The sequence below is a fragment of the Blastococcus saxobsidens genome, from assembly GCF_002938435.1.
GTDB classification, from domain to species: Bacteria; Actinomycetota; Actinomycetes; order Mycobacteriales; family Geodermatophilaceae; genus Blastococcus; species Blastococcus saxobsidens.
The window spans coordinates 1-56585 of sequence record NZ_POQT01000028.1 but is presented as its reverse complement, the minus strand read 5'-3'; the positions used below and the strand labels follow the sequence as shown (position 1 = coordinate 56585).

The following is a 56585-nucleotide window of genomic DNA, read 5'->3' as shown; positions in this document are numbered from 1 at the left end:
GTGCCCACGGGAGGGTCGCACGCCGTCGGCCCGGGGCCGGGGAGGACGCCGTGGGACCGCTGGAAGGTGTGCGGGTCGTCGAGTTCGCCGGACTGGGGCCCGGCCCGTTCTGCGGCATGCTGCTGGCCGACCTGGGCGCCGACGTCGTCCGCATCGACCGCCGCAGCACCCGCGGCGGGCTGCTCGGCTCGCTCGGCGCGACGTCCACGCTGGACCGGGGCAAGCGCTCGATCGCCCTGGACCTCAAGGACCCGGCCGACCTGGACGTCGTCCGCGCGTTGGCGGCACGGGCCGACGTCCTCCTGGAGGGGTTCCGCCCCGGCGTCATGGAGCGTCTGGGGCTGGGCCCGGCGGACCTGATGGCCGACCACCCCGCGCTGGTCTACGGCCGGATGACCGGCTGGGGCCAGACCGGCCCGCTGGCGCACACCGCCGGGCACGACATCGGCTACATCGCGCTGACCGGGGCGCTCGGCGCTTCCGGCCGGGCCGACGAGCGACCGGCCCCGCCGCTGAACCTGCTCGGCGACTTCGGCGGCGGGGGAGTGTTCCTGGCCCTCGGCGCCCTGGCGGCCCTCATCCGGGCGCGGTCGACGGGGGAGGGGCAGGTGGTGGACGCGGCGATCGTCGACGGCACCGCCGTCCTCACCACGATGATCCACGGGATGCTGGACGCCGGCGTCTGGACCGACCGGCGCGGGCGGAACCTGCTGGACACCGGGGCGCCGTTCTACGACGTCTACCGCTGCGCCGACGGGCAGTTCCTCGCCGTCGGGGCGCTGGAGGAGCAGTTCTACGCGGCGCTGCTCGACGGCCTCGGCCTGGCCGGCGACGAGTCGCTGCCCGACCGCTCCGATCCCCGGCAGTGGCAGGCGCTGCGCGAGCGGTTCACGCAAGCCTTCGCGTCGCGGACCCGTGCGGAGTGGTGGCAGGTGTTCGAGGGCACCGACGCCTGCGTGGCGCCGGTGTGGTCGCTGCTGGAGGCGACGGAGGACCGGCACAACGCCGAGCGCGGCGTCTTCGTCGAGGTGGACGGCGTCCGGCAGCCCGCCGTCGCGCCCCGGTTCTCGGTCACGCCGGGCGCGGTCGGGTCCGTGCCGCGGCCGGGCCAGCACGACGCCGAGATCCGCGCCGAGCTCGGCCTCTGAGCCCGGGCATGGGAAGCGATACACCCGTTTTCGAGCGCAGAACGGGTGTATCGCTTCCCATGCCTAGGGTGGCCGGAGGCGTCAGCGGCGGCGGGTCTCGGGGAAGAGCAGGTCGACGAAGCGCCCGGCTGTCGGCCGGGGCTCGTGGTTGGCCAGGCCCGGTCGCTCGTTGGCCTCGATGAACACGTACTCGGGGCCGTCGACGGCGGGGACCAGGAAGTCGATGCCGGTCACCGGGATGCCCAGCGCCTCCGCGGCACGGACGGCCGCCTCGGCGATGTTCGGGTGCAACTGGTCGGTGACGTCCTCGATCGTGCCGCCGGTGTGCAGGTTGGCCGTGCGCCGGACGGGCACGCGCTCGCCGCGCGGCGGCACGTCGTCCATGGCGTAGCCGGACTCGGCCACCACCTCGGCGGTGGCGTCGTCCAGCGGGATGCGCGACTCCCCACCGGTGGCCCGCTCCCGCCGCCGGCTGGTGGAGCGCACCAGGTCGGCGACGACGTGCCGGCCGTCACCGACGATCTCCGCCGGGCGGCGGACGGCGGCGGCGACCACCTCGCGGTCGATCACGACCACCCGCAGGTCCTGGCCGTCCACCCGCTCCTCGACCAGCACGTCGGGGCAGAACTGCAGCGCCAGCGCGACCGCCCGCTCCAGCGCCGCCTCGTCCTTCACCCCGACGGTGATGCCGCGGCCCTGCTCGCCGCGGGCAGGCTTGACCACGACGTCGCCGACGGCGTCCAGCAGCGTCCTGGCCTCGTCGAGGTCGCCCTCGCAGGCCAGCGCCCCCTGGGCCACGCGCACCCCGGCCCGCCGCATGATCCGGCGGGTCACCCGCTTGTCGTCGCAGCGGCTCAGCGCGACCGCCGTGGTGAACTCCGACAGCGACTCGCGGGTGAGCACCGACCGTCCGCCCAGCGTCAGCCGCATCTCACCCCAGTCCGCGTCGGTGACCTCCACGCGGATGCCCCGGCGGAGCGCCTCCTCGGCGATGATCAGGGCGTACGGGTTCAGCTTCTCCAGGCCCGGTGGCCGCGCCGCGAACAGCGGCGTGTTGATCGGGTTCTTGCGCTTCACGCACACGGCGGCGACCCGGGTGAAGCCCAGCTTGCGGTACAGCTTGATCGCCGGGGTGTTGTCGTGCATGACCGACAGGTCGAGGTAGGCCCGGGAGCGCGCCGCGTACCGCTCCGCAAGCACGCGGACCAGCGCCTCCCCGGTGCCGGGCGGGGCGTCCTGCTTGTCGGCCACGAGGCACCACAGGCTGGTCCCGGCCTCCGGGTCGCCGAAGGCGAGCGCGTGGTCGACACCGGTCACGGTGCCGACGATCTTGTGCGTCCGGGTGTCCTCGGCCACCAGGTAGGTGAAGGTGCGGGTGCGGTGGTTGGCCCACATCGTCCCCGGGTCGGCCGGCACCATGCCGTTGCGCGCGTAGAGGTCGTTGATGACCTCCATCTCCGCCTGCGAGGTCACCGTGCGCACGAAGATGTCGCGGATGACGTCGGGCCGCGGGCGGTAGCGGTGCAGGTCCAGCCGGTAGGTCAGCGACGGGTCGATGAAGAGCTCGTCGGGCGCCATCCCGACCAGGACCTGGGGGTCGCGGGGGTAGACGCAGATGTCGCGTCGTCCGGACTCCTCGGCGCGCAGCACGTCGACGATGCCGCGCAGGTCGCGGAAGGTCTGGCCGAACGCGAGCTTGCCCCAGCCGAGGTCGAGGACGACGTCCTGCGCCATCCCCTCGATCTCGTGCGCCGTGGGCTCGTGCCAGGAACGGCTGGTCAGCTCGGGGGTGGAGGCCACCGCCGTACGACGGCGGTGACCGGCCAGCCGGGGCCCCATGGTCATCTCCTCAGACACCGTGGTTCTGCAGCCACAGCTCCAGCAGGCCGAGCTGCCAGAGCTTGTTGCCACGCAACGGCGTGAGCTCACCGTTCGGATCCGCGAGCAGTTCCCGCACGTACTCGGGGCGGAACATGCCCCGTTCCCGCGCCGCGTCGCTGGAGAGCGCGTCGCGGACCAGGCCGAGCACCTTGCCCTCGAGATGGGTGATCGCCGGGACCGGGAAGTAGCCCTTGGGCCGGTCGATGACCTCCGGCGGGATGATCCGCCGCCCGATGGCCTTGAGGATGCCCTTGCCGCCGTCGGCGAGCTTGAGCTCGGGCGGGCACAGCGCCGCCAGCTCCACGAGGTCGTGGTCCAGGAAGGGGACGCGGGCCTCCAGGCCCCACGCCATGGACATGTTGTCCACCCGCTTGACCGGGTCGTCGACCAGCATGACCTCGGAGTCCAGGCGCAGCGCCGCGTCGACGGCGGTCTCCGCTCCGGGGGCCTCCATGTGCGCCCGGACGAAGGCGAGGCTCGGGTCCTCGGGCAGCGCGTACCGGTCGGACACCACCCGGGCCATCCGCGCGTGGTCGCGGTCGAAGAACGACCGTGCGTAGGTGCGCACCGCCTCGTCGCGGCCGACTCCGGCCAGCGGCGGGTACCAGTGGTAGCCGGCGAAGACCTCGTCGGCGCCCTGCCCGGACTGGACCACCTTGATGGTCTGCGAGACCCGTTCGCTGAGCAGGTCGAAGGCCACGACGTCGTGGCTGACCATCGGCTCCGCCATCGCGTCGACGGCGTGCCCCAGCGAGCCGACCAGCTCGTCGGAGCCGACCCGGATGCGGTGGTGGTCGGTGCCGAAGTGCTCGGCGATGACGTCGGAGTAGGCGAACTCGTCGCCCTCGCGGCCGCCGACGGACTCGAAACCGATCGAGTAGGTGGCCAGGCCGGTCTGCCCCTCCTGGGCCAGCAGGCCGACGATGAGGCTGGAGTCCAGCCCACCGGAGAGCAGCACGCCCACGGGGGTGTCCGCGACCAGGCGGCGGCGGACCGCCACCCGCAGCGCTTCCTCGACGGCGTCCTCCCAGTCGCGGGCGGTCCAGCCCGCGTGCTCCGCGCGCCGTTCGTAGGTGGCGTTCCAGTAGCGGTGCTCGCGGCTCGTGCCGTCGGCCTCGATGATCCGCAGCGTGGCCGGCGGCAGCTTGCGGACCCCGTTGAGGATGGTCCGGGGTGCCGGGACGACGGCGTGCCAGGTCAGGTAGTGGTGCAGCGCGACCGGGTCGATGGCGGTGTCGACGTCCCCCGCGCGCAGCAGGGCCGGCAGCGTCGAGGCGAACCGCAGCCGCTTGCCGGGGATCTCGGAGAGGTAGAGCGGCTTGATGCCCAGCCGGTCGCGGGCCATGACCACCCGGCCGGTGTCCCGCTCGGCGATGACGAAGGCGAACATGCCGTGCAGGTGGTCGACGACGGCGGTGCCCCAGTGGTGGTAGCCCTTGAGGATCACCTCGGTGTCGCTGTGCGAGAAGAACCGGTAGCCGTGGCCCTCTAGCTCGGCCCGCAGCTCCTGGTAGTCGTAGATGCAGCCGTTGAAGACCGCCGTCAGCCCGAGCTCGTTGTCGACCATCGGCTGGGAGCCGCAGGTGGAGAGGTCGATCACCGAGAGCCGGCGGTGCCCGAAGGCCACCCGGCCGTTGCTCCAGGTGCCCTGACCGTCCGGGCCACGGGGGACCAGAGCCTGCACCATGCGGTCCACCGCCGTGGTGTCGGCCAGACTGCCGTCGAACGTGATCTCGCCGCACAGGCCGCACATACGTCTTGATCTAACCTGGGCGAGGCGGTCCACGCGCGCCGAGACCATGATCACCCGGGCGGGCGTGGCCCACCTCACTCGACGTTCCACGTGGAACGCGACGAGGGCGGACCCCCACCGGGATCCGCCCTCGTCGTCGACCGCTCAGCCCCGCGGCTTGGGCTTCGCGGGCTTCCTGCTCTTCGTCACCTGGGTGTCGGCCGTGCCGGTCAGTGCCTGCGCCGCCGCGACGACGTCCACGAGACCGGTGCCCTTGTCGAACGACGTCGGGTAGCCGTCCACGGTCCGGTAGGCCGCGCCGTCGGTGAACCGTTGGGTGGTGCTCTTCAGCGCCGCCTCGATCTCGGCCGGGGTCGCGGTCGGGTCGGCCTGGAACAGCTGCGCCACGATGCCGGCGATGTGCGGAGCGGCCATCGACGTCCCGCTGATCGTGTTGAAGGTGCCGACGTCGAGCAGGCCGGGACCGGAGCGGAAGTCCAGCCCGGTGGCGCAGATCGGCAGGTAGGGCCGGCAGGAGGAGGTGATGTTCTCCCCGGGCGCCGACAGGTCGGGCCAGGTCGACGGGTCCGCCGCGTCGCCCCGCGAGGAGTAGTCGCTGACCACGCCGTCCCGAGTGCCGGTGTCCTGGTCGTAGTAGGAGGCCACGGACAGGATGCCGCCGGTCGGGTCCTGGCCCGGCGGGTTGGTCACCGACGCGGAGCCGTCGCCCCCGTCGTTGCCGGCGGCCCAGACGGTCACGACGCCCTCGGCCGCGAGGGCGCGCTGCAGCTTCACGGTGGCCGAGTCCGGGTCGAACTCGCCACCACCGACCGGTCCGTACGAGTTGTTCGTGACCTTGATCGGCGGGCAGGTCGACGCCGGGGCACCCTCGCCGCACGGCGCCTCGTGGTTCTCCAGCACCCAGTTCAGCGCGGAGTCCGCGCCCACGATGAGCAGGACCGCGCCGGTCGAGATCGAGACCAGGCTGGCGCCGGGGGCAGCACCCTGCAGCCGGCCGCCGTCGGTCAGCGTCGTCGGCCGGCCGGCGACGATGCCGCTGACGTGCGTGCCGTGGCCGCCGACGGAGAGCGTGTCGGTGTCGACGACGCCGGGCACGGGGACGACGCAGTCGGGACCGGCGCTCGCCTCCACCAGGCACAGGCTCTTGAGGTTGGCGACGACGGCGCTGCTGCCGTCGGCGTTCGTGAAGTACGGGTGGTTCGGGTCGATGCCGGAGTCGATGACCGCCACCGAGACCCCGCTGCCGTCCAGCGCATCGCCGTTGGCGCCGGTCAGCGTGGCGGCCGCCTCGGCGCCGCGGGTGGCAGTGTTGGAGGTCTCCTGGGTGAACTCGATGGGGGTGTTGCCCTCGAGGTAGGTGACGCCCGGAGCGCTGCGGGCGGCCTGGATCTGGGCGGCGGTGCCGGAGGCCACCGAGACCCCGATCCGCTCGTATTCGGTGATCGCTCGCATGCCGGTCGAGGCGACCGCGGCGCGAGCCGCCGCGATGTCGGTGCCGTGGACCATGACCGTGGTGGGCGTGGCCGCCGCCAGACCGGCGAGCTGGTCGGCGAGGAAGTCCTGCACGGGGGCCAGGGGCGTGCTGCCCGGCGCGGCCTGGGCGGGAGCGGCGAGGAGGGCGCCGACGACGACCGCGCCGGACACCACCCCCAGCAGACGACGGGACGACCGGCTCATGGAGCGCTCCTTGCGGGGGGTCACGGCGATGTGTGCCATGCCTCAACGACGGAATGCCGGGAGGGTTACCGGCCGGTTGGGGCGACGTCCTCCCCCGCCGCAGCGCGTCCTCCCTCACCGCGCACCGTGGGGGAGGACGCGCTGGGATCAGGTCACCTGATCCCAGCCGGGCAGCCGGGCAGCCGGGCGGCCGGGCGGCCGGGATCGGCCCGAGCACCTCCGGACGCATGATCGCCCGGCCCGGGCGTCGGCCACCTCGCTGCGTCGCACATCGCGACTATGCGGCCGGCGTGGGTCGACGACCCCGCGCGGGGTCGTCCCGCGGGCGCGCGAAGATGGGGTCGTGCAGGTCCCCGCCCCCCACCGGCCGCGCCCGTGACGCTGCCCCTCGTCGTCGCCACGACCGTCGTCGCCGGCGTGCTCACCCTGCTCGGGCTCGCCTCGACGCTGGCCGGCCGTCGCATCGGGCTGCTGCACCTCTCCGGGGCCGGCCTGCTGGAGGCGCTGCTGGTGCTGCAGGCGGGGATCGCGGCGGTGGCCATGGCCGGCGGGACCACACCGGCGGACAGCCCCACGTTCCTCGGTTACCTGGTCGGCGTGCTGCTGGTCCCGGTCGCCGGTGTGCTGTGGGCGCGGGCCGAGCCCAGCCGCTGGGCGGGCACGGTGATCGCCGTGGCCGCGGCGACCGCCGGCGTCATGGTGTGGCGGCTGCTGCAGCTCTGGGAGGCGACCGGTGCCTGACCGTTCCGCCCTCGGCCCGGCCGCGGAGCCCGCCGGCGCCACCCCCGGTGGCCCGGTCCGCGTGCTGGTGCTGCTGTACGGGATCTTCGCCCTGGCCGCCGGGGCCCGGGCCACCGTCCAGCTGAGCACCCGGTTCGCCGAGGCGCCGACGGCCTACCTGCTGTCCGCCCTGGCCGCGGCGGTCTACGTGGTGGCCACGGTGGGGCTGGTGCGCGGCGGACGCGGCGGCCGGTGGACGGCGCTGGTCGCCATCACCGTGGAGCTCGTCGGGGTCCTCGTGGTGGGCACCCTGTCGCTGGTCGATCCGGACGCCTTCCCCGACGAGACCGTGTGGTCGGGCTACGGCCGCGGCTACTTCTACGTGCCGCTCGTCCTGCCGGTCCTCGGGCTGCTGACGCTGCGCCGGCGCGGTACGGCGCGCTAGAAGTCGCCGCCCCCGAAGTCCCCGCCGCCGAAGTCCCCGCCGCCGAAGTCCCCGCCCCCGAAGTCCCCGCCCCCGAAGTCGCCGCCGCCGTAGTCCCCGGCGCCGTAGCCGCCGTCGTCCCCGCCGGCCCCGCCGGCGACGTCGCCCCCGTCGGCCCCGGTGCCGTCCTCGACGCCGGCCGCGTAGGCCTCCTCGTCCCCGCCGCCGAACAGCCCGCCGTCACCCAGCCCGGTGTCGAAGAGCGCGTCGGCCACCGCGGTGCCGACGACCAGGCCGCCGATGGTGCCCAGCATGCTGCCGCCGATCACGCCGCCGATGCCGGGACCGCCGAACCCGCCGCCGTACGCGGGGCCGGGCCGGCCGGGGCCACCGAACGTCCGCTCCATGAACCCGGGCTGGCGCAGCTCCGCGCGGGTGGCGGCCCGGGCGAGCGCGCGCGGGTCGTCGCTGGTCGGGCGCTCCCCGGCCGGGACGGCCTCGCCCAGCCGGCCGAGGACCTGCCGGCGTTGCTCCGGGGTGAGCTGGGCGAACGCCTCGGCGTGCGCCTGCTCGATCTGGTCCGGCGGTGCGGTGCGCAGCAGGTAGCGGTAGCGCTCGATCGCCTGGTCGTCGGCCGAGCGGCCCTGCCTGGGGCGGGTGGGCCCCTCGTCGTGGCCGTACGCCGGGGCGGGGCCCGGGTCGTACCCGTAGCCGTCGTAGCGGCGGTCGTCGTACCCGCGCGGCCTGCGGCCGAAGAGCCGGTCGAGCAGTCCCATCGTTCCCTCCTCGCGTCCGGGCGCGCGGAGGCGCCCGGTCGGTGCGTGCCCCGTCCGGGGCGCCGGGAACCGCCCGGATCACCGCTCGCCGGTGCGCAGCAGGCCGTAGGTCCCGCGGTGGAAGAGCAGCGGACGGCGATCGGCGACCGCGCCGAGGTCGAGGACGCGGGCCACGACGATCGTGTGGTCGCCGCCGTCGTACTCCGCCCACAGCTCGCCGTCGATCCAGGCGATCACGCCGTCGAGCACCGGGGAGCCGTGCGGGCTGGAGGTCCACGGGACGCCGGCGAACCTGTCCGCCGTCGAGCGTGCGAAGTTCTGCGAGACCGCGTCCTGGCCCTCGGCGAGCACGTTGACGCAGAAGCGACCCATGTCGCGCAGCCGCGGCCAGGTCCGCGAGGTGCGGGCCGGGGCGAACGCCACGAGCGGCGGGTCCAGCGACAGCGAGCTGAACGACTGGCAGGTGAAGCCGATCGGCCCGTCCGGGGTGTCGGCGGTGATGACCGTGACCCCGGAGGCGAAGTGGCCCAGCACGTCGCGCATGACCCGGGGGTCCACGATGCGCGGCGGCCCGGGGGTCTGGTCCCCGGTCATGCCGGCGTCCCCGCGCCGCGTGGGACCGAACGGCCCCCGGCGCGGTACAGGGAGCTCGGCAGCTCGTGCCCGACCGCCTGCTCCGTCACCCGTGCGGCCGCGAGCAGCGCGTCGAGGTCCAGGCCGGTGCGCACGCCCGACTCCTCCAGCATGTAGACCAGCTCCTCGGTGGCGATGTTGCCGCTGGCCCCCGGCGCGAACGGGCAGCCACCGAGACCGCCGATCGAGGCGTCCAGCTGGGTGACGCCGGCCTGCACCGCCGCCAGGGCGTTGGCCTGGCCGGTGCCGCGGGTGTCGTGGAAGTGGACGCCGACCGGGATCCCGGGACAGGCGCGGCGCACGGCGTCGACCAGGGTGACCACGCGCAACGGCGTCGTGGTGCCGATGGTGTCGCCCAGGCACAGCTGGTCGGCCCCCGCGGTGACGGCGGCGCGGGCCACGTCCACCGTGCGGGCGACCGGGGTGCGGCCGTCGAAGGGGCAGTCCCAGGCCGTGGCGATGATGACCTCCAGCGAGCCCCCGGCACCGTGCGCGAGCGCGGCCACCTCGCCGACGGCGCCCACCGCCTCGGCGGTGCTGCGGCCGGCGTTGGCCCGGCTGTGCCCGTCGGAGGCGGACACGACGTACTCGAGGTCGGCGACACCGGCGTCCACGGCCCGGACCGCACCGCGGGGGTTGGCCACGAGCGCCGACCAGTGCACGCCGGGCCAGCGGGTGAGCTCCGCGGCCACCTGGTCGGCGTCGGCCAGGGTCGGGACGGCCGTGGGGGAGACGAACGACGTCGCCTCGATCCGCCGCACCCCGGTGGCCACCAGGGCTTCGAGCATCTCCAGCTTGGCCTCCAGCGGTACCGCTGCCTCCATCTGCAGACCGTCGCGCATCCCCACCTCGCGGACGTCGACCGTGGACGGCAGCACCAGGTCGAACTCGTTCATCGGCGTCTCCTCGGTCCGTCTGCGGGTACCCACGCATCCTGCACCCCGGGCGAACGTTCCCCCTATCAGGCGTCACGGAACGGGAGCGGCCGGTCCGGGGAGCAGTTCGTCGGGGTAGGCGCGCAAGATGGGGTCGGCATGGGAGGTGCTCTGGTGATCGAGGTGGTCGACGCGCTGCCCCCGGCGGACCGGAGGAGCGCCTTCGCCAACGCGCCCATGGGGATCGCGCTGACGACGCCCGCGGGTGTCCTGGTCGACGTCAACCCCGCCCTCACCACCATGCTCGGCTACTCGGCCGCGGAGCTGCGCGGCCGGTCGATGCTCGGCCTCGTGCACCCCGAGGGGGTGGGTGCCGCCCGGGAGGCGCAACTGACCCTGACGACGCAGCCCGACCGCCCGATGCGACACGAGACCCGGGTGATCCGCAGCGACGGGTCGGACGTGCCGGTGCAGATCACCGCCTCCTGGGTGCCCGAGAACGCCGACGGGCCCGCCCACCTGGTGCTCATCGTCGAGGACATCACCGAGCGAAAGGCGCTGGAGGCGCAGCTGGTGCACCGCTCGCTGCACGATCCGCTCACCGGGCTGCCGAATCGGCTGCTGTTCCACGACCGGCTGCGCCACGCCCTCGACCGCGGGCACCGCGAGAACACCCCCACCTGCGTGCTGGTCATCGACCTCGACGGCTTCAAGGCCATCAACGACGAGCTCGGGCACCCGATGGGCGACCGGGTGCTGATGGCCTTCGCCGACCGGCTGAGCTCGGTGCTGCGGGCCAGCGACACCGCCGCCCGGCTGGGCGGTGACGAGTTCAGCATCGTCTGCGAGAACACCGAGCGGGCCGACGCGGAGGCGCTCGCCGACCGGCTGCGCACCGCGATCACCGAGCCCCTGGAACTCGACTCCGCGCGCGTGCCCGTCGGCATCAGCATCGGCATCGGCACAGCCCCGGGTGGCGGGGACCCGGTGGAGGTCTACGAGCGCGTCGTGCGGGCCGCCGACGACGACATGTACGCCGACAAGTCCCGCCGGCGGCCGCGGCCGCGCCGCTGAGCACGCCGCTCAGTAGTTGTGGGCCACCAGCCACTCGGTGACGGTCCTCAGGCGGGCGAGCACCGCGGTCACCACCGGCAGGATGCAGGCGAAGAGGACGAAGGCCGCGACGCCGATGCGGTCGTCCTCGTCCAGCGCCGTCATCCCGGCGATCAGGGCCACGGCGAGGACACCGAGTGCCGCGACGGCCGACCAGAACAGCACCGCCGAGGAGCGGCGCTGCAGGACCTGGACCCCGCCGGTGATCAGGCCGACCGTGCACGGCAGCCCCAGGATCAGGACCGTCGTCGCCACGTCGCCCTGCCCACCGACCAGCGCGAGCAGGAAGACGAGCCCGCCGAAAGCCGTGAGCGCTCCGGTGACGATGCCGACGACGGCGGCCGTCGTGGCCACCGGCGGGCGGCCGGGCCCGTAGGGCCAGACCGCCTGCTGGCCGAACCCCTGGGGTGCGTAGCCATAGGGCGCGGAACCGGGCTGCGGATAGCCGGGTTGGCCGTACGGCTGCTGCTGGTACGGGGCCGACCCGTACTGCGGCTGTCCGTACGGGGGCTGCTGGGGGTGACCGGGCTGGGCGCCGTACGCCTGGTAGGCAGGCTGCTCCGGGCCGCTCTGCCCGGCGGGCGGAGGAGGTCCCCACTGCTGACCGTCCGTCATGGGCACAGTCTGCCTCCGGGCCACCGGCGGCGCGGTGGTCGACACGGCCGGCCTCACCCCGGCGGGGCGGTAGCCGTCCCCGGCACCCCGTCGGGCGCCGGACGCGGGTTCAGCCGCCGAGCGCCGCCGTCACCACGGCCCGGGCCTCCTCCTGGACGCGGGCCAGGTGCTCGGGCCCGAGGAACGACTCGGCGTAGACCTTGTAGACGTCCTCCGTCCCCGACGGGCGGGCGGCGAACCAGGCGTTCTCCGTGGTGACCTTGAGACCACCGATCGCGGCGTCGTTGCCCGGTGCGCGGGTGAGCTTGGCGGTGATCGGCTCGCCGGCCAGCTCGGTCGCCGTGACGTCCTCGGGGGAGAGCTTGCCCAGCTTGGCCTTCTGCTCGCGGGTGGCGGGGGCGTCGACGCGTGCGTAGGCCGACTCGCCGTGCGCGGCGGTCAGCCCGGCGTGCAGCTGGGACGGGGACCGTCCCGTGACTGCCTGGATCTCAGCGGCCAGCAGCGCCAGCAGGATGCCGTCCTTGTCCGTCGTCCAGACCGAGCCGTCGCGGCGGAGGAACGAGGCACCCGCGGACTCCTCCCCGCCGAAGCCGACGGAGCCGTCGAGCAGCCCGGGCACGAACCATTTGAAGCCGACCGGCACCTCCACCAGGCGCCTGCCCAGGCCGCCCACGACCCGGTCGATCAGCGACGAGGACACCAGGGTCTTGCCGACGGCGGTGCCCGCGTCCCACTGCGGCCGGTGCTCGAACAGGTAGGCGATGGCCACGGCCAGGAAGTGGTTGGGGTTCATCAGCCCGCCGTCGGGGGTGACGATGCCGTGCCGGTCGGCGTCGGCGTCGTTGCCCGTGGCGATGGCGTAGTCCGCGCGCTTGCCGATCAGCGAGGCCATCGCCGACGGGGAGGAGCAGTCCATCCGGATCTTGCCGTCCCAGTCCAGCGTCATGAAGCGCCAGGTCGGGTCGACCAGCGGGTTCACCACGGTGAGGTCGAGCCGGTGCCGCTCGGCGATCGCGGCCCAGTAGTCGACGCTCGCACCGCCCAGCGGGTCGGCGCCGATCCGGACGCCGGCGTCGCGGACGGCGTCCAGGTCGAGCACGCTCGGCAGGTCGTCGACGTAGTCCCCGAGAAAGTCGTGCGCCGTCGCGGCCGCCCGGGCACGGGGGAACGGGATCCGCCGGACGCCTTCGAGGCCGGCCCGCAGCAGCTCGTTGGCACGGTCGGCGATCACCTTCGTGGCGTCGGTGTCGGCCGGGCCGCCGGACGGCGGGTTGTACTTGAAGCCGCCGTCGCGGGGCGGGTTGTGCGACGGGGTGACGACGATGCCGTCGGCGAGGCCGCTGCTGCGGCCGGCGTTCGCGCGCAGGATCGCGTGACTGATGGCCGGCGTGGGGGTGTAGCGGTCGGCGGCGTCGACCAGGACCGTCACGTCGTTGGCCGCCAGCACCTCGAGGGCACTGGCCCACGCGGGCTCGCTCAGCGCGTGGGTGTCGCGGCCGAGGAAGAGCGGGCCGTCGTACCCCTGCGCGGCCCGGTACTCGCAGATCGCCTGGGTGGTGGCGAGGATGTGCGCCTCGTTGAACGCCGCGTCGAAGGCCGAGCCGCGGTGGCCGCTGGTGCCGAACGCCACCTGCTGCGCGGGCTCGGCCGGGTCGGGCTCGCGCGTGAAGTAGGCCGTGACCAGGGAGGCGACGTCGATCAGGTCGGCGGGCTGGGCGGGCTGTCCGGCACGTGCGGCGCTCATACCGTTGATCTTGGCGTCCCGCCGCAGCGTTGGCGACCCAGGACCCACCCGATCAGGCGGCGCGCGGCGCGTACATGATCACCGCGACGCCGACGAGGCACAGCAGCGCGCCCGCGACGTCGTAGCGGTCCGGCCGGAACCCGTCCAGGGCCATCCCCCAGAGCAGGGAGCCGGCGACGAAGACCCCGCCGTACGCGGCGAGGATCCGGCCGAAGTTCGCCTCGGGCTGCAGCGTCGCGACGAACCCGTACGCGCCGAGCGCCAGCACGCCGGCGCCGATCCAGAGCCAGCCGCGGGACTCGCGGACGCCCTGCCAGACCAGCCAGGCGCCGCCGATCTCGGCCAGCGCGGCGAGCACGAACAGCAGCACGGAGCGGGTGACGGTCACCGGCCGACCGTAGAGGGGCGCTCCGGCTCGGGCCGCTCGGCTCATCCCGTGCGGCGCGGTTCCCCCGGATAGGTGCCGAACGACCACAGGTTGCCCTCCGGATCGCGGACGGAGAACTCCTGCGAGCCGTAGTCGGTGGTGATGAGCTCCCGCACGGTCGCGGCGCCCGCGGCGACGGCCCGGTCCCGCACGGCCGCCGGGTCGGCGGTGACGACGTAGCAGGCGGCGGTCCCGGGGACGGCCGGCCAGGCGTCGTCCGGGTCCTCGCGCACCGACCCGAGCATGACGCCGCCGCCCTCGGGCCAGTCCAGCTGCGCGTGGTCGACCCGGTCACCCTCGCCGTGCACGGCGGTCTCCTCGAACCCGAGGACGTCGACGAGGAAGCGGATCTCGGTGCGGGCGTCGCGGCAGCGGAACGCGGGCCACACCCGGGGCGCCGGGGCGGTCCGCGGGGTGGTGGTCTCCCGGGATGTCGTGGTCATGGCCCCGACAGTGCCGCGCTCAGGGCCCGGGTGTCTTGCACGAATCCGAACTCGGCGGCCAGCCACCGCTTCGGCGGCAGGCCGGAGAAGGCGCGCCACTCGCGGGTGAGGTGCGGTTGGTCGGCGAACCCGGCCGCCGTGGCCAGCGCGGCGAGGTCCGGTGGGCCGCCGGAGGCGACCCGCGCGGCCAGCGCCCGCCGCGCCCGGTCGAACCGGGCCACGCGGGCGGCCTCCTTCGGGCCGAGCCCGGTCTCCGCCCGGAACCGCTGCTCCAGGTGCCGCGGTGACCAGCCGATGCGGGCGGCGACGTCGGCCACCCGCAGCCGCCCGTGCGCCGCCGTCGTCAGCCGCCAGGCCTCGATCACCTCGGCGGGGGGCAGCGCGACCGGTCCGAGCCGGCGCAGGAGGACCGTGTCCAGCGCGGCGAAGCGGGCGGGCCAGGTCCCGGCGGCCCGCACCCGCTCGACCAGCTCGGTGCCGGCCGGGCCGAGGACGTCGGCCAGCGGCGCGTCGAGGGACGCCAGCGCTCCGGCCGGGCAGCCGAGCAGGGCGCGGGCGCCGAACGGGGTGAGGGACAGCTGGATGCCGGCCTGCCGGCCGGGGTGGACGATCCGCGCGGGCCGGGTGTGCAGCCCGCCGACCAGGGCGTCGAAGCTGCCCGGGGCCTGGGCGGGGTCGGGGTGGGCGGCCACCACCAGCGGTTCGTCCAGGGGGACGACGACGGTCAGCCAGGGCGAGGGCAGGCCCAGGTGCTCGCCGGGCGGCAGCCCCTCGTGCAGGTAGCCGACGGCCGCGGCGACGTAGGGGCGCAGCGCGGGGTGCGGGCGGTGCGCCACCGACTCCTGCCGCATGCGGCCAGGATGGCAGCGCGTCGGTCAGGGCTCCAGGGACGCCTGCGCGGCCGGAGTCTCGGCCCAGAACTCGTCGACCAGCCGCCGTGCCCCGGTCACCGGACTGCTCGTGTCGGCAGGGCCGGTTCCCCGCGTGCCGCCGTCGATGCTCGCACGCTGCGGAGCCGTTGCACCGCGCTGGTCCGACCGGCGCGTCGGACCGGCTCCCCACCTGTCGAAGAGCGGCGCCACATCGCCTCTGACCAGCGCATTTCTGTCGTACCCCCGCTCTAGGGTCGGGGTGTCGGCGAGGCCGTCGGGAAGGGAGCGAGCACGTGTCCGAGCTCCGTTCCGCCCTGGACGACCTCGCGGGCATCGACCTCGCCGAGCCGTCGGACGACACGCTGCTCGACCTCGTCGGCGAGCTGAGCACCACGGCCAACCGCGTCGCCGCGGCGCTCACGTCCGCCGTGCGGGCCGCCGACAAGCGCGAGACCTACCGGCGGGACGGCGCGGTCTCCATGAAGGCCTGGCTGCGCGGCAGCTGCCGCATGGCTCCCGAGCAGGCCACGGCGACGGTCTCCACCGGTCGGCGGCTCGAGCACCTCCCGGAGACCGCCGCGGCCTTCGCCGCCGGGGAGATCGGCGCCACCCACGCCCGGGTCATCACCAAGGCCATGACGCCCGGCCGGATCGCCAAGGCGGCGGAGGCGGGCATCGATCTCGGTGAGACCGACCGCATCCTGGCCGACCTGGCCCGGGCGACGGCCCCGCAGGACACCGCACGCGGGGTCAAGCAGTGGGTCGCCGGGGTGGACCCCGACGGAACGCTGGACGACGCTGCCGATGTCCGCCGGCGGTTCACCATGGCGTCCGGGCTGGACGGGCGCGTGCACGTCCGCGGCGAATTCGACGCGGTCGGCGGCGAGTACCTGCACACGGCGCTCGCCGCACTGATGAACGGCGACCGCCCGGCCGGGGACACCCGATCGCACGCGGAACGACAGGCCGTTGCCCTGGTCGCGCTCGCTCGGACGGCCCTGGACGGTGGCGGGCTGCCGACCGTCCGCGGCGAACGGCCGCACGTCCGGGTCACCATCGACCTGATGGTCCTGTGCGCGGAGCGAGGTGCCGCAGGGTTCGCGGGCGGTTCCCTGGGGTGGGCCGGTCCGATCAACCCGGAGACGGCGCGGCGCCTGGCGTGCGATGCCGGCGTCTCCCGCATCCTCACCGGCCCGAACGGGCTCCCCCTGGACGTCGGGCGCGAGCAGCGGACCTCCACCGCGGGCATCCGCCGGGCGATCGAGGTCCGCGACGAGCACTGCGTGTTCGCCGGCTGCGATGCGCCCCCGGAGTGGTGCGACGTCCACCATGTCGTGCACTGGGCGCACGGCGGGCCGACGAGCTGCGAGAACGGGGCGCTGCTCTGCGAGCGGCACCACACGAGCTGTCACGAAGGCGGGTTCACGATCCGCCGAGATCCCGCAACCGCTCGTTGGCGCACCTACCGGCCGGACGGAACCGAGGTCCTCAGCCGAGCGGGCCTCTGATTCCGCAGGCCGCGTCGAGCGGGTCAGTCCTCCACCTGGTCCAGGAACCGGCGCAGGGTCTCCAGGAAGATCTCCGGCTGCTCGGAGTGCACCCAGTGGCCCGCGTTCTTGACCCGCACCAGCCGGGTCAGCGGGAACAGCTGGTCCATGCGCGGCCGGTCGTCGGCCAGCACGTAGTGGGAGTTGGCGCCGGCCACCCACAGGACCGGCCCGTCGTAGGTGGCTCCGGGTGGCGGCTCCGGGAACCCGCGGAGCTCGCCGAGGTCGCGGGCCAGCAGGTCGAGGTTGAGCCGCCAACGCCACGTGCCGTCCTCGCCCACGCCCTCGCGCACCAGGCTCTGCAGCAGGAACCCGCGGACCATCCGGCTCGGCACAGCGACCTTCAGCGCGGCGTCGGCGTCCTCACGGGTCTTCAGCGACTCCAGGTCCATCGCGCGCATGGCGGCGACGAACTCCTCGAAGGGCGAGGCCTCCTCGTCCTCGTCGTCGGTCCGGCCGCCCTGCAGCGGGTACTCGACCGGGGCGATGTCGACGACGACCAGCGCCCGCAGCAGCTCCGGCCGCCGGAGGGCCAGCTGCATCGCCACCTTGCCGCCCATCGAGTGCCCGACCAGGGTGACCGGCTCGCCGAACGACTCCAGCTCCGCGGCCACCAGGTGGGCCATGTCCAGGTAGTCGACGCGGTCCGTCCAGGGCGAGTGGCCGTGGTTGGGCAGGTCGAGCAGCGTCACCCGGTGGCCGTCGGCCAGGCCCTTGGCGACGGTCGTCCAGTTCTTGCCCTGGCCGAACAGGCCGTGCACGAAGACGACGCGCGGCCCGGCCTCGCCCAGGGTGCGCGCGGACAGGCGCTCGTCGGCGGTCGCCTCGTCCGTCGCGTCGTCGGTCACCCGGCGATTCCATCAGACGTCCTGTCCCCACCGCCGCTTACCGTGCCGGGGAACGAGGGGGAGAACCGACGCATGCCACCACGCCGGCGGAGCACGAAGACCACCAGCCGCAGCACGACCGCCACCCGCACCCGCAGGGCCACGCCGCGGAAGCCCACCGCGAAGAAGGCCCCACCCGAGCTGCCCACCGCGGGGCCGGGGGAGCGGGTGTGGGTGCTCGCCGTGCCGTTCCGCGCCCCGGCACCGGGCGCGGTCTGGCACCCGGGCCTGCAGGCGCACGTGTTCGTCGGCCGGGCCCTGCCGCCGGAGCTGGCACCGTACGACCCGCCCCCGTACAGCCTGGAGCGGTTCCTCGAGGACGAGCTGAACGAGACGCCGCGACCGCTGCCGGTCACCCCGGCCATGGTGCCCCGGGCACCGCAGAAGGCCGGCGCCGAGGTGGTTGCCGCGCACGCCGCGGCGGGTGGCCGGGTGTTCCTGCTCGGCGACGACCCGGGCGTCGGCAAGACCGGCACGGCGATCCTGGCGGTGCACGAGATCGCCGCCCAGCGTCCGGTGCGCACGGTGCTGGTCATCGCCGACCGGCCGGCCGCGATCACCATCCCGCACTGGGCCCGCTCGATCGCCGGGTTCGGCGACGGCGGCCTCCGCTGGTGCGTGACCACCTGGGACCGGCTCGGCAAGGTGAGCAAGCTGCGGTTCGACGTCGTCGTCGCCGACGAGGCGCACATGGTGCGGCACACGACCACCCAGCGCTGGAAGCACTGGAAGGCCGTCTCCGGTGCGGCCCGCGTGAAGGACACCCCGTACGTGCTGGCCGCGACGGCGACCCCGGCGCACACCCCGCTCGAGCTGCCCTACCTGGCGCCCGAGTTCGCCGCCCGGCACGGCGAGTCGATCAAGGAGTGGGCCGACCTGCCCACGGCGCTGGAGCGGCACAGGTTCCACGTGGAACGTGGTCGCTACGGGTGGCAGTGGACCGAGGACGCCGACGCCCGCCGGGCCGACCTGGCCCGGCTGCAGTCCTGGCTGGCCGACGCCGATCCACCGGCGACCCTGCACCGGCCCGCCCCGTGGGGGCCGGTGTCGGTGACCGGAACACCGGTGCTGCTGACCCCGGCCGAGCGGGCGTCGTACGAGGCCGAGTGGTCGGAGTTCCGGGCCGAGATGCAGCTGGCCCGGCGCGGCCGGCAGACCGCCCGCGGGCGCGCGGCGCTGCTCCGGTTCCGGCAGAAGGCCGGGCTGATCCGGGTCCAGGCCACCGTCGACTGGATCAAGGCGCAGGTCGAGGCCGAGCGGCAGGTGGCCGTGTCGGTCGAGTTCGTGGAGACGGCGGCCGACCCGATCCGCCAGGCGCTGCTCGACGCCGGCATCCCGGTCGCCGGCATCTACGGCCGCGACCGGTTCGACGTCGAGGCCGAGCGGCTGCGGTTCCAGCGCGGGGACGCGATGGTCTGCGTGTTCACCGTCACGGCCTCGATCAGCCTGCACGCCGGGGAGCTGCTGCCCGGCGGGTCGACGGCCTCGGAGACGCCGCGGGTGGGGCTGTTCCACCAGCCGCGCTTCTCCGGCATCCAGGCCCGCCAGGTCACCGGCCGCACCCACCGTGACGGGAAGACCTCACCCTGGCGGATCGCCTTCGCCGCGGACACCGTGGAGGAGCAGGTGGCCAAGGTGATGGTGGAGCGGCTGGCGGTCAGCGGCTCCACCGCCGGGGCGGACACCGCCTCGCTGCAGGAGATCGCCGAGCTGCTCGACGCCGACTGGTTGCCCGCCGCGGCGCTCACCGAGGAGTGAGGCTCACGCCCCGGACAGCCGGGTCACCGCCCCTCGCCGCTCAGGGGACGAGCACCGCCCGCCCGACCACCCGGCCGGCCCGGAGGTCCTCGAGCGCCGTCCCCGCCTGCTCCAGCGGGTATTCGCGGACCGTCGTGCGGAGCCTGCCCCGCGCGGCAAGGTCGAGCGCCGCAACCAGCTCCGAGCGCCGGTTGCCGACCGATGTCACGATCCGCTGCTCCGGGACCACCAGGGCCAGCGGGGTGATCTCCACGGTGTCGAAGCTGTAGCCGACGTAGACCAGCGTGCCGCGCTTGCCGAGCGACGCGAGTGCCGCCGCGCCCGTCTCCCGGGTGCCCACCAGCTCGAAGACGACGTCGGCACCGGCTCCGTCGGTGGCCTCGCGGATCGCGGCAGCGACGTCCCCTCCCGTGGCGTCCACCGTCGCCGCCGCTCCGAGCTCGCGCGCCAGCGCCAGCCGCTCCGGATTCCGGGCGACGGCGATCGGGCGGGCTCCGGCCTCGCGCAGCACCTGCACCATCGCCAGGCCGACGCCGCCGGTGCCGTAGACGACGGCCGAGGATCCCGGCTGCACCTCCGCCACGTCGACGGCATGCAGCGCCGTGGTCGCGCTGCAGCACAGCGTGGCCGCCACCGACAGGTCCAGTCCCTCGGGGACCGGCACGACAGCGGATGCGGGCACGACGATCCGGTCGGCGAAGCCGCCGTCGGTGACGAAGGCCAGGAACCCCAGCGGCGCGTCGCAGAGGTGGTCGTCGCCGGCCCGGCACGAGCGGCAGCGGTGGCAGGCGTGCAGGTAGTGCACTGCGACGCGGTCGCCCGGCGCGACGCCCGCCACCTCCGCGCCCACCTCCGCGACCACCCCGGCCACCTCGTGGCCCAGGGTGATGGGAGTGGTCGCCGGGGTCAGCAGCCCCTCGAGGAAGTGCAGCTCGGTGCCGCAGACACCCGCCGCGACGACGTCGATGAGCACGTCACCGGGCCCGGGCCGTGGCGCGTCGATCTCCTCGACCACCAGCGGACGGCCCTGCTCGTGGAAACGGATGGCGCGCATCGGTTGCCTCCCTACGCCGGCATGACCCGGACAGGTTCGAACGGTCGGCGGCCGCAGCCGTCCTCTCAGCCCGATGCGTCGGGCTCCCGCGGTACGGGCGAACGGTAGCCACCCACAGCTGCTCCGGCACCCCGGCCCCCCGACCGGAGGGGTGTTACGTTCGGCCGGTACGTGGCACGGGGTGTCCCGCCCGGGACTGAGAGCACACCCGTCGAACCTGCTCCAGCTCACACTGGCGAAGGGATGTCACCGGCATGTCCAGTGCTGTGGAATCGATCGACCTGCGCGCTGCCCGCGAGGCGCTGAGCGCGAGCACCCCGCTGGTGCACTGCCTGACCAACACGGTGGTGCAGACCCTCACCGCCAACGCCCTCCTGGCCGTCGGGGCCGCCCCGGCGATGGTGGACGCCCCTCAGGAGGCGGGCGAGTTCGCCGCCGTCGCCTCGGCGGTGCTGATCAACGTCGGGACGGTGCACGAGCGCACCGCCGAGGCGATGCGGCTGGCCGCCCGTTCGGCCGGGGCGGCGGGCACGCCATGGGTGCTGGACCCCGTCGCCGTCGGCGGCCTGACCTACCGGACACAGCTGGCCGCGGAGCTGGTGGAGCTGGCGCCCAGCGTCGTGCGGGGCAACGCCTCCGAGGTCATGGCGCTGGCCGGGGCCGGGGCCGGTGGGCGTGGCGTGGACAGCACGGCCGGGGCGGACGACGCCGCGGCGGCGGCCGCCGCGCTCGCGAGCCGGACCGGCGGGGTGGTCGCCGTCAGCGGCGAGCTGGACCTGCTCACCGACGGCCGACGGACCGTCCGGGTGGGCGGCGGCTCGCTGCTGCTGACCCGCACCACGGGGGCCGGTTGCGCCCTGGGGGCGCTGGTGGCGGCCTACGTCGCGGCGACCGGCGACACCCTGACCGGCGCGGTGGCCGCGCACGCGCACGTCGCCATGGCCGCGGAACGGGCGGCCCGCACGGCCACCGGGCCGGGCACGTTCGCCGCCGCCTGGCTCGACGCCCTGGACGCGGTCGGACCGGAGGACCTGGCCGGCGCGGACGTGCGGACCGCCTGATGCGGCCGCCGTTCGACCCGACCCTCTACCTCGTCACCGACACGGAGCTGTGCCGCCCGCACCCGGTGGCCGACGTGGTGCGCGCCGCGGTCGCCGGCGGCGTCACCGCCGTCCAGGTCCGCGACAAGCACGCCAGTCGCCGGGAGCTGCTGGCCCTGACCCGCGCGGTGCAGGCCGCCGTGGCCGACCGCCCGGACGTTCCGGTGGTCGTCAACGACGCCGTGGACGTCGCTCTGCTGGCCGGGGCCGACGGCGTGCACGTGGGACAGGAGGACCTGCCTGCTGAGGAGGTGCGGCGGCTGCTGGGACCCGACCGGCTGATCGGTCTCTCCGTGGAGAGCGCGGACGACCTCGCCGTGGCCCTCGGGCTGCCGCCCGGCACCGTCGACGTGCTGGGGCTCAGCCCGGTCTGGGCGACGCCGACCAAGCCGGAGGCCGGCCCCGGGCTGGGGCTGGAGGCGGTGCGGGAGCTGGCGCGGGTCGCGCACGCCGGCGGACTGCTGACGGTGGCCATCGGGGGGATCGACGCCGCCCGGGCGGCCGACGTCGCTGCCACGGGGGTGGACGGCATCTGCGTGGTCTCGGCCGTCTGCGCCGACCCCGACCCCCAGGAGGCAGCCACCCGCCTGCGGGCGGCGATGACGCCGGTCGGCGCGAGATGACCCCCACCGCCCTGACGGTGGCCGGCAGCGATCCCAGCGGGGGAGCCGGGATCCAGGCCGACCTGAAGACCTTCAGCGCGCTGGGCGCGTACGGCACCGCCGTCCTCACGGCACTGACCGCCCAGAACACGCGCGGGGTCACCGGCGTCCACCCGGTGCCGGCGGCGTTCGTGGGGGAGCAGCTGCGCACGCTCCTGGACGACGTCCAGGTGCACGCGACCAAGCTGGGGATGCTCGGCAGCGCCGAGGTGGTCCGCGAAGTGGCGGCGGTGCTGGCCGAGCGCCGCCCCGGGCCGGTCGTCTGCGACCCGGTGATGGTCGCGACCAGCGGCCACCGGCTCATCGACGACGACGCCGTGGCCGCCGTACGCACCGAACTGCTGCCGATCACCGACCTGATCACGCCGAACGTGCCCGAGGCGGCCGCGCTGCTGGACGCGGACCCGGCCGACGGCGTCGACGAGATGCACGCGCAGGCCCGGGCCCTGCTGGAGCTCGGCCCGCACGCAGTGCTGCTCAAGGGCGGACACCTGGCGGGTGAGGAGAGCATCGACCTGCTCGTCACGGCCGCCGGGACGACGGTGGTCCGCCGGCCCCGGGTGCGCACGACGGCCACGCACGGCACCGGCTGCACGCTGTCCTCGGCCATCGCGGCGCTGGCCGCACGGGCCGGCGGGCCGCCCGACTGGCCGGTGCTCGTCGAGGCCGCCCGCGACTACCTGCACCGTGCGCTCGTCGGGGGCAGCACGCTCGAGGTCGGCTCCGGCCACGGGCCGGTGCACCACTTCGCCGGGATCTGGGCGACCTGAGCGGTTCGGCGATCGCGTCCACCGGCGGATGCGGCCGGCCCTCCTCGTCCCGCTCGGTCAGGCGGGGCAGAGCCAGTCGTCGGCGGCGTGGACGGCGGTGCCGTCGACCGGCGGGAAGTGCGTGCGGAAGGTGAAGGCCTCCGGCGCGGGGCCCTGCGCCCGGAGCAGGCGGATCCGCGCCTCGGCGTCGTCGGTGGTGGGCAGGGAGCCGGCCGGGACCCACCAGAGAGCGGTCGTCGCCTCAGCCGCCCGCGCGAACCACTCCCGCCGCCGCCGCATGATCTGCACGTGCTGCCCGCCGAACACGTAGCCGGCGAGCGACTCGACGTCCTGCCAGACGGTGAGGTTGACGATCATGCCGTGGCTGCCGGCGACGTCCCAGCCGAAGGCCTGCACCGAGGTGGCGTTGCCGTCCTCCGTCTGCAGCCGCCACACGAAACCGGGGGCACGGTCGGCCTCGGCGTTCACCTCGTCCAGGGCGGCCATGAAGTCGGCGAGCAGCGGGCTGTCCAGGGGCGCGAGCAGCCGGGAGACGTTGACCTGGGCGAGGTGGTGGTCCACGGGCCGAACCTAGGGCACCCGACGGTGTCGGACCACGGTCCGCTCAGGCGCTCCCCACCCGGGCCAGGAGCTCTTCCGCTCGCGCCAGGCGGCGGGAGAACCAGCGCACCGGGACGACGACGAAGCCGGCGAGCCCGGCCGCGAGCAGCCCGACGACCGGGTCGCCGAGCACGACCGCCGCAGCGGCGGTGGCCGCGGCGATTCCCAGCCCCGTGACCGCGACGCCCCAGCGACCCACCCGTGCCGCGTGGAGCTCCGCCTCCAGGCGGGCCCGCCAGGCCGCCGGACTGCCGTCAGGAGGCAGCTCGCCGGTGGCCAGCGCGCGGCGCACGATCGCCCGCGCGGCGGCCTCGTCCTCGTCCTCGAACCACCCGGCCCGCTCGGCGATGAAGAAGAGCACCATGGCGACCGCATATCCGCCGCCGTACAGGAGCACCAGCGGCCAGTTCCACCCCTGCTCCGGCTCGAGGAGACTCCGCACGGCCTGCTGCCAGGCCCCGACGTAGGAGGCACCCGTCAGGGCGATGGCGCCCACCCGGCGCCAGGGTGGCCACCGGGGGGGGCGCCGTCCACAGGGGTCAGGCGCCGGCGCCGTTGCGGGACACGCCGTCGCCGTCCGCGGTGATCGGGATGCTGGTCCCGACGTCGGCGGCAGCCGAGCCGCTGAGCCGGCGGAGCAGCGCACCGACGTCGATCCCGGTCAGGTCGCCGGACAGCTGCAGGCCCTGGGCGACGTTGGCGGCCACCGACTTGCCCAGCGCACCGGCGCCGTCGGAGGAGATGACCGTCATCCTCTCCACGGCCGACAGCGGGGCCGCGGCGGCACCGACGACCTCCGGCAGCACCTTGACCAGCATCTCCAGGATCGCCGCCTCGCCGTACTTGGCGAAGGCGTCCGAGCGGGCATCCAGGGCCTCGGCCTCGGCCTGACCGCGGGCGAGGATCGCCGCGGCCTCGGCGGCACCCTCGCGCTCGACGGCGTCGGCGATGGCCTGGCGGCGCATCTTCTCGGCCTCACCGCGCTTGGCGCCCTCGATCGCCTCGGCCTCGGCCAGGGCCGAGCGGCGGGCCCGCTCGCCCTCACCGGAGAGCCGGGCCTGCTCGGCAGCGGCCTGCGCGGCGGCGATGGTGGCCTGCCGCTGCGCCTCGGCGGTGAGGATCGCCGAGTTCTTGCGGCCCTCGGCCTCCTGCTCCACCTTGTAGCGCTCGGCGTCGGCCGGGCGGCGCACCTCGGTGTCCAGCTGCCGCTCGGTCAGCGCCGCGGTCCGCTCGGCGACCTTCTCCTGCTCCATGAGGATCGCCTGGTCCTGCGCGGCCTGGGCCAGCGGTCCGGCGGCGGCCGCGCGGGCCTTGGCGGCGTCGGTCTCCGCGGTGATCTCGGCCTGCTTGAGCGCCAGCTGCCGCTGCGAGATCGCGATGGCCTCGTCGGCGAGCAGCTGCTCCTGCTGGGCGGCCTGCCGGGCGCGCGCCTCGGCGATGCTGGCCTCCTTGAGCACCCGCGCGGCCTCGGGACGGCCCAGGTCGGCCAGGTAGGAGCCCTCCGCCTGGATGTCCTGCAGCTGGAAGGTGTCCAGGACCAGCCCCTGGCCGGTCAGCGAGGACTCCGCCTCCTCGGCGACGGCGGAGGCGAAGGCCGCGCGGTCGCGGATGATCTCCTCGATCGTCAGCCGGCCGACGATCGAGCGCAGGGCGCCGGCGAGCACCTCCGAGGTGAAGGTGTCGATGCCCTCCTGCTGGTTGAGGAACCGCTGCGCGGCGGCGCGGATGGAGTCCTCGGTGCCGCCGACCTTCACGATGGCCACGCCCTCGAGGTCGCACTTGACGCCCTGCTTGGACACCGCGCCGCGGATGCCGACCGGGATCCGGCGGCTGGAAAGATCCATCGTGTGCAGCTTCTGCACGACCGGCAGCACGAACACGCTCGCGCCCATGACGACCTTCTGGCCCGAGGAGTCGCGGGAGACGATGCCGGCCTCGCTGGTCACCTGCCGGCCCTGCCGGCCGGTCACGAGGAACGCCTGGTTGGGACCGGCGACCTTGATGCGGCTCAGGACGAGCAGGACCAGCAGGAGGACCAGGACGGCGATGCCGCCGATGGCGTAGAGCAGCGTCACGGGGTTTCGCCTCCGGGCAGGGGATGGATGCTGTCGGGTGCGGTCGAGACGACCTCGACCGCGGTCTCGCTGAGGGCTTGCACGACGTAGACCGGCGTCCCGGTGGGCAGGGGCACGTCGCTGCGGGCGGAGAACTTGAGCTGCTGGCCGGCGACGATCAGTCGCACCTCGCCGTAGCCGGCGCTCGGCACCGCCGAGACGACGACGCCCTGCGCCCCCACGAGGTGGTGACGGGTCAGGGTCGGTGAGGTCGGCATGTCCTTGAGCGCGCGGGACAGCCGGACCGCGCCCCAGGCCAGCGGCACGGCGACCGCCACGCCCACGGCCAGCGCCAGCAGGGCCCGGACGACGTCGGGAAGGGTCTCGGGCAGCAGACTGGTGGCCGCAGCCCCGCCGAAGCCGATCCCGCCGAGCAGCGCCGCGATGGCCGGCACCGAGAACGGCCCGTCGGTGTCGACGTCGCCGATCCCGACATCGCCGAGCTCACCGACGAACAGGGAGAGCAGGAGCACCACCACGCCGAGGCCACCGAGCACGAGGAACACCGAGCTCATGCGTGTGCGTCCTCCTCGTCGACCGGAAAGGCGCAGCGTGTCAGTTGCGGGACGACGCGGGCAAGGAAGTCCCCCCGCCCGGGTGGCCCCACCCCGCCCCCTCTGGCCGGACGCCACCGATGATGGGCGTGGGAACGCTGGCGTTCCTGTGGGCGAAGGAGGTCGGTGTGCGGCGGGAGCCGAGCATCCTGCACCTGGACCTCGACGCCTTCTTCGCCGCGGTCGAGCAGCGGGACAAGCCGTCGCTGCGCGGCCGTCCGGTCGTCGTCGGCGGGGTGGGCGGCCGCGGCGTCGTCGCCACCGCCTCCTACGAGGCCCGGGCCTACGGGGCCCGGTCGGCCATGTCGACGGCGGAGGCACGACGCCGGTGCCCCGCCGGGACGGCGTTCCTGGGCGGCCGGTTCGCCGCCTACCGGCGCACCTCCGACGTCGTCATGGGGCTGCTGCGGGAGCTGTCGCCGCTGGTGGAGCCGGTCTCCATCGACGAGGCCTACGTCGACCTGGCCGCCTCCGGGGAGCACGACCTCTCCGTCGACGGCGTGACGGCGCTGGCGCGCGGGCTCAAGGAGCGCATCGCCGCGGCGACCGGGGGAGTGACCGGCTCGGTGGGCATCGGCACGTCGAAGCTGATGGCCAAGATCGGCTCCGACCTGCAGAAGCCCGACGGGCTGGTGGTCGTCGCGCCCGGCCAGGAGCTCGAGGTGCTGCACCCGCTGCCGGTGACCCGACTGGGCGGCGTCGGCCCGGCCACCGCCGAACGGCTGCACCAGGTGGGCGTGAAGACGGTGGGGGACCTGGCCGCGCGCTCGCTGCCGGACCTGGTCGCGCTGGCCGGGCGCGCGCACGGCGCCGGGCTGCACGCCCTGGCCCGGGCCGACGACGACCGCGCCGTGGTGCCCGACCGGGGGGTGAAGTCGGTGTCGCACGAGGAGACCTTCGAGCGGGACCTCACCGACGTCGACGTGCTGGCCCGCGAGATCGACTCCATGGCGGGACGGGTGGGGGAGCGGCTGCGGAAGTCGGCCATCTCCGGCCGCACGGTGACGCTGAAGCTGCGCCGCTACGACTTCACCACGCTCACCCGCTCGCAGACGCTCCCGCAGCCCACCGACGACGCCCGCCTGATCGCCGCCACCGCCCGGCGGCTGCTGACCGAGGCGGGCACCGCCGGGGGGCTGCGGCTGCTCGGCGTCGGCGTCTCGGGTCTGTCGGTCTACGCGCAGGGCGACCTGTTCGCCGACTCCGACGAGCCGGAGGAGGCGACCGACACCTCGCCGGACGCCCCGGCGAGGACGGTGGAGCCCGAGCTGCCGGCGGACAAGCGCTGGTGGCCGGGGCAGGACGTGCGGCACGACCAGCTCGGCGCCGGCTGGGTCTGGGGCCGGGGCCTCGGCCGGGTGACCGTGCGCTTCGAGGGGCCGCTCACACCGCCGGGGCCGGTGCGCACGCTGACCGCCGACGACCCCGCCCTGCACCCGGCTGATCCACCGGACTGGAGACTGCCCGGATGAGGCGCTCGTGGTGGGGATGCCGGTCGACCCCGTGTAGAACGGCGTCATGACCGAACCCAGCACGTGGACGCGCCTGACGGAGGAGAACCCGGAGCACTCGGCCGTCTACATCCAGCGGTTCCGCGACCTGGCCGCCGCCGGGCACGACCTCGTGGGCGAGGCGCGGCTGGTCGACGCGATGCTCCCGCGGGGCTCCCGGGTGCTCGACGCAGGATCGGGCACCGGGCGGATCGGCGGCCACCTCGCCGCTGCCGGTCATCAGGTGGTCGGCGTCGACGGCGACCCGGTGCTGGTGGCCGAGGCACGAGACCAGCACCCGGGGGGGGCGGTGGCTGGTCGGCGACCTCGCCGAGCTGGACCTCCCCGCGGCCGGCGAGGCCGAGCCGTTCGACGTCGTCGTGTGCGCCGGCAACGTGGTGACCTTCCTGGCCGAGTCGACCCGCGTGGAGGTGCTGCGCCGGTTGCGGGCGCACGTGGTCCCCGAGGGGCGGGCGGCGATCGGCTTCGGTGCGGGCCGCGGCTACGAGTTCGACGACTTCCTCGCCGACGCGCGGACGGCCGGCTGGGAGCCGGATCTGCTGCTGTCCACGTGGGACCTGCGGCCCTTCACCCCCGACGCCGAGTTCCTCGTCGCGATCCTGCGCGCGACCTGACCGGCGCTCAGAGCCGGCCGTTCGCTCGCAGCAGCGAGAGGGCGTGCACGGTCTGGTGGCCCCGCCACTCCAGGGCGGCGGCCGGCGAGTAGCTGACGAAATCGACCGACCACCCGCCGTCGTCGTGCTGCCCGGCGGCCAGCCGGTCGAGTTCGGCGTCGACCACACCGGTTCCGAAGAGGGAGCGACCCGGCCCGCCCGGGAGCGGGGAGAAGTCGAGCGGGCGCATGTACTCGTCCGGGGCCCCGCCGGCCACGTGCAGCAGGCCGTCGGCCGGGACCGCTCCCCGCAGCCGCTCGATGCGCGCCGCCGCGTCCGGGCACGTGGGAGCGGCCGCATCGAGGAACCGCACCGCGAACGCCAGCTCCATGGCGTGCGCTCCCGCGGGCAGCCCGTCGATCGCCGCCAGGCAGTGGTCCGTGGCGCGGGCCAGCCACGGGTGGTCGGCCACACCGGGGACGACGGCCGCCACCCGGTACGCCGTCGCCGCCACCACCGCGGTGATCTGCAGGGAGGAGCGGGTCGCGTCGGCCGCGGCCCAGAACGGCGCGCAGGCCGCCGGGTCGGCCACGGGCAGCGCGAACGGCAGTCCGCCGTCGGGCAGCGTCACCGACGCCAGCCAGTCGCACAGCTGCCGCGCCCGGTCCGCACCGGCACCCCCGGTCTCGGCGAACACCTCGAGGGCGTGCAGCGCTCCGCCGGGCTGGCTGCTGGCGGACCGCAGATCGGGCTCCAGCCCCCACCCGTAGCCACCGTCGGGGTTGCGGTAGCCGTCGACCGCGGCGAGCACCGGTTCGGGACGGCCACCGCCGAAGAGCAGCTCGAAGCGACGGCGGTCCAGGACCCGCGCCGAACCGGCGAGGAAGTCGGCCGCGGCGGCCAGGTCGACGTTCATGCCGGAACTGTGCCGCAGGGTGCCGACACCGGTCAGCCCTCGTCGTCGTCGGACGACCGTGCGGGCAGCGCCACCCCCAGGGCCACGGTGAGCTCCAGGACGGTGGCCGGGTCCTCCAGGCCGGGGCCGTAGAGCTGCCGCAGCTGGGTCATCCGGTAGCGGACCGTCTGCGGGTGCACGAACAGGTCCGCGGCGACCTGGTCCCGCCGGCCGTGGTGCAGCAGCCAGGAGCGCAGGGTCTCGGTGAGCTTCTCCCGCGCGGTGTCGCCGAGCCCCTCCAGCGGCGCCAGGACCCGCGCCCGCAGGTCGGTCAGGGCCTCCTCGTCGGCCCGCAGCACCAGCTCGGCGAGCCGGGCATCGGTGTCCAGCGGGGCCCTCTCCTCGGGCACCATGCCCAACCGCAGCGCCCGCAGCACCCGCGCGTAGGAGCCGGACGCCTCCCACCAGGGCCGGGCCGGCCCGACGACCGCCTCCCGGCCCTCCAGCGACCGCAGCAGGGCCGGCCGCGCCGGCCCCTCGGCGTCGGGGACCAGCAGGACGGTGCGGTCCGGCATGCCCTCGATCTCGGGCACCTCCTCGGTGGACCGCAGCGTGCGCGCGTCCAGCGACACCAGGGCCCCCTGGGCCCGCGCCGCGGGGAGGACGACGACGGTCAGGGTCCGCGGCGGGGCCCACTCCGCGCGCTGCGCGGCCTCCACGAGCTCGGCGTGCGGGCTGCCGACCAGCAGTCCCTGCGCCAGCCGCTCCAGGAGCCGCTCCCGCGCGCGCCCGCTGGAGGCCAGCTCGTCGGCGTGGCCCGCGACGCTGGCCGCCGACAACCGGTCGATGTAGGCGAACACCAGCTCGGCGAACCGGGCCGTCGACTCCGGTCCGAGACCGGCGGCCACGGCGGTGGCGCTCATGTCCCGCCAGGACACCCGGGCGCCCACCCGGTAGGCGGCCAGCAGTGCGTCCATCGACCGTCCGCTGCGAGCCTCGCCGCGGCCCAGGGCGTACGCGGCCTCGACCACCGGCCCGCCCGGGGTGCCGGCGTCGGCGGTCCCCCCGGCGGCCGCGAGCTGGAGGAAGCCGCGCAGGGTCAGCTCGACGGCGCCGGAGATCTTGCGGCCCATCGGGCCCTGGAACGCGTCGGCGTAGCCGGGGACGGCCACGATGATGGCCTCCACGGCCCGCTCCGCCACCATCGGCAGCTCCGCGCGCATGGCGTCGGCCACCGCCTCGGGGAAGCTCTGCGCCTCCGACGTCATCGGTGCCTCCTTGTTCGCAGGGAACAGAAGCTACCTCCCGATTCACGTCCCCGGCACAGGTATTTGGCGCCCGCGATGGGAAAGCTGTATGCATGACAGCAACGACTCCGCGTCCCGCCGAGGCCCGCCGTCCGGCGCGGCCCGCGCTGCGCGACCGGGTGCTCAAGCTCGCCGAGCTGGTGACGACCCCGCTGCTGCCCGTCGACTACCTGGACCTGTTCGACCCGCTCCGCTCCGGAGCCGCCCTGCGCGGCCGCATCGAGGCCGTGCAGAAGGAGACGCGGGACGCGGCGAGCATCGTCATCCGCCCCGGCCGCGACTGGCTGCCGCACGTCCCCGGCCAGTACGTCCGCATCGGCATCGACATCGACGGCGTCCGCCAGTGGCGTGCCTACTCGATCACCTCGGTGCTCGACCGCGCCGACGGCTGCTTCACCATCACCGTCAAGGCCATCCCCGACGGCAAGGTGTCCAACCACCTGGTGCACCGCGTGCAGCCGGGCACGATCGTCCAGCTCGACCAGGCCACCGGTGAGTTCTGCCTCCCGGAGGAGGTGCCGGCCAAGTCGCTGTTCGTGACCGCAGGCTCCGGCATCACGCCGGTCATGGGCATCCTGCGCAACCACGCCCACCAGCTGACCGACACGGTGCTCGTGCACTCGGCCCCCACCGCCGAGGACGTCGTCTTCGGCGCCGAGCTGCGGCAGCTGGCCGCCGAGGGCCGGATCCACCTCGTCGAGCAGCACACCGACACCGCCGGGCTGCTCGACGCCCGCTCCATCGCCGAGCTGGTGCCCGACCTGCACGAGCGCGCCACCTGGGCCTGCGGCCCCGTCGGCATGCTCGAGGCGCTGGAGGAGCACTGGGCCTCCGTCGGCATCGCCGACCGCCTCTACACCGAGCGCTTCCGCCCCCGTGTCCTCGCCGGCGCCGGCGAGGGCGGCGCGGTCACCTTCGAGAGGAACGGCACCACCATCGAGGTCGAGGGCACGACGCCGATCCTCGACGCCGCCGAGGAGGCCGGCGTGCTCATGCCGAGCGGCTGCCGCATGGGCATCTGCTACGGCTGCGTCCTCCCCCTGCGCGAGGGCGCGGTCCGCGACCTGCGCAACGGCGAGATCACCTCCGCCGACGACGTCGGTGACGGCGTCCTCGTCCAGACCTGCATCAGCGCGCCCGCCGGCGCCTGCTCCATCGACCACTGACCGTCCCGAGCCCGAGGAGTCGCACCGTGACCGTCATCCAGAAGAAGCCCGACAACCCGATCGAGCACCTGTCCGCCGAGGACATCGAGCTCATCGGCAAGGAGCTGGACACCATCCGCCAGGAGGTGCGCGACAGCCTGGGCGAGGACGACGCCAAGTACATCCGGACCGTCATCGACGTCCAGCGCAAGCTCGAGCTCGGCAGCCGCGCCGTCCTGCTGTTCTCCAAGTTCCCGCCGGCGTGGGTGCTGGGCACCGCCGGCCTCTCGGTCGCCAAGATCCTGGAGAACATGGAGATCGGGCACAACATCCTCCACGGCCAGTGGGACTGGATGCGCGACCCGAAGATCCACTCCACGACCTGGGAGTGGGACATGGCCAGCCCAGCCGCGCAGTGGAAGCACTCGCACAACGAGCTGCACCACACGTACACGAACGTGATCGGCAAGGACAACGACCTCGGCTACGGCATCATGCGCGTCGACGAGGACCAGAAGTGGCACCCGATGTACCTGGCGCAGCCGCTCTGGAACTTTCTCAACGCCTGCTTCTTCGAGTACGGCATCGCCGCCTACGACCTCGAACTGGGCAAGAACCTGGCCACGAAGAAGCGCCGCAGCGACCCGAAGTTCCGCGCCGCCGCCAAGCAGGTGCTGAAGAAGATCCGCAACCAGGCCGCCAAGGACTACGTCGTCCACCCGCTGCTGTCGGGCCCGTCGTTCCTGCCGACCCTGGCCGCGAACTTCACCGCCAACGTGGTGCGCAACCTGTGGTCGCACTCGGTCATCATGTGCGGCCACTTCCCCGAGGGCGTCGAGACGTTCGAGAAGACCTCGATCGACGGCGAGACCCGCGGCGAGTGGTACGTCCGGCAGATGCTCGGCTCGGCCAACATCTCCGGCAGCAAGGCCATGCACGTCATGACCGGGAACCTGTCGCACCAGGTCGAGCACCACCTGTTCCCGGACCTGCCGAGCAACCGGTACGCCGAGATCGCCCCGCGGGTGAAGGACATCTTCGACCGCTACGGCCTCACCTACCACTCCGCTCCGCTGTACAAGCAGGTCGCGAGCGCCTGGCACAAGGTCATCCGGCTGTCGCTGCCCAACGGCTGGCTGGCCGAGACGACGCCGAAGAACGCCCCGGCGCAGGTCGTGAAGCTGGTCCGCATGACGACCGGCGGCAAGAAGGTCCGCCGCGAGCTCATGCGCGCCGCCTGATCCGGTAGCACCGGTTGACCGCCGGAGGCCCAGAACCGTCATGGTTCTGGGCCTCTGGCGTTCTGTGGGGGCTGCTCCCGGGCTCGGTGCGCCCGGCGTCGCCCGTCAGCGATAGTTCACGGTGACGCGCCCGCCGATCAGCTGCACGATGCCACCCTGGAAGAGCTGCCAGCTGCCGCCGTGCGCGTATGCCGCCGCCTCACGGGTCGGGTAGCCGAGCCTGCCGGTCTCCCACCCGAGCGCGGCCCAGCGGTCCCGGAGCGGGCCGATCACCGCTGACGGCACCGTGCCGTTGGACCAGTAGACCGACGCCCTCTCGAAGTGCTGGCCGCAGCCCCCGTCCCGCAGCCCGCAGAAGACCTCCGACGTCGGATATCCCATCGAACCGGTCTCCCAGCCGTGCCTGGACCACTGACCCTGCACTGAACGAGGGACGACCCGCGCTCCGGTGGCGGGCGACCAGTAGATCGATCCGTTCAGGAAGTGCTGCCCGCAACCGCCGTCGCGCAGGCCGCAGAAGGTGTCCGACACCGGGCGCCCGAGGCTGCCGCGCTCCCAGCCCTGCGCCCCCCACCGGTCGCGGATGGGGCCGAGGACGGTGAACGTGCCGGTCCACGTCCAGTAGACCGACCCACCCTGGAAGTGCTGCCCGCGGGCCCGGTCGGCCCCGAAGAAGGGGTCGGAGGTCGGGTAGCCGAGCGACCCGTTCTCCCAACCCTGACCCGCCCAGCGGCCGACGACCTCCGGCGCGACGAGGCGCGCCCCCGACGAGGGGGACCAGTAGACCGACCCGCCCTGGAAGTGCTGGCCGCAGCCGCCGTCGCGCAGGCCGCAGAAGGTGGACGACGTGGGGTAGCCGAGCGCCCCGTTCTCCCAGCCCTGCCCCGCCCACCGGTCCTTGACGGGACCGCGGATGACGCGGGAACCGGCGGCGGGGCTCCAGTAGACCGAGCCCCGCTCGAAGTGCTGCCCGCAGCCGCCGTCGCGCAGGCCGCAGAAGGTGGACGTCGTCGGGTAACCGAGCACCCCGCGCTCCCAGCCCTCGGCCGACCAGCCGGCCCTGGTCACCGGGTCGACCCGCGCCGGTGCGGTGGCGGCCGAGTGGTAGATGGACCCGTGCTCGAAGTGCTGGCCGCACCCGCCCGCCGGCAGACCGCAGAAGGTGTCCGAGACGGGCCGGCCCACCGATCCGCCCACCGGGACGCCCGTGCCGCCACCCTCCTGCCACCAGGCATCGTGCAGGGCCTCGTCGGCGAAGGCCCACGCCGTACTGGACCCGGAGAACCAGTAGATGACGCCCTGCTCGTACTCCCGGAAGCAAACGGAGAGGCCGACGCACGTCTTCACGTCGATGGGCGAGCCCAGCACGCCGGCCGAGCCACCGAGGGCCGCGTACTTGGCCTCGATCAAGTCGCCGTCGATGCCCGGGATGCCGACTGCGGCCGGCGCTCCGGTTTCCGCCGCCGATCCGCGCGGAGCGACCGGCTCATCTGCGGCCGCTTGGCCCGGCAGGAGCAGCCCGCCCGCCACCGTCAGCCCCGCCACCGCGCCGCGCAACCAGCGCGGTGCTCCGCGCCCTCGTGTCCTCATCGTCCGCTCCCCGTGCCGTCTCCCGCACTGGCGCGGGCGCCCGCAACCTACGGACGCCGGCCTGCCGACGCGCCCGACACGCCGTGGGGCGACCCCGGCGTGATCACCCGGCGGGTGACGCGGCGCCGGGACGGGGGACTCGCGTGCCGATCAGGCCTCCGTGGACCGGCCGGGTCAGTACACCCGGCCGTTGCGCAGCTGCAGGGAGCCCCGCTGGAACCACTGGAGCGGCCCGCCGGGCGTCTGATGCACATTCCCGACCGGGTAGCCGAGAGATCCGTTCTCCCAGCCACGAGCCGCCCAGGCGGTCCGGAAAGCGCCGGAGACGACATAGGCGGGGGCCGGGCGGAATCCGGTCACAGGCCCTGCGGCGTAGAGCGACCCGCCCTGGAAGTGCTGCCCGCACCCGCCGTCGCGCAGGCCGCAGAAACCATCGCTGGTCGGGAACCCCAGAACCCCGTGCTCCCAGCCCTGCTCACCCCAGGCAGTCTTCACCGAGCCGAGCACCGCGAAGGTCCCGGCGCGGGTGGCATAGACCGATCCACCGTGGAAGTGCTGCCCGCAGGCCCCGTCGCGCAACCCGCAGAAGGCGTTGCCCATGGGCATTCCCAGCTGGCCGTTCTCCCATCCGCCGGCCGCCCACCGGTTCCGGATGTTGCCCGAGACGATGTAGCCGGTGCCCCGTGGGTGGTACGAGGCGCGGTAGATGCTGCCGCCCTGGAAGTGCTGGCCGCACCCGTGATCACGCAGGCCGCAGAACATGGCGCCGGTCGGGTAGCCGAGAGCGCCGCGCTCCCACCCGGCGGCGGCGTAGCTGTTCCAGAGCTCCGATCCGACGGCGTGCGCGCCGGTGGCTCGGGACCAGTAGATCGAGCCGCCCTCGAAGTGCTGGCCGCAGCCGCCGTCCCGCAGGCCGCAGAACGGCGCGCTGGTCGGGTAGCCGAGCGAGCCGTTCTCCCAGCCGTGGGCGCCCCAGCGGTCCAGGATCGCGCCGCTGACGGCGAAGGCCCCGGTGGGGGAGACGTATACGTTGCCCCGCTGGAAGCGCTGCAGGCAACCGTCGTCGACCAGCTCGCACACCTCCTCGCCGACCGGGTAGCCCAGCGGGCCGCTCTCCCAGCCGGTCGCGCCCCAGGCGTCCACTACGTCGGGGGCGAGGACGTGCGTCCCGGACGCCGGGCTCGTGTAGACCGAGCCGCCCTCGAAGTGCGTGCCGCATCCACCGTCGCGCAGACCGCAGAACGTCCTCGACGTCGGCCAGCCCAGGCCGCCGTTCTGGAAGCCGTGCGCCTTCCACAGGTCGTACGCCGCACCCCAGACCGGGTGCACCCCGGTGTCGGTGCGCAGCACGACCCCGTGCTCGAAGGTCTGGCCGCACCAGCCGCTCTGGTACACCGGCTGGCAGGCGGCACCCCCCGCCGGGTACCCGAGCGGCCCGTTCTCCCAGCCGGTGCGAGCCCAGACGTCCCGGTAGTCACCCGGGACGAAGAGTGGCGTCGCGCCGGCCGTCTGGTAGAGCGAGCCGTTCTCGGTGTGCAGCCCACAGCCACCGTCGCGCAGGCCGCAGAACGTGTCGGTGACCGGGTAGCCGGCGTACTGGACGTCGAAGGCCGTGTACCACGAATCGCGGAACGCGGCGCCGACCAGGACGTGCGCCCCGGTCGCCTCCGACCACACGATCCGGCCGCCCTCGTAGTACACGAAGCAGCCACCCCCGCGGAGCGTGCAGCTCTCCGGGCCCGTAGCGGCGCCGAGCTGGGCCGCGGTGGCCGCTGGCAGGGAGGCGTACTTGGACTCGATCGGAGTGGGATCGGCCGCCTGCGCCCACGACTGCGGCAGCCGTCATGCCCAGAGCAGCCGCGGCGCGCAGCACGGTGGCCTTGAGACCGGACACGAGACTCCCTGCTCGAGGACCGCAACTGTGCGCGGCATGTGAGCGGAGAAGTTAGCTGGTCAGCTCGCTTGGTACCACACCCCGTACGGATCTCGTCACTAGGTGTGCCAGGGGTGGCGTCAGTTCGCCATGTCCACGAAGCGGCTGTAATGGCCCTGGAAGGCGACGGTCACGTTCGCGGTGGGGCCGTTGCGGTGCTTGACCAGCATGATGTCGGCCTCGCCGGCCCGCGGCGACTCCTTCTCGTACATGTCCTCGCGGTGGATCATCATGACCATGTCGGCGTCCTGCTCGATCGAATTGTGGACGACGATGCCCTCGGCCACGAAATTGTGGCCGCCGAGCACCGTGGCGTCGTAGACCTCCTCCACGACGCTCTGCTCGATCGAGACGACCTCGTCCCAGAGGAGGTCGTTGACCGCCTGCATCTCCAGGTCCGCGTCGCCCAGGATTCCCGCAATCCGGCCGAGCCGTTCCCGGCTGGGGGCGTGCTTCCACATCGTGCTCCCGCAGAACGCGGACCCCATGGCGGCGGCGAACGCGCGGTGGCTCATGCCCCTCTCCGCCAGGACGTCACGGACGCGCTCCCAGACCTGCGTGGGGATGGTGTCCACGTTCGTGTTCCCGGATAGCCCCCGCACGATCTCCAGGAGGCGCTCGGCGGCCTCGCCACGTCCCCCGTGGACCCCGATCTCCCCCAGGAAGCGCCGCTGGTCGTCACAGCCACTGATGTCGAGCGTCCAGCCGTCGCGGTAGCCGCTCTTCTTCACCCGACGGATGCGCGAGGAGATCCCGAAGCGGAGCAGCAAGCGGGAGACGTCATCGACGAGCCGCCGGCTGGTCGACGCGTAGTACACCCGGCCACCACGCCCGTTCTTGTTCAGCGTCACCGAACCGTCGGTGGCCCACAGGTGGCGGAGGAACATCGCGATCTGCTTCTTGGGCAGGCAGAACACCGGCTCGGGCACGAACTTCTCGTGGCTGCGCAGGCCGAACAGACCGAGCTCGTCCAGCCAGGCGGCGATCGGATTGCGCTTGCCGTGCGTCAACGGGAAGGGTGCACGGAGCCGTAGCGTCGTGCAGCGAGCAGCTGCGTACTCGTCCCTCACGGCGACCACGCCGAAGTGCAGCGCGGCTGTCGTGACCGCGCGCAGGTTCGCCTCGTCGACCGATGCGTAGCGCAGCGGCTGACGCTTCACGAAGCTGCCGTCCCCGATGAGGTGCGCCAGCAGGGTGACCTTCTCGTCCTCCCAGATCGTCATGCGGTCAGGCGCGGGAACGTGACGAGGCACCGCGATCCGGTCCCCCGGCGCCAGATCGCCCAGCGGCCGGAAGCCGTCGTAGGTGAGGAACGGGTGGTTGGCCGTCGCGCGCACGGTCTTGCCCGAGGACGTCGTCAGCTGGAAGACCTGCTTCCGGCCTGTCGAGAAGACGTGCGTCAGGTGCCGGCGGACGTAGCGCAGGTTGTCGTCCAGCGACCACACCGGCACATCGGTCGCGCCGCTTCCGAACAACTCGCCCATCGTGGTCTCGGCGCCGGTGTCGGCGCGCAGGATGCGCGTGTCGGCCGTCAGGCAACCGGACTCACGGAGGTCGGACAGCATCGGCTTCTTGTCCTGCCGCTGCTCCGACCCTCGGTTGAGCTGCGACATCGCGATGACCGGGACCTCGAGCTCCTTGGCCAGCAGCTTCAGCGCACGGGAGAACTCCGAGACCTCCTGCTGACGGCTCTCGACCTTCTTGCCGGAGGTCATCAGCTGCAGGTAGTCGATGACGATGAGCTTGAGGTCGTTGCGCTGCTTGAGCCGCCGCGCCTTGGCCCGGATCTCCATCATCGTCATGTTGGGCGAGTCGTCGATGTACAGCGGCGCATCGGCGACCTCGCCCATGCGGCGGGCCAGCTTCGCCCAGTCCTCGTCGGACAGCGTGCCGGCGCGCATGTGGTGCAGCGGCACCTTCGCCTCCGCCGACAGCAGGCGCATCGTGATCTCGTGCTTGCTCATCTCCAGCGAGAAGATGCAGGCGGGCATGCCGTGCTTCACCGTCGCCGACCGGGCGATGTCCAGGCCCAACGTCGAGTTGTGCGTCGGGATGAAGCTGCGGCCGGCGAGGAAGAGGTGGTCCTCGGCGTCCACCTGGATGCATCGCACCGGCACGCTGTTGATCGGCCGGACGTCGGTGACGAATCGGACTCCGCGCGCCGTGGAGGTCCGAGCCCCGCGCTCCTTGTGGAGGAGCTTCTTGCGCTCCAGCCGGAACACCTCGTCGTCGGTGCTGAAGGTGAGCGTGTAGCAGGTCGACGATTCTTCGCTCCGACCGTGGACGCGCTTGGTGGTCATGCGCACCCGGTGACCGAGCCCCGCGATCAGCTCCCGCGTGTCCTCGGCAAGCCGCCGGTTCGTCACCGCGAACTGCACGACGCCGCTGGGCGCCACCGTGCCGTCGGTGTCCAGCAGGCCGGCCAACAGCGCACGCCTCTGGGCCACGGATGCCCGCAGGTACGACGTCGGGATGTGCTTGTCGCCGAGCACGCCCAGCACGCGCAGGAGACCCGTGACGGTGCCGTACTCGTCGCGGCAGCCCTGGCACTGCGTCAGACCGCTCGAGGGGCCACCGCAGTCGGGGCAGGTGGCCTGAATACCCACACCGCCGCTGGCGCGCAGCCGGCCGCCGCACGTCTTGCCACAGGTCTGCACCTGCGACGTGCGCGGCAGGAAGAGCTCCCCGCACATCGGGCAGCGCCGCATCTCGGTGGAGACCCGCGCTGGCAGCCGCAACGAGTACCGACGGTCCGCCCCGGTCGGCTGCGCCACCAGACCCTCGGCCTCGATGTGGACGGCGATCTCCGGGTCGGCGCTGGTGAACTGCGCTGCCGCGGAGGTGCCGTCCCCCAGCCACACGCCGAGGGCGTACGGCGGGATGGGGAGATCGGCTGGCGGCAGATCCAGCGGAGCGGCGTTCGTCACCGAGTGGTTCAGCCGGGCGTCCTTGGTAGTGCAGCGGACCGTGCGGGCGATCTCCTCGGTGGTTCGCACCTCGGCGAACGTCCGCTGGTTGCGGTAGCCGTTGTAGCCGACCCGAGCGGCCTGGGCGGACTTCCGGCTGGCCCGGGTGTCCGTGAGCCACTGGTGATGGGCGTCGGCGACGATCATGGAGCCGTCGGAGAAGTGCACCTCGTAGCAGGGGCGGTCCGTCATGACGTCCGTGGCAGCGACCACCGTGGTGGGGCGACCGTCGGAGCCCATGACCCGGTCACCGACCCGGAGCTCGCCCATCGTCGTCCAGCCGGACGGCGTGGCGACGGGAGTGTCCAGCGCGAGGGCCTTGCCGACACCGGGACGTGCTGCGATGACGACCATCTGCCCGGCCTGCAGGCCGTTGGTCAGCTCGTCGAGGTCCCGGATGCCGGTGGGGACGCCGCGCGCCGTGCCGCCCCGTGAGGCGATGGCGTCGAGCTCGTCCATGGTCGGCTGCAGGACGTCCTCGAGGCGCGAGTAGTCCTCGCTCATCCGCTTCTCGGTGACGTCGTAGATCTCCTGCTGGGCTCGGTCGACGATGTCGTCGACGTCGCCCTTGCCGCCGGCCGCGCCGTAGCCCAGCTGGACCACGCGGGTGCCGGCCTCCACCAGGCGGCGCAGCACGGCCTGCTCGGCCACGATCGCGGCGTAGTAGCCGGCGTTGGCCGCCGTGGGCGTCGAGGCGATCAGCGTGTGCAGGTAGACCGCGCCGCCCATCTTCGACAGCTGGTCGGTGCGGTTGAGCTCGGCGGCGACGGTGATCGCGTCGGCCGGCTCGCCCCGCCCGTAGAGGTCGATGATGCAGTCGAAGATCACCTGGTGCGCCGGACGGTAGAAGTCGTTGCCGTGCAAGACCTCGACGACGTCGGCGATCGCGTCCTTGCTCAGCAGCATGCCGCCGAGCACCGACTGCTCCGCCGCGACGTCCTGCGGCGGCTGCCGGTCGTACTCCGGCGCCGTCACGGACGGTCGGCTGAACTCGTCGGCCACCGCCACGGGGGTACCTCCATCTCCTTGCGGGCGCGCCCACGACACCACCGCGCGCAGGGGAAGTACGCGAGCTCGGCGGGCTGCGCCGGACCGAACGTGTGTTCGGTCCATGCCTACCGCAGGGGACCGACAGTCCCGTGTTCCGGTGGCTGGGGAGGACGTTAGGGAAGGCGGGCGGCCGGAGTCCACCACCGGTGTGCACGTCGATCTGCACAACTTGTGGACAAGTCGGTGGACGGACGCCTGTCGACATGTGGACGGACCGGGGGACGGCCGGCGTGCGGGACCGGTCATCCCCGCTCCGACCTGCGGCGACGCCGTCCCGCAGCTGTGGACCGGAAATAGTCACCGACATTTTTTGCGGCACGCACCACGAGTCACACGGGTGCACCGGACGGCGCCCGCGACCAGCACGCACCCCGGGGACGGCCCTCTGCGGCACGGGCTCGGTACGGGCCGGCGCCGGTGCCGGAGAGGCCCCCCCAGGCCCGTGAGACGCCACGAGGGGCGCCGGACCGGAGTCCGACGCCCCTCGGGGACGCATCGCGCGCCCAGGGCGCGCTCAGCGGGTTCAGCCGGCGACGACGTCGATCGTCAGCCGGGAGGCGACCTCGGGGTGCACCCGCACGGTGACGGTGTGCTGACCCGTGGTCTTGATGCTGCTGGGCAGCTCGATCCGGCGACGGTCGAGCTCCGGGCCACCGGCGGCCGTGACCGCGGCGGCGACGTCGGCGGTGGTGACCCGCCCGAACAGGCGGCCACCGTCACCGGCGCGGGCCGGCACGCGCACGGTCAGCCCGTTGAGGCGACCGGCCACGGCCTGCGCCTCCTCGAGGGACCGCACGTCGCGGGCGGCACGCGCCCGGCGCAGGGACTCGACCTGCTTCTCGGCACCCCGGGTGGCCTGGATGGCCAGCCCGCGGGGCAGGAGGTAGTTGCGGCCGTAGCCGCCCTTGACCTCGACGGTGTCGCCGGAGGACCCGAGACCGGTGACCTCCTGCGTGAGGATCAGCTTCATCGTGCTCATGATCAGCGCGCCGTCGAGGTGTAGGGCAGCAGTGCCATCTCGCGGCTGTTCTTCACGGCCGTGGCGACGTCACGCTGGTGCTGGCTGCAGTTGCCGCTGACGCGGCGGGCACGGATCTTGCCGCGGTCGGAGATGAACTTCCGCAGCAGGGTCGTGTCCTTGTAGTCGATGTAGGTCGCCTTGTCCTTGCAGAACTGGCAGACCTTCTTCTTGGGCTTGCGAACGGGAGGCTTGGGCACCGGAGTTCTCCAGATACGAATGGTTCAGGGAAGTACGGATGGCCCCGTCCAGAGGCTCGCCCCGAGCGTGCGAGGGGTGAGGAGGACGGGGTCCTCTTTCAGAACGGCGGTTCGTCGGACGGACCGGCAGGCGTCGACCAGGGGTCGCTCGCCCCGCCGCCGCCACCGCCGCCGCCGGAGAAGCCGCCGCCGCCACCGAAGCCGCCGCCGCCCTCACCGCGGGAGGCCTTGGTGACCTTCGCGGTGGCGTAGCGCAGCGAGGGGCCGATCTCGTCGACCTCCAGCTCGATGACGGTGCGCTTCTCGCCTTCCTTCGTGTCGAAGGAACGCTGCTTCAGGCGACCGCTGACGATGACGCGGGAACCACGGGTCAGCGACTCGGCCACGTTCTCCGCGGCCTGGCGCCAGACGTTGCAGCGGAGGAACAGCGCTTCGCCGTCCTTCCACTCCTGCGACTGCCGGTCGAACGTCCGCGGCGTCGACGCCACGGTGAAGTTGGCGACGGCAGCGCCGGACGGCGTGAAGCGCAGCTCCGGATCGGCGGTCAGGTTGCCGATGACGGTGATGACGGTCTCGCCGGCCATGGTCAGTGGACCTCGGGGCGCATCAGCTTCGTGCGGAGCACCGACTCGTTCAGGTTGAGCTGGCGGTCGAGCTCGGCGACCGCGGCAGGCTCAGCCTGGATGTCGATGATGGCGTAGATGCCCTCGACCTGCTTCTTGATCTCGTAAGCCATCCGGCGACGCCCCCAGATCTCGGTCTTGACGGTGCCACCGGAGTTGGTGACGACGGTCAGGAACCGGTCGAGCGAGGGCGCGATCGTGCGCTCCTCGAGATCGGGGTCGAGGATGACCATCAGTTCGTAATTGCGCACGGAGAACCCCACCTCCTCTGGTCTCAGCGGCTGCAGGGGATCTGCAGCAGGAGGGTCGTACATGCGTCGCGCGCCCCGGCTGCTGCCAGAACGCGCGGGTTCAGGCTACCAGCGCGCCGGACGATGCCCTCCGGCGCCGTCCACGGGCTCTTCGTGGACGACCGCGGCCGCCGGCCCCCGAGGGGACGGCGGCCGTGACCGGGAGCGTGGATCGGTGCGTCAGCGGTTCTCGCGAGCCGCCTGGTGCGTGCGGACCAGTGCCGCGGTGACGGCGGCCAGCGCGACCACGGCGGCCAGCGCCGCGGCCGGGAGGGTGACCGGCTGGGCCTCCGAGGCGCTGACGGTCTCGGTGCTGTCGGCGTCCAGCGTGGTCCCGTCCAGGCCGGCCAGCTGGCCGAAGACCGGCACCGACGCGCCGTCGTAGGAACCGGCCAGGCCACCGGACCCGGAGCCGGACCCGGCCCGGTCGGCGGCGGCGAAGCTGCCGCTGGCGGCGCCGAAGCGGGCGGGGTCGAACGCCGCGATCGCGGCGCGGGCGCCGGGGCCCATCGCCAGGCCGCTGCCGACCGGGTACCGGTAGGCGTCGCCCACCTCCGCCACGTCCCGCCCCTGCGGCTGCTGCTCGGGAGCGGGCGGCGGGTTGCCGACCGGCGGGCCGTCGGTGCCCGGGTCGACCGGCGGGGTGACGCCGGGCACCGACACGTTCACCTGGGGCAGCTGCGGCACGCCGACGCTGGGCAGGTTGGGGAGCTGGGGGGCGATCGTCTGCACGACGTAGGGCGTCGGGGCGGGAAGCGCCGGGAGCGACCCGAGGACGGTGTCGACCACCTGCTGGGTGCTGACACCGAGCGGCAGGTTCGCCTGCGGCACCACGCGGTACGTGTAGGTGATCGTGCCGGTGGTCGCCGGGGCGGTGAACTGCCACGAGGTGCTCTGCTCGGGCTGGAGGTCCCGCAGCTGACCGAAGAAGTTCAGCGAGACGTCGGTGTAGACCGTGGCGCCGACCGCGACGTTGCCCAGCGGCAGCGGGATGGAGATGCCGCCACGGTTCTCCGCCGGGATCTTGTTCACGAACGTCACGGTGCCGCCGGAGTCCACGCTGGCGACGGGGGGCGTCACGTTCCTGATCTCGATCGTCGCGGTGGGGGCGGCCGCGGCGCCGGGCGCCAGGAGGACCGAGGATGCGGCGACGCCCAGCCAGGCCAGCACGGCCAGACCGAGGCCCCGACGGGCTGAGCGACGGATGCGACCCGTTGCCATGTTCTGCTACCTCCACGTCACGTCACACCACTACCGGCGAGTAACCCCCGTCACGATCTTCAACGATGATGTGACGCAGGCGATACGGGTAAACCTCGAACTGATCATGGATGGAGCTGCGCGCATGCGTTCGCACTCGATCGGCGTACACGTGGGGCCAGGTCTCACCGACGACGGCGAGCTCGACCGCGGCGGTCCGGTGGCCCGGGCGGCGGAGATGGACGCCGACGGGGTGCAGGTCTTCCTCGCCGATCCGCAGGGCTGGAAGGCGCCGAAGCCCAGGCCGGACGCCGACGCGCTGCGCGCCTCCGGCCTGGCCGTCCACGTGCACGCGCCGTACGTCCTGAACGTGGCGACGACGAACAACCGCATCCGCATCCCGAGCCGCAAGCTGCTGGGCGCCCACGCGCGGGCGGCCGCCGACGTCGGGGCGCGCGGGCTGGTGGTGCACGGCGGGCACGTCCTCGCCGCCGACGACCCGGTCGCGGGTGCCGACAACTGGCGCAAGACCTTCGCCCGGCAGGCCGACGAGGGCGGGTTCCCGGTGCCGGTGCTGATCGAGAACACCGCCGGTGGCGGCAACGCGATGGCCCGGGACCTCGACGCGCTCGCCCGGCTCTGGGACGCGGTCGGGGAGTTCGGGGCCGGGTTCGTCCTGGACACCTGCCATGCCTGGGCCGCCGGCTGGGACCTCGCCACCGTGGTCGCCGACGTCCGGGCGGTCACCGGGCGCATCGACCTCGTGCACCTGAACAACAGCCGCGACCCGGCCGGTTCCAGCCGTGACCGGCACGCGCCGCTCGCCGCGGGGGAGATCCCGACCGAGCTCCTGGTGGAGGTCGCCCGTGCCGCCGACTGCCCCGTCGTGCTGGAGACGCCGGGCGACGCCGCCGACCACGCCGGGGAGATCGGGCTGCTGCGCGCCGCCCTCGCCTGATGACGCGGGGTGCGGGCCGGGCCCTAACGCCGGGCCGGCCGCGTTCCACGTGGAACGGCGAACCGGTCGGGCGCACGGTCCAGGACGCCGCCGGCCGGATCGTCCACGCCCGGCCAGCTCGTCCGCACCACGTCCCGGTCGGGAGCGAGCACGTCCCGCACGACCAGCGCCATGAGCACGACGACGGCGACGTCGCGCAGCCCGACCCCGAGGAAGAACCACTCGACGTCGAGGCCGCGGTTCGCCGTCCCGAGGTAGTGCAGCATCGTGACGACCCACACCAGGACCTCGGTGGCCTGCCACAGCAGCAGCGACCGCCAGCGGGGCCGGGCCAGCACGGCCAGCGGCAGCAGCCAGAGCGAGAACTGCGGGCTCCACACCTTGTTCAGCAGCAGGAACCCGGCCAGCAGCAGGAACGCGATCTGCGGCACCCGCGGCCGCAGCGGCGCCGCGAGGGTCAGCCAGGCCACCCCGAGACCGAAGAGCACCACTGACGCGGTGACGACGGCGTTGAGGGCCCCCGGCGCCTCGCCGGGGGACAGCGGACCGTCGAAGAGGGTCCCCCCCGACGCCTGGATCGCCATGTTCCAGATCGACTCGGGGTTGGCCCCGCGCTCACGGCTGAACACGAAGAACCACGACCAGTTCTCCGGCGCCGCGACGGCGACCGGCAGGTTCACCGCTGCCCAGGCGAGCACGGCGGCGCCCGCCGCCCGCCACCAGGTGCGCAGCCGGCCGGTCCGCAGGCAGAGCAGGAACAGGGTGCCCAGCAGGAGCAGCGGGTAGAACTTCGCCGCGATGCCGAGGCCGAGCAGGACGCCGGCGAGCACCGGCCGGGAGCGGGCCCAGGCGAGGAGGCCGAACGTCGACAGGGTCACCGCCAGCAGGTCCCAGTTCGTGAAGGCGTGGAAGAGCAGCAGCGGGGAGAGCCCGACCATCGCCGCGTCCCACGGCCGCCGGCCGGCCAGCCCCAGCACCGCGCGGACCAGCAGCAGCCCGAGCACGGACAGCAGCAGGCAGGTCACGACGTAGTAGCTCTCCACCGGCGGCAGGTCGGGCAGCAGACCGACGGCGCCGGCCGCGGCGTCGTAGCCCCGCGCCCCGGTCGCGGCCAGCCCCATGAGCCCGCCGGTCAGGACCGGGTACTCCACGCGGGCGTCCAGGTACGGCTGCGCACCGGCGTCCAACCCGTAGGAACCGAACAGCGGCACGGCGTCGGAGTAGCAGAGGTGCGTGTACTGGCGTTGCCCGGCCCAGTTCCCGTCGGCGCACGGCGCCTGCTTGATCCACGCCAGGGCCAGCACGAGCGTGGCGAAGAGCAGGCAGACGCGCAGCGGCGTCCAGAACAGGGCCCGGCCGACGACGCCGTGCCGGCCCCACGGCCCGCCCACCGCCTCGCTGGCCTGGGCGACGACGGGATCGCTCCACGACGGGAGCACCCGGTCGGGCCGGTCGTCCGCCGGGGCCGGTCCCACAGACACCACGGGCCCGTCCGCGGTGGCGGACGGGCCCGGGGGAGCGCTGCTCATGCCAGCAGTGTGCGGGATCGGTCAGCCGCCGGGTGGGGGCAGCACCGGACCGGGTTCACCCGGAGCGTTCGTCTCCGACGGCGGGCTCGGCCTGCCGCCACCGCCACCGCCGGCACCCGGCGACTCGGAGGGCCGGGTGGAGACCGCCGGGTCGTTCGGAGCGAAGTCCTGGTCGTCCGGTACCCCGTCGCCGTCCGTGTCGACCGGCCTCGGCGGGCTCGAGGAGGTGGGGGGAGCCGGGGCCGTCGTGGTGACCGGCGCCTGGGTTGTCACCGGGGCAGGCGCCTCGGTGGTCGGCTCGGGCACGCCCTCGCCGCTGTCCCCCTTGATCAGCGCCTTGTCCGGCAAGTCCTCCTCGGGCGTGCCGGCGAGGACGGCGTTCATGAACCGCTGCCAGATGGCCCCGGGCAGGCCCGAGCCGTAGACGATCTGGCCGCCGGCGGTCCGGATCGGCTGGCGCTCGTCGGACCCGATCCAGACCGCGGTGGAGATGGAGGGGGTGTAGCCCACCATCCAGGCGTCGGAGTTGTCCGTCCGGTTGAGGCCCTGCGTACCGGTCTTGCTGGCGACCTCGCGCCCACCCTCCAGCGCGCGACGGGAGTAGGACGCCACTCCCTTGGTGGCGACGGTGACGTCGTTGACGACGTCGGCCGCCAGGACCTGCTCGCCGGCCACACCGGTGTTCTCCAGCAGGACGGTGCCCTCGCTGTCGGTCACCCTGGCGACGAAGTACGCGTCCCGCCGCGTACCGCCCGCGGCCAGGGTCGCGAAGCCCTGCGCCTGGTCGATCGGCCGCATCTCGTACTCGCCGATGCCGATCGAGGAGCCGGTGGCGCCGCTGCCGGCGGCCAGGGTCCGCTTGCCGGCGAAGAAGTCGCTCCCACCCCACGTGTCCGGCAGCCCGGTGGCCGCCAGGATGGTGTCCCGGACGTTCTCCGGGCCCACCTCGTAGGCGAGACCGTAGAACGTCGTGTTCAGCGAGCGCGTGATCGCCTCGGTCAGCGTGCACGCGGGGCAGTTGGCGCCCCCGGAGTTGACCACCGGCTGGCCCGGGCGGTCCGGGAACGTCTGGTCGTCGCTGCCGTCGCGCCGGGCCTGGATCCCGATGCCCTGCTCCAGCGCGGTGGCCAGCACGTAGGGCTTGACCGACGAACCCGGCTGCCGCTTGGCCTGGGCGTAGTCGGTGCCGGTGCCGTCCCGTCCACCGTGGTAGGCCACGACCGCGCCGGTGCGCGGGTCGATGGCCACCAACGCCTGCCGGAGGTTGTCCGGCTCGCCGGCCATGACCGCGTCCACGCTGGCGACGGCGGCGTCCTGCGCCGGCTTGCTGATCGTCGTGGTGATCCGCAGGCCACCGGCGTTGATCTGCTGCTCGTCGTAGCCGCGCGCCGCGAGCTCGGAGATGACCCGGGTGACGATGTGGCCTTCCGGGCCCTCGGGCATGCCGAGGGCCGAGCCGGTCTTGGGCAGCACCGGCGGGTACACCGCGGCGGCGCGCTCGGCGTCGGTCAGCCAGCCCTCTTCGACCATGGCGTCGAGCACGAGGCCCCAGCGGTCCTGCGCACCCTCGGGGTTGGTCTCCGGGTCGTAGCTGGACGGGCTGCGGACCAGGACGGCCAGGACGGCGCCCTGCTCGGCGGTGAGCTCGGCGGCCGGGATGCCGAAGTACGTGTTGGCGGCGGCCTCGATGCCGTAGGCGCCGCGCCCGTAGTAGATGGTGTTGAGGTAGTTCTCGAGGATCTGCTCCTTCGAGAAGTTGTTGTCGAGCTTGATGGCCAGGAACAGCTCCTGGAACTTGCGGCTGAAGGTCTGCTCCTGCGTCAGGAAGGCGTTCTTGACGTACTGCTGGGTGATCGTCGAGCCACCCTGCGTCGAGCCGCCGGTGAGGTTGTTCCACGCCGCGCGCACGATGCCGGTGAAGGAGATCCCGGGGTCGGAGTAGAAGCTGCGGTTCTCCGCAGCCAGGATCGCCCGCTGCGCGGGCTCGCTGATCTCCGCCAGCGGCACGTTGGTGCGGTTCTCGTCGCCCAGCCGCGCCATCTCGGTGACGCCGTCGCCGTAGTAGAGGACCGTGGTCTGCTTGGTCGACACCGAATCGGGGCTCGGCACCTCCGTGCTCGCGTAGACCACCCCGACGAAGACGACCAGCAGGGCCAGCAGCCCGCCCATGATGCCGGCGGCGATCTTCATCCGGCGTCTGCGGCGCTGCTTCGTGCTGCGGGCCTTGCCCTTGGCGGACGGGGCGGCCTTCGCGCCGGGCGGACGGCCGGTGCCGCCGCTGCGGGCAGCGGTCGTGCCGCCACGGGACGCGCTGGTGCCACCGCGGCCGGCGCCGGGACGCCGGGGTGGGACCGGTGGACGGCCGGCTCCTCCGCCTCCCGTGCTGCGCGAGCGGGTGGGCGACGGTCGGCGCACGGAGCCGGCCCGAGGCGCGACGGGCGAGGTCTCGTCGTGGCTGGGCACGAGCACACCCCTTCCTGAACTGTCATGGTCGGCGCCGGGCACGTGCCCGGACGCGGCGGAGCGTCTTCAGCTGTGGCGGAGGTCCCGGCCCGCGACGTCGGGGGCCCGGGTCCGCGCACCGGGCGAGGAGCGGCCGGTCACTGCTCCGTCGCCGCGCGGCGCCGCCCCCGGCGGGGCTGCCGTCCCGGTTCCGGTTCAGCACCGAGGACGTACGAGCAGTCGAGGTGGTTCCAGCCGCAGCTGCGGCACACCTCCACCTGGTACACGGAGAACTCGTCCTGAGCGGTGTCCATTCGGGCGAGCTCGACCTCGGTCTTGGCCTGCCCGGCCACCGGACCGAGGTGGTCGCCGTACACGTAGTTCACCAGCGTGAGACGGTCCCTGCGGCAGACCGGGCATGGCACGTCGGTCGGCTGGCCGTGGTACTTCGCCGCCCGGGAGAGGTACGGGCTGGCGTCGCAGACCTCGAACAGACCGGTGCGTCCGGAGTGCACGTCGGCGAGGACGGCTCGCCGCTGCAGCGAGTAGTCCACGACGGATCGACGTCCGGGCACGGCCGCCAATGTACGCACCGGGGCCCGGCGTGTGGGCTTCCCCGAGTGGCGACACCCCCGGTCGGGCCGCAGGTGGCACCTGGCGCCCCGGTCGAGCACTCGTGCCCCTCGATGTATCGTCGCGATACATCGGATGAGGAGAGACGGGAGGACGGCACGTGCTCGAGTTCGCCATCCTCGGTCTGCTGCACCAGTCCCCGATGCACGGCTACGAGCTGCGCAAGCAGCTCGCGCAGGTGCTCGGCGGGCTGCGCAGCATCTCCTACGGCTCGCTGTACCCCGCGCTGCGGCGGATGCAGGCGGCCGGGTTGATCAGCACCGACGAACCCCCGCCACGTGCCCTGCTGCCGGCCGACGCACCGCCGCTGACCGGACGACGCGGGAAGGTCGTGTACACGATCACCGCGGAAGGCAAGGAGCGCTTCCACGAGCTGGTCGGCGAGACCGGCCCGGAGGCCTACGACGACGGCGGGTTCTTCGGCGTCCGCCTCGCCTTCTTCCGGCACACGGCCCGCGACGTGCGGCTGCGGATCCTCGAGGGCCGCCGCCGCACGGTGGAGCGCCAGCGCGAAGGGCTCCGCACGTCGCTGAGCCGGACCCGCGAGCGGCTCGACCGCTACACGCTCGAACTGCAGCGCCACGGCCTGGAGTCGGTCGACCGGGAGGTCCGCTGGCTCTCCGAGCTCATCGACAGCGAACGGGCGGAGTCCTCGGGCGACCGTCCCGCCGTCCCCGGTCCAGAGAAGCGGCCGGACACCGACTAGCACGACGGCGGGGCACCGCCCCGCCGCAGGCAGCACCGGACCGCACCCGGTCCGGCGACCACGGGACCACCAGGTCCAGGAGAAGGAGAGTCATGGGGTCAGTCAAGGTCGCCATCGTCGGCGTCGGTAACTGCGCCGCCTCGCTCGTGCAGGGCGTCCACTACTACCGCGACGCCGACGAGACGGCGTCCGTGCCCGGGCTGATGCACGTCCGGTTCGGCGAGTACCACGTCTCCGACATCGAGTTCGTCGCCGCGTTCGACGTCGATGCCAAGAAGGTCGGTCGGGATCTCTCCGAGGCCATCGTCGCCAGCGAGAACAACACCATCTCCATCTGCGACGTCCCGCCGCTGGGCGTCACCGTGCAGCGGGGCACCACGCTGGACGGCCTCGGCAAGTACTACCGCGAGATGGTCGAGGAGTCCGACGACCAGCAGGTCGACGTGGTCGCCGCGCTGCGCGAGTCCGGTGCCGACGTGCTGGTCTGCTACCTGCCCGTGGGGTCGCAGCAGGCCGCCGAGTTCTACGCCCAGGCCGCCCTGGACGCAGGGGTCGCCTTCGTCAATGCGCTCCCGGTCTTCATCGCCGGCACCAAGGAGTGGGCGGACAAGTTCACCGCCGCCGGCGTGCCCATCGTCGGCGACGACATCAAGAGCCAGGTCGGCGCCACCATCACCCACCGGGTGCTGGCGAAGCTGTTCGAGGACCGCGGCGTGCAGCTGGACCGCACGATGCAGCTCAACGTCGGCGGCAACATGGACTTCAAGAACATGCTCGAGCGCGAGCGCCTGGAGTCCAAGAAGATCTCCAAGACCCAGGCCGTCACCAGCCAGGTCGACCGGGACATGGGCGTGGGCAACGTGCACATCGGCCCGTCGGACCACGTGCCGTGGCTGTCGGACCGCAAGTGGGCCTACGTGCGCCTCGAGGCCCGCGCGTTCGGCGACGTCCCGCTGAGCCTGGAGTACAAGCTCGAGGTCTGGGACTCCCCGAACTCCGCCGGCATCATCATCGACGCCGTCCGTGCGGCGAAGATCGCCAAGGACCGGGGCATCGGTGGCCCCATCCTGTCGGCGTCGGCGTACTTCATGAAGAGCCCGCCGGTGCAGTACCGCGACAGCGAGGCCCGCGACATGGTCGAGGCCTTCATCAAGGGCGACGTCGAGCGCTGACGAAGGACCTCCCTGCTCCCCACCGCTCGCTCCGCTCACGGCGGGGCCCTGCAGGGAGGCCGTTCCATCCGCTCACCGGGGCCCGCATCTCCTCGCCGGAGGTGCGGGCCCCGCGCGTTCCTGCCCGGTATCGCGGCCCCGGCTCCCTAGTCTTCGGACCATGCCCGCCCGCCGCCCGCCCGCCGCGCGCGTCTGCGCGGCCGCGCTGGCCGCACTCCTCCTCGCCGGCTGCTCGACGGGGGAGCGCCGGGCCGGCGAGCCGGTCACCGAGGACGAGGCGGCCGTGCTCGCCGAGCTGCTGCACCGCAACCACCAGGAGGGCGGCGCCGACTTCGTCGTCACCGTCCCCTTCGGCGAGGACGCGGTCCTCACGCTGACCGGCGAGATCGACTTCCGGCGCGCCCAGGGCCGGGCCGAGGCGGTCACGCTCGTGGACGGCGAGGAACGCGACACCCGGACGCTGTTCTTCGACCGGGACGAGCTCTGGTTCGGCGACGTGCCCGGCCTGGCCGAAGCACTGGCGGGTGCCGGCGCCGCCGAGGCCGCCTACCTGCGCCGCCCGCTGGCCGACGACCCGCAGGACCCCGAGCTGCTGGACGTGCTGGTGCAGGTGCTGCTCAACCTGTCCGCCCGCACGGCCGACGACCCACGGCTGTTCCTCGACGGCCCCTACCGCTGGCACGCCCACCAGAGCGTCGACGGCCGGCCGACGGTGGTCTACCGGCTGCGGGAGGACCGCACGGTGGCCGTGGACGACGGCGACCAGACGCTGAGGCAGTACCGCGCCACGCTGCCGCAGGGAGACCTGGAGCTCACCGTCACGCTCGGCGAGCACGGCCCCCGGCGGGTGGCGCTGCCCGGGGCGGAGGCGACGGCCGACGTGGCCGACCACCCGCAGGTGGCGGCGGCGTTCGGCGTCTGAAGAAGGACCCCTCTGCCCCCCACCACTCGCACGCTCGCGGCGGGACCCTGCAGAGGGGCCTCAAGACAGTGGCAGGGGGCGGGCTCTTCCCCAGACCGCCCCCTGCCGACGTCCTTCCTACCAGATCACCGGCGTTCGCGCTGCCCGTGACGCGCGCGTCGCGCGGCTCAGTTCGCGGCCGGATCGGCCGGCGCGGTGGACAGCACCGCGAGGCGACCGGTCTGCCGGCCCATCACCCGCCGCCACAGCTGCGGGCCGGAGAGCTCGCCCAGCACGTCCCCGGCGCGCGCGGGCAGGCAGGCCCAGGCGCCCTCGGTGATCTCGCCGGCCAGCTGGCCCGGGGACCAGCCCGCGTAGCCGGCGAACACGCGCAGGCCGGTGAGGCGGCCCGCCAGCTCGGCCGGGTCACCGTCGAGGTCGACCAGGTAGACGTCGTCGGCCACCGGCCGCAGCCCCGGCGGGGGCTCCGGGCCCTCGGCGGTGGCCAGGCACAGCGCGGTGTCGGTCTCGCACGGCCCGCCCACGTGGAACACGCCGGGCGACACGGCCAGGTCGCACCAGCCGGGGAGCACGTCGCGGATGTCGACCTGGCTGGGGCGGCCCAGCACGACGCCGAGGGTCCCGGTGTCGGAGTGGTCGAGCACGAAGACGACGGTGCCGGCGAACGTGGGGTCGGCCAGCGAGGGCATCGCGACGAGCAGGGTGCCGGCGCTCACGTCGTCCAGGCAGCCGATCGACAGCGCCGGGACGGCGGGCGCGCGGCGCCGCCCGGTCACAGGCCGCGCGGGCGGACCGGACTCGGGCTCGGGCGACGCGGGCACCGGGGACATCCTCCCCAGTGTGCCCCAATCCGGCGCCGGGGGCCGCGCCTGCCGTCCCGCCGTTCCCCACGGGTGGGGAACGGCGGGAGGCCGCCACGAGTCCGCGGTCGGCGTGGAGCGCGGGCGGCCCCCTGCAGGGTCCCGACGCGAGCCTGCGAGTGGCGGGGGGCAGGGGGTCCTTTCACTAGGGTGTCGGCGTGGCCGAGGCGGGGACGACCGTGCGCGGCCTGCTCGCACGCCGGGACTTCCGTCGGCTGCTCGGCACCCGGCTGCTCTCGCAGTTCGGCGACGGCGTGTTCCAGGCGGCGCTGGCCGGCACGGTCCTGTTCAACCCCCAGCGGGCCGCCGATCCGGTCGACGTGGCCGCGGGCTTCGCCGTCCTCCTCCTGCCCTACTCGCTGGTCGGACCGTTCGCCGGCGTGTGGCTGGACCGGTGGAGCCGCCGGCAGGTGCTGCTGCGGGCCAACCTGGTGCGCGCCGGCCTGGTCGCCGTGGTGGCCGGGCTGATCCTCGCCGGCGTCCAGGGCCCGGCCTTCTACGCGGCCGGGCTCGCGGTCTTCTCCGTCAACCGGTTCGTCCTCGCCGCTCTGTCGGCCGGCCTGCCGCACACCACCGACGAGCCCTCGCTGGTCTCGGCGAACGCCGTGTCGACCACGTCGGGCGCGGTCTCCACCGTGGTGGGCGGTGCCGTCGCGCTCGGACTGCTCCAGCTGACCGCCTCCGGCGACGCCGCCTACTCGGCCGTGGCGCTCGCGGCCGCGCTGCCCTACCTCGCGGCCGCAGCCGTCGTCGCGGGTTTCACCCGGACCCACCTGGGACCCGACCACATGTCCCGCACCGCGGTCCTCAGCGCCCGGCAGGTGCTGGCCGGCATGGTCTCCGGCGCCCGGCACGCGTGGCGCGACCGCGCGGCCGCCGCGGTGCTGACGGCGATCAGCCTGCACCGGTTCTGGTACGGGCTGCTGACGCTGATGGCGCTGCTGCTGTACCGGAACACGTTCACCGACGCAGGCGCGTGGTTCCCCGGCGGCCTCGTGGGGCTGGGCGAGGTGGTCGCCGCGGGCGCGGTGGGCACCCTGGTCGCTGCGGCGCTCACGCCGGCGGCCGTCGCGCGGATCGGCAAGGACTGCTGGATCGCGGGGCTGCTGGCCGGCGGTGGGCTGGCCCAGCTCGGCCTCGGCCTGCTGGTGCAGCCACCGGCAGCGGTCGCGGCCGGGTTCCTGCTCGGGCTCATGGGCCAGGGCGTGAAGATCTGCGTCGACACCACGCTGCAGGAGAGCATCGACGACGACCACCGCGGTCGCGTCTTCTCCGTCTACGACACCCTGTTCAACGTCGGGTACGTCCTCGCCCTCGTGGTGGCGGCGGTGCTGCTGCCCGCCTCGGGGGTGTCCCGTCCCGTGCTGGCGGTGGTGGGCGCCGGGTACGTGCTCACCGCGGCGCTGCACGTCCGGATGTCCCGGCGCTGAGCCGTCGGGGTGGTCAGCCGGCGCGCCCGGCCCACCAGCTGCGCAGCGCGGCCTCGGCCTCGTCCCGGCCCAGCGGCCCGCGTTCCAGCCGGAGGTCCTTGAGGAACCGCCACGCGGCACCGACCTCGGGGCCGGGGCCGAGCCCCAGGATCCCCATGATCGCGTTGCCGTCCAGGTCCGGACGGACCCGCGCCAGGTCCTCCTGCGCCTCCAGCTCGGCGATCCGCTGCTCGAGGGAGTCGTAGGTGGCCGCCAGGGCCGCGGCCCGTTTCCTGTTGCGGGTCGTGGAGTCCGAGCGCACCAGCTTGTGGAGGCGGGGCAGCAGCTCGCCGGCGTCGGTCACGTAGCGGCGGACGGCGGAGTCCGTCCACTCGCCGCGGCCGTAGCCGTGGAAGCGCAGGTGCAGGAACGTCAGCCGGGACACCGCCTCGACGACGTCCTTGGGGTAGCGCAGCGCGGTCAGCCGCTTCCGGACCAGCTTGGCGCCGACGACCTCGTGGTGGTGGAAGGAGACCCGCCCGCCTGCCTCGTGCCGGCGGGTGGCCGGCTTGCCGATGTCGTGCAGCAGCGCGGCGAGGCGCAGCACCAGGTCCGGGGACGGCGCCGCCGCGTCGGCCTTCTCCAGCGCGATCGCCTGGTCGAGCACCGTCAGCGAGTGGGTGTAGACGTCCTTGTGCTGGTGGTGCTCGTCGATCTCCATGCGCAGGGCCGGCAGCTCGGGCAGGACGACGTCGGCCAGTCCGGTGGACACGAACAGCTCCAGCGCCGCCCGTGGTGCGTCCTGCAGCAGCGTCTTCGACAGCTCGGCCTGCACCCGCTCGGGGGTGATCCGCGCCAGCTCCCCGCTCAGCGAGGTCATCGCCGCGACCACGTCGTCGTCGGGGGTCAGCCCGAGCTGGGCGACGAACCGGACGGCACGCAGCATCCGCAGCGGGTCGTCGGCGAAGGACTCCACCGCGGCCCCGGGGGTGCCCAGCCGGCGGGCCAGCAGATCGCCCAGCCCGCCGAACGGATCGGTCACGCTGCGGTCGGGGCCCAGGCTGACCGCCATCGCGTTCACGGTGAAGTCGCGGCGGACCAGGTCGTCGACGAGCGAGTCGCCCCAGGCGACCTCGGGGTTGCGGGACTCGCGGTCGTACCGGTCGGCCCGGAACGTGGTGATCTCCACCCGGGTGCCCCCGACGTCGGCCCCCACCGTGCCGAAGGCGATCCCGGTGTTCCACGTGGAACGCGCCCAGCCGCGGAGCAGCTCCAGCACCTGCTCGGGGCGGGCGTCGGTGGTGACGTCCAGGTCTCCCGGGACCCCGGCCGCACCCTGCCCGGCGGCGAGCAGGGCATCGCGCACCGAGCCACCGACCAGGTGCGCCTCGAAGCCCGCGGCCGCGAACCGCTGACCGAGCTCGGTGAGCACCGGGGAGAGCTCCACGAGGCTGCGGACGGTCTCCTGCACGGCCGGGGGAACCGGCTGCGGCTCGGCGGGGCTCGAGGGGGTGGCGGACACGACGAGCCAGAGTAGTGCCGCCGCGGTCCGGCGATGCCCGGCCCCGTCGGGTCCGCTGCGGAATGCGATTGCTCCCGGAGCTCTCCAGCGAGTCGCGCTACCCTCCTGACATGGCTGGGACGGGCGGGCGAGCGCGCCCGGGCCGCCGGCTGCGCCGGGTCGACGAGACCTCCGCCGGGGGCCTGGTGGTCGCCGACGACGGCGTGACCGGGCCCCGTGCCGCCCTCATCGGCCGCACCGACCGCCGCGGGCGCCTGCTCTGGTCGCTGCCGAAGGGGCACATCGAGGCGGGTGAGACCCCCGAGGACACCGCGGTGCGCGAGGTCGCCGAGGAGACCGGGATCATCGGCGAGGTCGTCGCCCCGCTGGGCATCATCGACTTCTGGTTCGTCGCCGAGGGGCGACGGGTGCACAAGACCGTGCACCACTTCCTGCTCCGCGCGATCGGCGGGGCCCTGTCCGACGCCGACGTCGAGGTCACCGAGGTGGCCTGGGTGCCGCTGGACGAGCTCAGCACCCGGCTGGCCTACGCGGACGAGCGGGCGCTGGTGGAGCGCGCGCCCGGACTCCTGGCCGACAGCGCGTGACGCGGCCGGCTGCCGCCCGCGCCGGCGGGTCTACGGCGGCCACACCATCGGCGTCGCACTGAGCCAGGTGACCCGAGCCTTCCCCGACATCCTCACCGTGCTGTCCTGGCGGCACTGCGACCACCTGGGTCCGGTG

General features: G+C 73.8%; 51 protein-coding genes and 1 riboswitch. Of the genes, 19 read left to right on the top strand and 32 right to left on the bottom strand.

From position 1 onward, the window contains the following. Nucleotides 1-50 precede the first annotated feature (50 nt). Complete coding sequence (locus C5507_RS15995; RefSeq protein ID WP_207225875.1) at nucleotides 51-1148, top strand: CaiB/BaiF CoA transferase family protein; 1098 nt, start codon at nucleotides 51-53, stop codon at nucleotides 1146-1148. 81 nt (nucleotides 1149-1229) lie between these two features. On the opposite strand, the gene ngg is transcribed toward C5507_RS15995, so the two are convergent. The 3 genes from ngg to C5507_RS15980 form a co-directional block, all read right to left on the bottom strand. Further along, nucleotides 1230-2993, bottom strand: coding sequence for an N-acetylglutaminylglutamine synthetase (ngg, locus tag C5507_RS15990; RefSeq protein ID WP_104529508.1), 1764 nt, complete (start codon nucleotides 2991-2993; stop codon nucleotides 1230-1232). Nucleotides 2994-2997: 4 nt separating this feature from the next. Further along, nucleotides 2998-4860: an N-acetylglutaminylglutamine amidotransferase gene (locus C5507_RS15985; RefSeq protein ID WP_242611236.1), complete on the bottom strand. Its 1863-nt coding sequence runs from the start codon at nucleotides 4858-4860 to the stop codon at nucleotides 2998-3000. A 66-nt stretch (nucleotides 4861-4926) separates the two neighbouring features. Continuing rightward, nucleotides 4927-6459, bottom strand: a complete 1533-nt coding sequence (locus C5507_RS15980; RefSeq protein ID WP_104529506.1) for a S8 family serine peptidase — start codon at nucleotides 6457-6459, stop codon at nucleotides 4927-4929. Nucleotides 6460-6834: 375 nt separating this feature from the next. Here C5507_RS15980 and C5507_RS15975 point away from each other — a divergent pair, with 375 nt between their 5' ends. Further along, entirely contained in the window at nucleotides 6835-7200 is a 366-nt protein-coding gene (locus tag C5507_RS15975) for a hypothetical protein (RefSeq protein WP_104529505.1), read from the top strand. Next, nucleotides 7193-7624 carry a hypothetical protein gene (locus C5507_RS15970; protein WP_104529504.1) on the top strand — a complete coding sequence of 144 codons (432 nt, stop codon included), beginning with the start codon at nucleotides 7193-7195 and terminating at the stop codon, nucleotides 7622-7624. Before C5507_RS15975 ends, C5507_RS15970 begins: the two co-directional genes overlap by 8 nt. On the opposite strand, the gene C5507_RS15965 is transcribed toward C5507_RS15970, so the two are convergent. The 3 genes from C5507_RS15965 to C5507_RS15955 form a co-directional block, all read right to left on the bottom strand. After that, nucleotides 7621-8379 carry a hypothetical protein gene (locus C5507_RS15965; RefSeq protein ID WP_104529503.1) on the bottom strand — a complete coding sequence of 253 codons (759 nt, stop codon included), beginning with the start codon at nucleotides 8377-8379 and terminating at the stop codon, nucleotides 7621-7623. The genes C5507_RS15970 and C5507_RS15965 overlap by 4 nt on opposite strands. A 78-nt stretch (nucleotides 8380-8457) precedes the next feature. Beyond that, nucleotides 8458-8973, bottom strand: coding sequence for a flavin reductase family protein (locus C5507_RS15960; protein WP_207225876.1), 516 nt, complete (start codon nucleotides 8971-8973; stop codon nucleotides 8458-8460). Next, nucleotides 8970-9908 carry a hydroxymethylglutaryl-CoA lyase gene (locus C5507_RS15955; protein WP_104529502.1) on the bottom strand — a complete coding sequence of 313 codons (939 nt, stop codon included), beginning with the start codon at nucleotides 9906-9908 and terminating at the stop codon, nucleotides 8970-8972. The genes C5507_RS15960 and C5507_RS15955 overlap by 4 nt, the downstream gene beginning before the upstream one ends. A gap of 153 nt (nucleotides 9909-10061) precedes the next feature. Between C5507_RS15955 and C5507_RS15950 the strand changes: the two genes are divergently transcribed. Then, nucleotides 10062-10961, top strand: a complete 900-nt coding sequence (locus tag C5507_RS15950) for a GGDEF domain-containing protein (RefSeq protein ID WP_104529501.1) — start codon at nucleotides 10062-10064, stop codon at nucleotides 10959-10961. 9 nt (nucleotides 10962-10970) lie between these two features. Here C5507_RS15950 and C5507_RS15945 read toward each other — a convergent pair whose 3' ends face one another. The 5 genes from C5507_RS15945 to C5507_RS15925 all read right to left on the bottom strand — a co-directional run bounded on the left by C5507_RS15945 (nucleotide 10971) and on the right by C5507_RS15925 (nucleotide 15080). Further along, nucleotides 10971-11615, bottom strand: a complete 645-nt coding sequence (locus tag C5507_RS15945; RefSeq protein WP_104529500.1) for a hypothetical protein — start codon at nucleotides 11613-11615, stop codon at nucleotides 10971-10973. A 109-nt stretch (nucleotides 11616-11724) separates the two neighbouring features. Then, complete coding sequence (gene pgm, locus C5507_RS15940; protein ID WP_104529499.1) at nucleotides 11725-13359, bottom strand: phosphoglucomutase (alpha-D-glucose-1,6-bisphosphate-dependent); 1635 nt, start codon at nucleotides 13357-13359, stop codon at nucleotides 11725-11727. 52 nt (nucleotides 13360-13411) lie between these two features. Further along, on the bottom strand, nucleotides 13412-13747 hold the full coding sequence (locus C5507_RS15935; RefSeq protein ID WP_104529498.1) for a YnfA family protein: 336 nt from the start codon (nucleotides 13745-13747) through the stop codon (nucleotides 13412-13414). A 41-nt stretch (nucleotides 13748-13788) separates the two neighbouring features. Continuing rightward, nucleotides 13789-14229 (bottom strand): VOC family protein, encoded by a 441-nt coding sequence (locus tag C5507_RS15930; protein ID WP_104529497.1) that lies wholly within the window; start codon nucleotides 14227-14229, stop codon nucleotides 13789-13791. Then, nucleotides 14226-15080 (bottom strand): helix-turn-helix transcriptional regulator, encoded by an 855-nt coding sequence (locus tag C5507_RS15925; RefSeq protein ID WP_104529496.1) that lies wholly within the window; start codon nucleotides 15078-15080, stop codon nucleotides 14226-14228. Before C5507_RS15925 ends, C5507_RS15930 begins: the two co-directional genes overlap by 4 nt. Before the next feature lie 314 nt (nucleotides 15081-15394). Between C5507_RS15925 and C5507_RS15915 the strand changes: the two genes are divergently transcribed. Further along, entirely contained in the window at nucleotides 15395-16609 is a 1215-nt protein-coding gene (locus tag C5507_RS15915) for an HNH endonuclease signature motif containing protein (RefSeq protein WP_104529494.1), read from the top strand. 23 nt (nucleotides 16610-16632) lie between these two features. Here the strand turns inward: C5507_RS15915 and C5507_RS15910 are convergent, their stop codons facing one another. Further along, on the bottom strand, nucleotides 16633-17496 hold the full coding sequence (locus tag C5507_RS15910) for an alpha/beta fold hydrolase (protein ID WP_104529493.1): 864 nt from the start codon (nucleotides 17494-17496) through the stop codon (nucleotides 16633-16635). Between the two features lie 72 nt (nucleotides 17497-17568). Between C5507_RS15910 and C5507_RS15900 the strand changes: the two genes are divergently transcribed. Continuing rightward, nucleotides 17569-19293, top strand: coding sequence for a DEAD/DEAH box helicase (locus C5507_RS15900; protein ID WP_242611237.1), 1725 nt, complete (start codon nucleotides 17569-17571; stop codon nucleotides 19291-19293). 40 nt (nucleotides 19294-19333) lie between these two features. On the opposite strand, the gene C5507_RS15895 is transcribed toward C5507_RS15900, so the two are convergent. Beyond that, on the bottom strand, nucleotides 19334-20347 hold the full coding sequence (locus tag C5507_RS15895) for an alcohol dehydrogenase catalytic domain-containing protein (RefSeq protein ID WP_104529490.1): 1014 nt from the start codon (nucleotides 20345-20347) through the stop codon (nucleotides 19334-19336). A gap of 167 nt (nucleotides 20348-20514) precedes the next feature. Continuing rightward, nucleotides 20515-20608, top strand: a riboswitch (TPP riboswitch). Between C5507_RS15895 and thiM the strand changes: the two genes are divergently transcribed. The 3 genes from thiM to thiD all read left to right on the top strand — a co-directional run bounded on the left by thiM (nucleotide 20602) and on the right by thiD (nucleotide 22879). Next, nucleotides 20602-21408, top strand: coding sequence for a hydroxyethylthiazole kinase (gene thiM, locus C5507_RS15890; protein ID WP_104529489.1), 807 nt, complete (start codon nucleotides 20602-20604; stop codon nucleotides 21406-21408). Its footprint overlaps the riboswitch before it by 7 nt. Further along, nucleotides 21408-22070 carry a thiamine phosphate synthase gene (gene thiE, locus C5507_RS15885; RefSeq protein ID WP_104529488.1) on the top strand — a complete coding sequence of 221 codons (663 nt, stop codon included), beginning with the start codon at nucleotides 21408-21410 and terminating at the stop codon, nucleotides 22068-22070. The genes thiM and thiE overlap by 1 nt, the downstream gene beginning before the upstream one ends. Beyond that, on the top strand, nucleotides 22067-22879 hold the full coding sequence (thiD, locus tag C5507_RS15880) for a bifunctional hydroxymethylpyrimidine kinase/phosphomethylpyrimidine kinase (RefSeq protein ID WP_104529487.1): 813 nt from the start codon (nucleotides 22067-22069) through the stop codon (nucleotides 22877-22879). The genes thiE and thiD overlap by 4 nt, the downstream gene beginning before the upstream one ends. A 57-nt stretch (nucleotides 22880-22936) precedes the next feature. On the opposite strand, the gene C5507_RS15875 is transcribed toward thiD, so the two are convergent. The 4 genes from C5507_RS15875 to C5507_RS15860 are packed head-to-tail and all read right to left on the bottom strand — an operon-like array spanning nucleotide 22937 to nucleotide 26108. Then, on the bottom strand, nucleotides 22937-23440 hold the full coding sequence (locus C5507_RS15875; RefSeq protein ID WP_104529486.1) for a DUF3291 domain-containing protein: 504 nt from the start codon (nucleotides 23438-23440) through the stop codon (nucleotides 22937-22939). Between the two features lie 43 nt (nucleotides 23441-23483). Beyond that, nucleotides 23484-23975 carry a hypothetical protein gene (locus C5507_RS15870; RefSeq protein ID WP_104529485.1) on the bottom strand — a complete coding sequence of 164 codons (492 nt, stop codon included), beginning with the start codon at nucleotides 23973-23975 and terminating at the stop codon, nucleotides 23484-23486. A 43-nt stretch (nucleotides 23976-24018) separates the two neighbouring features. Beyond that, on the bottom strand, nucleotides 24019-25554 hold the full coding sequence (locus tag C5507_RS15865) for a flotillin family protein (protein ID WP_104529484.1): 1536 nt from the start codon (nucleotides 25552-25554) through the stop codon (nucleotides 24019-24021). Next, a complete protein-coding gene (locus C5507_RS15860; protein ID WP_104529483.1) occupies nucleotides 25551-26108 on the bottom strand; it encodes a hypothetical protein in 558 nt (185 codons plus the stop codon). Before C5507_RS15860 ends, C5507_RS15865 begins: the two co-directional genes overlap by 4 nt. A 128-nt stretch (nucleotides 26109-26236) precedes the next feature. Here C5507_RS15860 and C5507_RS15855 point away from each other — a divergent pair, with 128 nt between their 5' ends. Together C5507_RS15855 and C5507_RS23185 are read left to right on the top strand one after the other, a co-directional pair. Beyond that, on the top strand, nucleotides 26237-27619 hold the full coding sequence (locus C5507_RS15855) for a DNA polymerase IV (RefSeq protein ID WP_242611238.1): 1383 nt from the start codon (nucleotides 26237-26239) through the stop codon (nucleotides 27617-27619). Nucleotides 27620-28017: 398 nt separating this feature from the next. After that, nucleotides 28018-28272, top strand: a complete 255-nt coding sequence (locus C5507_RS23185; protein WP_242611239.1) for a hypothetical protein — start codon at nucleotides 28018-28020, stop codon at nucleotides 28270-28272. A 7-nt stretch (nucleotides 28273-28279) separates the two neighbouring features. On the opposite strand, the gene C5507_RS15845 is transcribed toward C5507_RS23185, so the two are convergent. Both C5507_RS15845 and C5507_RS15840 read right to left on the bottom strand, forming a co-directional pair. Beyond that, nucleotides 28280-29167 carry a hypothetical protein gene (locus tag C5507_RS15845; RefSeq protein ID WP_104529482.1) on the bottom strand — a complete coding sequence of 296 codons (888 nt, stop codon included), beginning with the start codon at nucleotides 29165-29167 and terminating at the stop codon, nucleotides 28280-28282. Between the two features lie 32 nt (nucleotides 29168-29199). Then, nucleotides 29200-30414 (bottom strand): PucR family transcriptional regulator, encoded by a 1215-nt coding sequence (locus tag C5507_RS15840; protein ID WP_104529481.1) that lies wholly within the window; start codon nucleotides 30412-30414, stop codon nucleotides 29200-29202. Nucleotides 30415-30506: 92 nt separating this feature from the next. On the opposite strand from C5507_RS15840, the gene C5507_RS15835 reads away from it, so the two are divergent. Together C5507_RS15835 and C5507_RS15830 are read left to right on the top strand one after the other, a co-directional pair. After that, nucleotides 30507-31619, top strand: coding sequence for a ferredoxin reductase (locus tag C5507_RS15835; RefSeq protein ID WP_104529480.1), 1113 nt, complete (start codon nucleotides 30507-30509; stop codon nucleotides 31617-31619). 26 nt (nucleotides 31620-31645) lie between these two features. Continuing rightward, the gene (locus C5507_RS15830) at nucleotides 31646-32839 is read left to right on the top strand and encodes a fatty acid desaturase family protein (protein ID WP_104529479.1); all 1194 of its coding nucleotides are present in this window, start codon (nucleotides 31646-31648) and stop codon (nucleotides 32837-32839) included. Between the two features lie 105 nt (nucleotides 32840-32944). Here the strand turns inward: C5507_RS15830 and C5507_RS15825 are convergent, their stop codons facing one another. The 8 genes from C5507_RS15825 to C5507_RS15790 all read right to left on the bottom strand — a co-directional run bounded on the left by C5507_RS15825 (nucleotide 32945) and on the right by C5507_RS15790 (nucleotide 43730). Further along, nucleotides 32945-34429: a hypothetical protein gene (locus tag C5507_RS15825; protein ID WP_104529478.1), complete on the bottom strand. Its 1485-nt coding sequence runs from the start codon at nucleotides 34427-34429 to the stop codon at nucleotides 32945-32947. Nucleotides 34430-34603: 174 nt separating this feature from the next. Beyond that, nucleotides 34604-36208, bottom strand: coding sequence for a hypothetical protein (locus C5507_RS15820; RefSeq protein WP_278044349.1), 1605 nt, complete (start codon nucleotides 36206-36208; stop codon nucleotides 34604-34606). A 234-nt stretch (nucleotides 36209-36442) separates the two neighbouring features. Further along, on the bottom strand, nucleotides 36443-40336 hold the full coding sequence (locus C5507_RS15815) for a replicative DNA helicase (protein ID WP_104529476.1): 3894 nt from the start codon (nucleotides 40334-40336) through the stop codon (nucleotides 36443-36445). Between the two features lie 565 nt (nucleotides 40337-40901). Continuing rightward, nucleotides 40902-41357 carry a 50S ribosomal protein L9 gene (rplI, locus tag C5507_RS15810; RefSeq protein ID WP_249027831.1) on the bottom strand — a complete coding sequence of 152 codons (456 nt, stop codon included), beginning with the start codon at nucleotides 41355-41357 and terminating at the stop codon, nucleotides 40902-40904. A 2-nt stretch (nucleotides 41358-41359) separates the two neighbouring features. Beyond that, a complete protein-coding gene (gene rpsR, locus C5507_RS15805; protein WP_073422051.1) occupies nucleotides 41360-41596 on the bottom strand; it encodes a 30S ribosomal protein S18 in 237 nt (78 codons plus the stop codon). A 98-nt stretch (nucleotides 41597-41694) separates the two neighbouring features. Continuing rightward, nucleotides 41695-42180, bottom strand: coding sequence for a single-stranded DNA-binding protein (locus C5507_RS15800; RefSeq protein ID WP_104529475.1), 486 nt, complete (start codon nucleotides 42178-42180; stop codon nucleotides 41695-41697). Nucleotides 42181-42182: 2 nt separating this feature from the next. Further along, nucleotides 42183-42470, bottom strand: a complete 288-nt coding sequence (gene rpsF / locus C5507_RS15795; RefSeq protein ID WP_104529515.1) for a 30S ribosomal protein S6 — start codon at nucleotides 42468-42470, stop codon at nucleotides 42183-42185. A 219-nt stretch (nucleotides 42471-42689) separates the two neighbouring features. Continuing rightward, nucleotides 42690-43730, bottom strand: coding sequence for a hypothetical protein (locus C5507_RS15790; RefSeq protein ID WP_130504289.1), 1041 nt, complete (start codon nucleotides 43728-43730; stop codon nucleotides 42690-42692). A 124-nt stretch (nucleotides 43731-43854) separates the two neighbouring features. On the opposite strand from C5507_RS15790, the gene C5507_RS15785 reads away from it, so the two are divergent. Continuing rightward, complete coding sequence (locus tag C5507_RS15785; protein ID WP_104529473.1) at nucleotides 43855-44667, top strand: deoxyribonuclease IV; 813 nt, start codon at nucleotides 43855-43857, stop codon at nucleotides 44665-44667. A 23-nt stretch (nucleotides 44668-44690) separates the two neighbouring features. Here C5507_RS15785 and C5507_RS15780 read toward each other — a convergent pair whose 3' ends face one another. The 3 genes from C5507_RS15780 to C5507_RS15770 all read right to left on the bottom strand — a co-directional run bounded on the left by C5507_RS15780 (nucleotide 44691) and on the right by C5507_RS15770 (nucleotide 49213). Then, nucleotides 44691-46196: a glycosyltransferase family 87 protein gene (locus C5507_RS15780; RefSeq protein ID WP_104529472.1), complete on the bottom strand. Its 1506-nt coding sequence runs from the start codon at nucleotides 46194-46196 to the stop codon at nucleotides 44691-44693. A gap of 21 nt (nucleotides 46197-46217) precedes the next feature. Next, a complete protein-coding gene (locus tag C5507_RS15775; protein WP_242611240.1) occupies nucleotides 46218-48386 on the bottom strand; it encodes a transglycosylase domain-containing protein in 2169 nt (722 codons plus the stop codon). Between the two features lie 410 nt (nucleotides 48387-48796). Then, nucleotides 48797-49213, bottom strand: coding sequence for a DUF5318 family protein (locus C5507_RS15770; RefSeq protein WP_104529471.1), 417 nt, complete (start codon nucleotides 49211-49213; stop codon nucleotides 48797-48799). A 158-nt stretch (nucleotides 49214-49371) separates the two neighbouring features. On the opposite strand from C5507_RS15770, the gene C5507_RS15765 reads away from it, so the two are divergent. The 3 genes from C5507_RS15765 (at nucleotide 49372) to C5507_RS15755 (ending at nucleotide 52071) form a co-directional block, all read left to right on the top strand. Then, nucleotides 49372-49977 (top strand): PadR family transcriptional regulator, encoded by a 606-nt coding sequence (locus C5507_RS15765; protein WP_104529470.1) that lies wholly within the window; start codon nucleotides 49372-49374, stop codon nucleotides 49975-49977. A 92-nt stretch (nucleotides 49978-50069) separates the two neighbouring features. After that, nucleotides 50070-51149, top strand: a complete 1080-nt coding sequence (locus tag C5507_RS15760) for an inositol-3-phosphate synthase (protein ID WP_104529469.1) — start codon at nucleotides 50070-50072, stop codon at nucleotides 51147-51149. A gap of 160 nt (nucleotides 51150-51309) precedes the next feature. Beyond that, nucleotides 51310-52071 carry a hypothetical protein gene (locus tag C5507_RS15755; protein WP_104529468.1) on the top strand — a complete coding sequence of 254 codons (762 nt, stop codon included), beginning with the start codon at nucleotides 51310-51312 and terminating at the stop codon, nucleotides 52069-52071. 167 nt (nucleotides 52072-52238) lie between these two features. On the opposite strand, the gene C5507_RS15745 is transcribed toward C5507_RS15755, so the two are convergent. After that, nucleotides 52239-52892: a YqgE/AlgH family protein gene (locus C5507_RS15745; RefSeq protein ID WP_242611241.1), complete on the bottom strand. Its 654-nt coding sequence runs from the start codon at nucleotides 52890-52892 to the stop codon at nucleotides 52239-52241. A 197-nt stretch (nucleotides 52893-53089) separates the two neighbouring features. On the opposite strand from C5507_RS15745, the gene C5507_RS15740 reads away from it, so the two are divergent. After that, the gene (locus C5507_RS15740) at nucleotides 53090-54361 is read left to right on the top strand and encodes an MFS transporter (protein WP_104529466.1); all 1272 of its coding nucleotides are present in this window, start codon (nucleotides 53090-53092) and stop codon (nucleotides 54359-54361) included. Nucleotides 54362-54374: 13 nt separating this feature from the next. Here C5507_RS15740 and C5507_RS15735 read toward each other — a convergent pair whose 3' ends face one another. Further along, nucleotides 54375-55862: a CCA tRNA nucleotidyltransferase gene (locus C5507_RS15735; RefSeq protein WP_207225877.1), complete on the bottom strand. Its 1488-nt coding sequence runs from the start codon at nucleotides 55860-55862 to the stop codon at nucleotides 54375-54377. Nucleotides 55863-55972: 110 nt separating this feature from the next. Between C5507_RS15735 and C5507_RS15730 the strand changes: the two genes are divergently transcribed. Next, complete coding sequence (locus C5507_RS15730; RefSeq protein ID WP_104529465.1) at nucleotides 55973-56449, top strand: NUDIX hydrolase; 477 nt, start codon at nucleotides 55973-55975, stop codon at nucleotides 56447-56449. Nucleotides 56450-56585 lie beyond the last annotated feature (136 nt).

What these genes read in the sequence shown, in the direction of transcription:
- thiD (WP_104529487.1), top strand. Translation starts at nt 22,067, where the DNA reads ATGACCCCCACCGCCCTGACGGTGGCCGGCAGCGATCCCAGCGGGGGA.
- C5507_RS15755 (WP_104529468.1), top strand. Translation starts at nt 51,310, where the DNA reads ATGCCCGCCCGCCGCCCGCCCGCCGCGCGCGTCTGCGCGGCCGCGCTG.
- C5507_RS15775 (WP_242611240.1), bottom strand. Translation starts at nt 48,386, where the DNA reads ATGAAGATCGCCGCCGGCATCATGGGCGGGCTGCTGGCCCTGCTGGTC.
- C5507_RS15785 (WP_104529473.1), top strand. Translation starts at nt 43,855, where the DNA reads ATGCGTTCGCACTCGATCGGCGTACACGTGGGGCCAGGTCTCACCGAC.
- C5507_RS15930 (WP_104529497.1), bottom strand. Translation starts at nt 14,229, where the DNA reads ATGACCACGACATCCCGGGAGACCACCACCCCGCGGACCGCCCCGGCG.
- pgm (WP_104529499.1), bottom strand. Translation starts at nt 13,359, where the DNA reads ATGAGCGCCGCACGTGCCGGACAGCCCGCCCAGCCCGCCGACCTGATC.
- C5507_RS15840 (WP_104529481.1), bottom strand. Translation starts at nt 30,414, where the DNA reads ATGACGTCGGAGGCGCAGAGCTTCCCCGAGGCGGTGGCCGACGCCATG.
- thiM (WP_104529489.1), top strand. Translation starts at nt 20,602, where the DNA reads ATGTCCAGTGCTGTGGAATCGATCGACCTGCGCGCTGCCCGCGAGGCG.
- C5507_RS15945 (WP_104529500.1), bottom strand. Translation starts at nt 11,615, where the DNA reads ATGACGGACGGTCAGCAGTGGGGACCTCCTCCGCCCGCCGGGCAGAGC.
- C5507_RS15790 (WP_130504289.1), bottom strand. Translation starts at nt 43,730, where the DNA reads ATGGCAACGGGTCGCATCCGTCGCTCAGCCCGTCGGGGCCTCGGTCTG.
- thiE (WP_104529488.1), top strand. Translation starts at nt 21,408, where the DNA reads ATGCGGCCGCCGTTCGACCCGACCCTCTACCTCGTCACCGACACGGAG.
- C5507_RS15845 (WP_104529482.1), bottom strand. Translation starts at nt 29,167, where the DNA reads ATGAACGTCGACCTGGCCGCCGCGGCCGACTTCCTCGCCGGTTCGGCG.
- ngg (WP_104529508.1), bottom strand. Translation starts at nt 2,993, where the DNA reads ATGACCATGGGGCCCCGGCTGGCCGGTCACCGCCGTCGTACGGCGGTG.
- C5507_RS15960 (WP_207225876.1), bottom strand. Translation starts at nt 8,973, where the DNA reads ATGACCGGGGACCAGACCCCCGGGCCGCCGCGCATCGTGGACCCCCGG.
- C5507_RS15895 (WP_104529490.1), bottom strand. Translation starts at nt 20,347, where the DNA reads ATGCGCGCCATCCGTTTCCACGAGCAGGGCCGTCCGCTGGTGGTCGAG.
- C5507_RS15965 (WP_104529503.1), bottom strand. Translation starts at nt 8,379, where the DNA reads ATGGGACTGCTCGACCGGCTCTTCGGCCGCAGGCCGCGCGGGTACGAC.
- C5507_RS15900 (WP_242611237.1), top strand. Translation starts at nt 17,569, where the DNA reads ATGCCACCACGCCGGCGGAGCACGAAGACCACCAGCCGCAGCACGACC.
- C5507_RS15825 (WP_104529478.1), bottom strand. Translation starts at nt 34,429, where the DNA reads ATGAGGACACGAGGGCGCGGAGCACCGCGCTGGTTGCGCGGCGCGGTG.
- C5507_RS15730 (WP_104529465.1), top strand. Translation starts at nt 55,973, where the DNA reads ATGGCTGGGACGGGCGGGCGAGCGCGCCCGGGCCGCCGGCTGCGCCGG.
- C5507_RS15780 (WP_104529472.1), bottom strand. Translation starts at nt 46,196, where the DNA reads ATGAGCAGCGCTCCCCCGGGCCCGTCCGCCACCGCGGACGGGCCCGTG.
- C5507_RS15925 (WP_104529496.1), bottom strand. Translation starts at nt 15,080, where the DNA reads ATGCGGCAGGAGTCGGTGGCGCACCGCCCGCACCCCGCGCTGCGCCCC.
- rplI (WP_249027831.1), bottom strand. Translation starts at nt 41,357, where the DNA reads ATGAGCACGATGAAGCTGATCCTCACGCAGGAGGTCACCGGTCTCGGG.
- C5507_RS15955 (WP_104529502.1), bottom strand. Translation starts at nt 9,908, where the DNA reads ATGAACGAGTTCGACCTGGTGCTGCCGTCCACGGTCGACGTCCGCGAG.
- C5507_RS15860 (WP_104529483.1), bottom strand. Translation starts at nt 26,108, where the DNA reads ATGAGCTCGGTGTTCCTCGTGCTCGGTGGCCTCGGCGTGGTGGTGCTC.
- C5507_RS15760 (WP_104529469.1), top strand. Translation starts at nt 50,070, where the DNA reads ATGGGGTCAGTCAAGGTCGCCATCGTCGGCGTCGGTAACTGCGCCGCC.
- C5507_RS15800 (WP_104529475.1), bottom strand. Translation starts at nt 42,180, where the DNA reads ATGGCCGGCGAGACCGTCATCACCGTCATCGGCAACCTGACCGCCGAT.
- C5507_RS15835 (WP_104529480.1), top strand. Translation starts at nt 30,507, where the DNA reads ATGACAGCAACGACTCCGCGTCCCGCCGAGGCCCGCCGTCCGGCGCGG.
- C5507_RS15980 (WP_104529506.1), bottom strand. Translation starts at nt 6,459, where the DNA reads ATGAGCCGGTCGTCCCGTCGTCTGCTGGGGGTGGTGTCCGGCGCGGTC.